Source organism: Streptomyces sp. NPDC016562, from assembly GCF_043076955.1.
In the GTDB taxonomy this organism is placed as follows: Bacteria; Actinomycetota; Actinomycetes; order Streptomycetales; family Streptomycetaceae; genus Streptomyces.
Window position 1 is genome coordinate 1,508,407 of sequence record NZ_JBIBRZ010000001.1, and the last position, 56,840, is coordinate 1,565,246.

The window sequence follows — 56,840 nt, forward strand, 5'->3', positions numbered from 1 at the left end:
CTTGTCCCGCGCGTCGCACAGCACCACCGGCGTCCCCTGGTCGAGGTCCAGCGCCCGCGAGACGTCGTGCGCCCCGTACCGCCGCGCGTCCGTGAAGCAGTTGACGGCCACCACGAAGGGGATGCGCCGGTGCTCGAAGTAGTCCACCGCCGGGAAGCAGTCCTCCAGCCTCCGCGTGTCGGCGAGCACCACCGCACCGAGCGCGCCCTGCGCGAGCTCGTCCCACAGGAACCAGAAACGGTCCTGCCCGGGCGTGCCGAACAGGTACAGCGACAGCCCCGACCGGATGGTGATCCGCCCGAAGTCCATCGCCACCGTCGTGGTCGTCTTCCGTTCCACCCCGCCCGTGTCGTCGACCAGTTCGCCCGCCTCGCTGAGCAGTTCCTCCGTCCGCAGCGGACGGATCTCGCTCACCGCGCCCACCAGCGTGGTCTTGCCGACCCCGAAGCCGCCCGCCACGAGGATCTTCAGCGCGAGCGCGGCCAGTTCGGGGTCCTCCCCCGAACCAGGGTCCACGTCCGGAGCCGGTCCGTCGTCATGCAGTCCCATCACAACGCTCGCAATCCCTCGATGACTTCACGCAAAATCCGCTCGTCCGGCAGGTGCGCGGGCGGCACCGGCCGGCTGACCTTGACGTGCCCGCCCTCCAGCAGGTCCCCGAGGAGCACCCGAACCACCCCCACGGGCAGGTCGGCGTCCGCGGCGAGTTCCGCTACCGACTGCCTCTCGGACCGGCAGAGCCCGAGCAGGGCCCGGTGTTCGGGGCCGAGCAGCGACTCGGCCGCCTCGTCCGTGCCCTCGGGGTCCACCACGACCAGCGCGATCAGGTCGAAGCGGACCCCGTGGGGACCTGGCTTCGTACGCCCGCCCGTCATGGCGTACGGGCGGACGAGCGGGCCCGCGTCGGCGTCGTACCACTGGCCGTTCATGTGCTCGGCCGCCGCCCTCAGCCGGCGGCCGGCGGCCGCGCCGCGAACCGGGGCGGGGTGTAGAGGTGCTCGCCGACCCGCTTCACCAGCCGGGCCATCTCATAGGCGATCAGCCCGATGTCGGCGCTGGCGGCGCTGAGCACGGCCAGGCAGGAGCCGTCTCCGGCGGCCGCGACGAAGAGGAACCCCTCGTCCATCTCGACCATCGTCTGGCGCACGCCCCCGGCGTGGAAGTGCCGGCCCGCGCCCTTGGCAAGGCTGTGGAAGCCGGAGGCCACCGCCGCCAGGTGCTCGGCGTCCTCCCGGCCGAGCCCGCTGGAGGCGCCGACCGCCAGCCCGTCGTTGGAGAGGACCACGGCATGGCGGACCTCGCGGACCCGCAGCACCAGGTCGTCCAGCAGCCAGTCCAGTTCGCCGGACCTGCGGACGCCGTCGAGGCCGATCCTCTGATGTTCGATCATCACACTTCTCCTTCACTGCCTGTGTGGGGGGAGTTGTCCTGGGCGCCGCGGACCCAGCCGGCGCGGTAGGCCGTCAGCCGGTCCCTGGCCTCCTCCGGGCTGCGGCCCGAGAGGTCCCCGGGGAGGCCGGCGACAGCCGGGTCGACCGGGGCGGGCGCCTCGCGGAGCTGCGGGACGAGGCTGGCCTGGCGCACCCGGCGCGGCAGTTCCGTCACCGAGGCGGCGGGAACCGCGGCCATCTCGGTACGGGTCCCCGCGCCACCGGGGGCGCGTGGCCGCAGCGAAGCCACCGGGGCGGGGCGCGGCTCCTCGGCTGCGGAGGCCCGTTCGGGGGCCGGGAGGTCACCCGGGTCCCGTCCTGCGGCCGAGGCGCGCGCGTCCTCCCGTACGACGGACATGGCGGGCTGCTGCTCCGGGGTCGCGGCCGGGGTGGGGGCGGGGGACGCCGGTTCGGGCGCGGTAGCGGAGACGGGGACGGACCCACATGCGGCGGCCGTGAGGGCGCCCTGGAGCACGGAGTTCGGCAGGAGCACGACCGCCGTGGTGCCGCCGTAGGGAGAGGTGCGCAGGTGCACCTTGACTCCGTGACGGCCCGCGAGACGGCTGACCACGAAGAGCCCGAGCCGGTCGCTGTCGAAGAGGTCGAGCGCCTCGGACTGCTCGATGCGCCGGTTGGCGTCGCTCAGGGAGGCGCGGCCCATGCCGAGACCGCGGTCCTCGACCTCCAGGACGTAGCCGGCTCCCACGGGTTCTCCGCTGACCCGCACCTTGGTGTGCGGCGGCGAGAACTGCGTCGCGTTCTCGATGAGCTCGGCGAGCAGGTGGGTGAGGTCGGCTACGGCTCCCCCGACCACGGCGGCTTCCGCGAGCTGGCGGACCTCCACCCGCGCGTAGTCCTCGATCTCGGATACGGCGGCCCGTACGACGTTGGTGAGGGGCACCGGCATCCGCCAGGCCCGGCCCGGAGCGGCGCCCGACAGGATGATCAGACTTTCGGCGTGCCGGCGCATGCGGGTGGTCAGGTGGTCGAGCCGGAAGAGATCGCCGAGCTCGTTCGGGTCGTCGGCGCGCCGTTCCATCGAGTCGAGCAGGGTGAGCTGCTTGTGCACGAGGACCTGGCTGCGGCGGGCGAGGTTGACGAAGACGCCGGAGACCCCGCTGGCGAGTTCCGCCCGCTCGACCGCGGCGCTGAGCGCCGCCCGGTGGACGGTGCCGAGCGCCTCACCGACCTGCGTGATCTCGTCCTCGGCGGGAGGCCCGGACGGGGTTTCGGCGGTGACGTCGACGTCCTGGCCGGCGCGCAGGCGCTCCATGGCCCGCGGCAGTTTGCGGTGGGCGATCTCCAGGGCGGTGTTGCGCAGCGCGACGAGTTCCACGACCAGGGCGCGGCCGATGCGGACGGAGATGACGAGCGAGGCCGCGACGGCTGCCAGACCCAGCACCACGGCGGCTCCGGCCGGGCTGAGCGCGCCCTCGGCGACCGGGTCGGCCCGGTGGGCGGCCGCGGCGTGCGCGGCCTGTTCGATGTCCCGCATGGACGCGGCGACGCCGGTGTGGGCCGCTTCCCATCCGGCGGGCGCCCCGCGGGCCTCCCGGGCCGTACCGGCGGCCAGCGCCCGGTCCTCGGCGCCGGTGAGGTCGGCGTAGGCGGCGCTCTTGGCCACGGACTGCCAGGCGGCCTGCTGGGCGGCGGGGAGGTCGCGGGCCGCGGTGTCGGTGAGCGCGCGGCGGGTCTCGACGGTGCCGGTCAGCAGCCGAAGCGTTTCGGCGCTGCGCGGGCCCGGCAGGGCGAGCAGCGCGTCCTCGCGGGACAGCAGCTCGGCGGCGCGGGCGAATTCGTGCAGGACGCGGGCGTCGGGGCCGAGTTCGGCGTCCTCGCCGCCGGTCACGGAGCCGAGCACGGCGAGGGCGGAGTCGACCACGCCGGTGTAGATGGCATAGGCGGCCTCGGCGGTGGCGCGGCGGTCGGTGATGTCCTTGCGGGCCGGGCCCAGTGCTTCGGCGTTGGCGACGAACGCGCTCAGGCGGACCACGGTGTCGGAGCGGTAGTCGCCGGAGTCGGCGACGGTGTGGCGGTCGCCGAGGCGCAGCCGCTGGACGGCGGTGTCGGTGCGGCGGGCCTGCGGGGCGAGGGCGCCCGGGTCGGCGGCGGGGTCGGCGAGGAGCCGGACGGCGGCGCGCCGTTCGGCCTGGAGCTCGCTGACGGCGGCGGCGACGGGGGTGCGTATCTCGGCGTCGGCCTGGTGGACGCGGCTGAGCCGGGCGATGTCCTGGGCGGTGCTGACGGTGGCGAAGGCCCAGAGGGCGAGGAGCGAAACGACCGGGACCATCAGGAGCGAGACGATCTTCGCGCGGACGGTGGCGGGGCGCAGGCGCAGCCGGGGGCGGGGGGCGGGGCCGGGGCTGGGCTCGGGTGAGGCGGTCGGGGGTGGCTGGTGAGGTTGGTGCGATGGGTGCGATGGGTGCGGCGCCGGTTCCTCGGCCGGCGGCCCGGCGTGGGCCCGGCGGCCGCGTGCCGGGGGCGCGGGCCGCCGCGGCGCCGCTGCTTCCGGTTTTCTGCGGGGTGTGCGCATGGGCTCCTCGTTCCGGGGTGGTACGTACGAACGGACGCGGCGGGGCGGTGCAGTTCGTGCGCGGGGCGGTGTGCGGTACGGTCCGTTGCAGTGCGGGGGGGACGGTGCGTGGAGGGCGGGTCGGTGTGCGCGGCGCCGTGGGACCGGCGGGATCAGTGGGCGGGCACCGGGCCCTCCCCCAGATGCCGGGCGGCGGAAGCGGAGGCGGCACGTTCGTCCGCCGTCGGTGAGAGGGCGACGAAGGCGGCGGTGATGAACAGGTACGAGCCCAGTCCGACGGCGAGCGGGAAGATGAACTGCAGGGACGTGGCGCCGGGCAGGGGCGTGTTCGAGGGGCTCACGCTGACGGCGACGGCCGTCATCCCCGTGTAGTGCATGCTGCTGACGGCTGCGCCCATGACGAGCGAGGCGACGGCGACGGCCACCGGTGACTTGATGTTGAGCGCGGCCCACAGGGCGGCGGTGGCCGCCACGACGGCGATGGCGACGGAGAGCCCGACGGTGAGGGGGTCGTACGAGACTTCACCGTGCAGGCGCAGGGCCGCCATGCCCAGGTAGTGCATGCTGGCGACACCGAGTCCGGTGGTGAGGCCGCCCAGTACCAGCGAGCGGCTGCGGTCCTTCCCGTAGCCGACGGCGAAGACTCCGGCGCCGACGACCAGCATGGCGACGAGCAGGCTGAGGACGGTGAGCGGCACGTTGTAGTGGATCTCGGTGCCGGTGACCTCGAAGCCGAGCATGGCGACGAAGTGCATCGTCCAGATGCCGGTGCCGACGGCGGAGGCCGCGGTGAGGAGCCAGTTGCGGCGCGAGCTTCCGGTCGCGGCGAGCGCGCGGACGGTGCAGCGCAGCCCGAGGGCGGCGCCGGTCGATGCCATCACGTATGACAGCACGGGTGTCAGCCAGCCGTAGGCGGCGTGGTCCAGATGTCCCAGGTGTTCCATGGCCACCGGACGCTAGTCCGGGTGAGGGCGCGAACAGGGGGCGCATTTCGAAAGCCGCTGTAAGTGCTGAAATATGACAGAGATACGTTCATGTTTCGATCGCACCGCATGCCACCTTGCGCACCGTCGGCGGGCACGCGGGCAGGCACTGGAGCAGGCACCGTCGGCATTCGGACGGGCCCTCGGGCGGGCGTCCGTGGGGGATCATGGGCCGCATGAGCGAAGACCACACGCACGTGCAGGAGTTCTTCGGGGCGCGCGCCGCCGACTGGGACCGCAAGTTCCCCGAGGACGGGCCCGCCTTCGCCGCCGCCGTGGCCGAATTCAGGCTGCGGCCCGGGGACCGCGTGCTCGACGCGGGCTGCGGCACCGGTCGTGCCCTGCTGGCGCTACGGGCCGCCGTCGGGCCCACGGGGCTCGTGCTGGGCGCCGACCTCACGCCGCAGATGCTGACCGCCGCGCAGCAGGCCGGGCGCGGCGCGCAGGCCGCCCTTCTGCTCGCCGACGTGACCCGGCTGCCGCTGCGCGACGAGGTGCTCGACGCGGTGTTCGCGTCGGGCCTGATCGCCCACCTGCCCGAGCCAGCGGCGAACCTGCGCGAGCTCGCCCGGGTCGTCCGCCCCGGCGGCCGGCTCGCCCTCTTTCACCCGATCGGGCGAGCGGCCCTGGCCGCGCGCCACGGCCGCGAGCTGACCTCCGGGGACCTGCGCGCCGAGCACAACCTCGGCCCGCTGCTCGCTGGTTCGGGCTGGGACCTGACCTCGTACAGCGACGAGGACGACCGCTTCCTGGCGCTGGCCCTGCGTCGCCCGTGACCTACGGCCGTACGCCGGCTCCGCACCCGGAATCCGTGGGGCCCGGGCTGCGGGCGCCCGGGGTCCGGGTCCGGGCCCGGGTCCGGGCCCGGGCCCGGGTCCGGGGAGGCCGCCGGGATCAGGGAATGCTGCCGCGATCAGGCCGGCGGCTGTGCGTCGGCTCCGGCGGGCCGGCGGGGATGCGGCACGGGGCAGCCACCCGCGCCCGGCACGGGGAACGTGCCGAGCTCGCCCACGTCGTACCCGCCCCGGTAGCCCTTGATCTCCGGGTTCTGGCGGGCGTAGTGCGGGGCCTTGCGCGGCGGCAGCAGGCGCACGGCGCGCCCCCGCAGCCGCAGGGCGCCCCGGACCAGCCGCTGGATCCCGGGGTGCGGGGCCCCGAACCGGAAGGCGCCCAGCAGCGACTCGTCCAGGAGGGCCTTGCTGGCGCCGCGTACGGCGGGGGCGAGCGGCGCCGGGTACCAGGAGGCCATCAGGTCGAGGGTGGCGTCGGCGACCCGGCGGCCGCCTTCGTCCCAGCCGAAGTGAGCCTCCTCGTAGGCGTCCAGGGTGGCTTCGAACTCCTCGTAGGAGCCCGGGATGTCCGTGATGCCCAGGTGGCGGCCGAGGGTGGCGTAGTAGTTCGCGCAGGCCCGGCGCTCGTGTGGGGTCAGCGCACGCCATCCGTAGGCGTCCAGCCAGCGCGCGGGAATCACCACGAACGTGCACAGGACGTAGCGCATGTCCTCGTTGGAGATGGCGTAACTGCGGTGCATCTGGTTGACGCGGCGGATCGCGGTGCGGGCGGTGTCGCTCGCGAAGCCGTGCTCGACGACGGCGTCGAGGAGCAGCGCGGTGTCGTCGTAGCGCTTCTGCGTCCGGTCGGTGAACTCGGCGGTCTCGGCCAGCAGGCCCCCGATGCTCGGGACGGCGTAGGTCCGGAACAGGGCGAGCTCCAGGGCGCGGGCGAAGTCCCAGGGAAACTCGTACGTCGCGGTGAGCCGGTAGATGGCGAGGAAGTCCTTGTCGGGGTCCAGACGGAGGATGTCCCTCAGCCGGTCGTAACGCTGCACCGGGTACACCTTTCTGTGGTGGGGCCCCAACTCTACGTGCAGGTAGTGGGCTTGGAAATCGTCACCCGCAGGCTCTCGACGGGCGGGTTACCCGCTGGTTAAGGTGCGCCGACGAGAGAGCTACCGGGAGGCCAGGTGTCCGACGACGAGGGTGGCGGCTCGCTGTACGTGCTGACCGCCGTGCTGCTGACCCCCGCGCAGTTCCCGAGCATCCTGGGCGACGACTTCCCCGAGGCCTGCTCCCTGCTGGGTGTGGCGCCGAACCGGGAGGGGTACGGGCTGGTGCTCGGCCAGGACGAGGAGGGCGCGCGCTGGACGGTCGTCGTGGACGACGTCTCGCTCGTGGCCACGGCCATCGCCTCCTGGGACTGCGGGATGGAATACGACTTGTCCCCCGACGAGCGGACGATCGTGGTCTCGCTGGCGGGCTGGCCGCTGGAACTGTCGGTGGCCGCGCCGGGGATCCCGGAGCCGCACGATCCCGAGCAGGGGGCGGACGGCACGGGGCGGGTGCCGCTGGCGCCGCCCTCGGCGGACGCCTGGGGTCCGGTCCAGCGGCGGATGGGCGCGGACCAGATCGCGCGGGAGTGGGCCGACTGGCGCGGGCGGGTGGCCACCGACGGGGGCGCGGCGGCCGCCGCGCACCCCGGGCTGGCGCGGGCGCGGGAGGAGGCCCTGGCGTACACGCGGACCCCGCCGCCGCTCGGCCGGGTGCGCTCGTCCTTCGCCGGCGAGGGGAGCCGGACGCTGCGGGTGGACGGCCCGGGCTGGTCGCTGGTGGCCCGTACCGGCGAGGCGGCCTTCGTCCTGCTGGACGAGGAGCCGAGCGAGGTGCTGGCGGTCCCCCACGAGGGGGATCCGGACCTGCCGGAGCTGCTGGCGGCGCTGGACCGCGTCGCGGTCCGCCCGGCTTGAGGACGCACGGCGGCGCGCCCGGCGACACGCGCCGGCGCGTCACAGGCGGAGACGCGAGGGAGACGTGATGGTGGTGGAGTCGCAACCCGTGGGCGTGGTCGTGGGCGGCCGCGCCGAAGTGGCCGACGACGACTGGGGCCGGGAGGAGGCGGTGATCCGCTTGGACGCCCGCCGGTTCGGTCCACAGGCGCTGTTCGGCCTGGAGGACTTCTCGCACGTCGAGGTGATCTACCACTTCGACCGGGTGCCGGTGGAGAAGATCGAGACCGGCGCGCGGCACCCCAGGGGCAACCCGGACTGGCCGCTGGTCGGAATCTTCGCCCAGCGCGGCAAGAACCGGCCGAACCGGCTGGGCGTCTCGCGGTGCCGGGTGGTGAAGGTGGACGGACTGGACGTCCACGTGGAGGGTCTCGACGCGGTGGACGGCACACCGGTGCTCGATTTGAAGCCATACATGGTCGAATTCGGGCCACGCGGCGTATTGCGTCAGCCGCCATGGTCGACGACCTTGATGCGCGACTACTACTGAGCGGTTAGGCGGGGCCCGGTGCCCGGGTCCCGCCGACCCCGCCCCCCATGTCGAAAAGAACCGGCCACAGGTGCCGGAAATCGCTCTGGATCCCCTCCCTCCGGAATGATCGAATCGGCCAGTCACGCGGCTCAAAGGGTGCGTTCCTCGCCCCCTTCGGCCCAGTATCACGACGGAGGCCCTTCTTGAATTCCATGTCCTACCTGGACCTGCACCGGGAAGTCTCACAGGACATCGACGCGGAGATCGAAACCGCCCTGGAGCGACTCGGTCCGTCGGCACGCATCACCAGGAACTCAGTGGCCAGGCTTTTGGAGCACCGCAAACTGAGACATCCCCTCTCGGTGCTGCCGCTGCTGACGCACGCCATCGAAACGGGACATCCACGGCCCGCCATTCCCCTGTCCGCCGTGCACCTGCTGTGGTGGACTTCGGCCTGCTATCTCGATGACCTGGCAGACGCCGACGGCGCATCCATCTCCGGCAGCCTCAGTGAGAACGAGGCGCTGCTGGCCTCCGTCATCACCGGGAACGCGCTCCCCATACAGATCATCCTGTCGCAGAAGCTCCCGGAGCCGGCGCGCAGCGCGCTCATATCCGAGATACTCAACGGCTGGATCATCGGCGTGGACGGCCAGATAGCCGACATGCGGGGAGACATGGTCAGCGCCTCGCGGAAATCGGTCGTGGAGACGTATCGCGGCAAATCCGGCGCCCCCTTCGGAATGATCACGGCAATGGCCGCGATATTCTCCGGCGCCACCCCCGAAAGGGTGGAACTGTGGCGTGAATTCGGCTATGTCTTCGGCATCCTCTGGCAGATCTTCAACGACCAGGAAGACATCGTGTCCGGTCGCGACGAGGACCTGCTCAACGGCACGGTGACATATCTCCTCGCCTCCGTCCTCGAGGACGCCTCTCCCGAGTTCAGGGACCACATGCTGGGCCTGTGCGCCAGCGCCGGCCGCTCACATCAGGCCAGGACGGAACTGGCGGGCCTGCTGCGGACCCCCGCCGCCCTCGACCGGTACCGCGCGGAGATCGACGGCTTCCGCGAGGAGGCCCACGGCATCCTGGGCCGGCTGGGCGGCGACGAGTTCTACATACAGGTGCTCGGCCAGCTCGTGGACCACGCGTCGCAGATGCTGCTGGAGAGCGACCTCACCCCGGCCGCGGCCGCCAAGGCCGCCTGACCGCCCCTCCCGCGGACGCGCGTGTGCGGGGCGCCGACGGCGCCCGCTGCCCCGCCCGGCTGCCCGGCACCTGCAGCCGGGCGGTGGGCGCCCCGCACCCGCACCCTCAGCTGTCGGTCGCGCTGGGCACCGCGAGCGGATCCCGCGGGGCCTTTTCCTTCTCGGCCTGGAGGCGCTCGCCGAGCTCGGTGAGCCGGTTGCGCCCCATCGCCTTGCGGACGTCCGGGAACCACTCCTGCTCTTCTTCCTCCACGTGGTGGCGCACGTTCTCCATCAGGACGCTCATCTTGGCCTTGAACCGCTCGTCGGAGGGGTCCATGCGCTTGAGCTCGGAGAGCATCCACACCACGGCATGGTGTTCCTCAATGCTTTCGAGGATGTGATCGGTGGTGTCGGGGGCGGCCTCGCGGGCGGCGGGGTAGAAGACCTGCTCCTCGATCCAGGCGTGCACGGTCAGCTCTTCGATCACCTCGTCGACGATCGCCCGCCGCTCGCTGAGATCTTCGTCGCCGGTCTTCTCGAACCGTTTGAACAGCTTCTCGACTGTCTTGTGGTCCTCGCGCAGCAGCACGATCGCGTCCATGTCCGTCTCCTCCTCCATGGTGTTGCGCGGCCCCGGCGTCGGCCGGGCACCCACGCCACGATCGCGCCGCGGGCGCCGAACACCCCTCCTTCGCCCCCGGACACGCAGGAGACCGCCCACCCGGACCAGCGCCCGGCGGAGCGGCCTCCGCGTCAGCGGTCGTCACGCATGTCGTCCAGGTCCTCCTCACCCAGGTCGTGCATCACGTCGCGCATCGTCGCGTCCTCCCGGCCCCGCTCATGCGTCACCTCCTCGGGACGGCGCGGCCGGCCCCCGGTCTTCAACTGATCGGCCTCCGGCGGCCGCCCACGAATCTGCTCCTCGCGCCCCTTACCCGGCGTCTGCCGCTTGTCCTGCATGCCACCGCCCTGCCCGTCGGCGCCCATGACGGCTCACACTCCTCGGGTCGCCCTTCTCCCGTCATCCCGCAGCTGTCCCCTCCCACACCCCCCAAACGTGCCCCCACCGGTAACCACCGCACCCACCGAGCGGCCCATTTCGGGCTGGCCCGCAGGGGGCAGACGTGTGCCGCAGCGGCGGCTGGCGAGGGTGGTGAGGTGATCACCCTGACCCGCCACCGACGTACTGAGCAACCGGCGCGTCAGCGAGCGCATGGCGAGAAAGCCTGCTTGGACGACGCAGTGACGGGATTCGCCACCGGCGACGAGTGCGTCCTGAACGAGGAGTCGCCGGACCCGGCATCGGCGCCTCCATCGGTCTGCCGGGCCTGCCGCACCCGGGAGTGGAGACGGGACTCGGTGTGCTCCGGCCGACGCTCGCGCGGGCCGCGGGCAGGGCGGCGGACGCGGTCATCAGCTGGATGACCCCGACCGGCTACGTCCGCGACACCCTGCTGCCCGCCATGGCGAAGGGCGCGAACGCCCGATGCCCCGCATGGTCACCGTCGCGCACGCCGCCGTCGACCGCCCCGGACGCCACGCCTACCGGCCCGGCTTCGCGGCGGCCCACGTCCACCTCGCCGGGCCGCACTACTGCGACGTGCTGCGCCGCGCCGGCCTTCGCGTCCACCACAGCCGCCCGGGCCTCGGCACCCGCGCCCTCGTCGACTCCGGAGTCCTCCCCTACGGCATGCCCCGGAGCGTCGCCGCACGGCTGGCCGAATACGGTCCGGCCGCGGTGGATGAAGTTGTCGTCAACATCGCGGGAGTGTATTCCGAGCATGGCCGACCGGACGCCGTAGGGGACCTCCAGGACATCCTCGCGGCCTGCCGGGAGGCGACGTACTGACCCCTGAACGGGTGCGAGAGACCGGGGCACGACCGCGTGCCGCCCTCCCGCACGCGGTGAGGAGAGGCAAGACGGTGCCCGACGACATCGCCCGATGGCTGAACGAGCACGCCCACCCCTTGAGCACCCTGACACCCGGCGCGCCGGTGGAGGACCTGAAACCCCTGGGCGAGGCACTTCGGGGGACGCGGATCGTCGGCCTGGGGGAATCGACCCACGGCACGGGCGAGTTCTTCCGGCTGAAGCACCGCATCGTGGAGTTCCTGGTCCGTGAGGAGGGGTTCACCACCCTCGCCATGGAGGCCAGCCAGTCCGCCGCCCGCGCGCTCGACGCGTACGTCCGGTACGGCACGGGCTCGCCCGAACGGCTCGTCGCCAGGCTGGGCTTCTGGACATGGCGCACCCGCGAGATGGTCGACCTCGTCGAGTGGCTGCGCGCCCACAACCGCGATCTACCGGAAGGGCGCCGGGTCCGCTTCGTCGGAACCGACCCTCAGCTCTGCGCCGACTCGGTGGAGGCCGTCGCCGCCTTTCTGCGCCGCACGGCGCCAGATCAGGCCGGGCGCGTGGACGCCTTGGACGTACTGGCGCGGGCGCGGCCGGGCTCGCTTCCCGATCCCGACAAGGCCCTGTTGCGGCGCGCCGAGGAGATCGCCCACCTCGTCGCGGACCACGTCGAGCGGTCGGGTCCCGGCGACGACGAGGCCGACGCCGACGAGGCGCTGGAACACGCGCGGATCCTGGTCCGCGCCGCCGATCTGGTGACCCGGCCCTTCGAGGCCCCGGCCGACGAGGACGGCGTGTACGCCGCCCGTGACCGCTACATGGCCGAGGCCGTCGCACGGCTCGTGGACGACGACCCCGAGGCGCGCGTCATGGTCTGGGCGCACAACGGACACATCACGAAGGGCACTTACGGGGACCGGGTGCCGGCCCTCGGCAGCAGACTCCGCGAACGGTACGGCGCCGCCTACTACGCGCTGGCCCTCCTCTTCGGCAAGGGCTCCTTCCTGGCCCGCCGCGGCAACGACCTTCAGAGCCCGCCGGTCCCCCACCGCATCGGCACCGGCCTGCGCTCCCTGGAGGCCAGACTCACGCACGCCGTACCGGGCGACTACTACGCGGACCTCCGCGCCGCGGGCTCCCCCGCCGACGCCGGGTCCTGGCTGCGCGCCCCGTACGCTCAGCGCAGCTTCGGCGCCAACGTCCAAGGGTTGCTCTACCGCTTGAACACTGCCCCGATCGTCCCGGCCGAGGACTACGACGGCATCGCGTTCGTGGCACGCTCGACCTGCTCCCACCTGCTGCCCCCAGCGGAGGACTGAGGCCCTCTCACGGCCACAGGTCGAGCGCGGCGTTCAGGGTGAGCTGCCACATCGGTTCGGCGCCTGTGCCGAATGCCGCGGCGAGCCCGTACCCCACGGACGCGTCATAGGGGTCCCGGGCGCGGGCGCGCTCGGACTCGCCCGCCGCCTCCCAGTCGACCGACACGTGCCCGTCGCCGCTCGATGTGAAGACGCCGAGCAGCCGCTCGTCCCGCGTCAGCCGACTGGTGCCGAGGGAGTTCGGAACCAGCAGGTAGCGGCACTCCCGCGCCCCTGAGACGACCTCGACCCGGTACGAGCGCCGGGTGAGGAATCCCTTGGAGGGCCGCAGGGCCTCCTCCGCACCGTCGACGAGCAGAGTGAGGCGCTCGGGGTCGCGCGTCCCGATCGGCACATGGCTCTCCGGGACGGTGTGCGGGGCCCGCCGGATCTCGACCGGCGGCAGAACGTCCCCGCTCACGCGCAGCGTCCCGGCCTCGTGGTCGAGTTCGATCCGGACCCAGCCGAAGAGCGGATCGTCAGCGGGCACGTACGCGTACGGATTCATCGAGACCCTTGCCTCCTGCTCATCCTGGTGATCGTCTTCCCCCAGTCTCGTCCGGACGCGGAGGACCGTTCCCTTTCCGGCCAGAGGCGGGCCGGTAGCGTCCAGGACATCAGCCACCAGCTTTTCGGTGATGCCTACGCCGGCACGGACCACGTGCAAACACGCTGACGGATCCGTACTCGCCATTCGCCTCCGGCTTGGCGGGCGACCGGGCCCAGGTTAGTTGCCCGGCCTGCGGCCGGGAGCGGGCTACGCCCCGGACGCCGGCCGCGAAGTTTCATAACTCTCCGTGACGTACGGTTACGGTAGGGCGCCAGTGGATCGTCTTGGATCACTGTCGTCGGAAGGTCGTCGTTGCTTCGTCTCAGCGCGCTTGCCGCCACTGTGGCCCTCTTCCTCTGCGGTGCTCCCGCACAGGCTGCGGACGGGCCTGAGGAAGTGACCGTGATGTCGAACGAGCAGTACGAGGAGATGCTCAGGGGTCGGGGGTGGCCCATCGCGCCGCGTGAGGCGGCGATGCATGAGGGCTGGGTGGCCGTCGCCTCGGCGGCCCTGGGCTGCCGGGGTGAAGTTCAACAGCAAGGGCCAGCGGGGGAACGTCGTACCGAGCCCCGTCGGTGACGACGGCGCTGTCTGTGGTCAGCTCACGCTCATCCCGCGTTCCGGCCAGACACCCCGCTCCGTGTGCAGCGCGTTGAGTTTCCGCGAGGCTTTCAGGAACGTGTGGTCGATTTGGGCATCGTGGACCGTCGAGGTGCGGGATGTCTTGTCCATGGTCAGTCGTCGCTTGAGGTTGTCGGGGGCGTCCCCGAATTGGTATTCCACGAGTTCTTCGGTCTCCGCGATTTTCCGGAAGTAGGCGATTGCGGCCATTTGCCCTTCCTTTCCCCTTTCCCTGCGACGTTTTCGCGGCTCGTCCAGCGTGCCGTAGTCAGGTCAGGTTGTACGGGTCCATCGAGGGGCGCGTCCACCGCCTGGCTCGGGCGGCGTCCGTGCTGGCCGGGGGAATGAGTGCCCGGCGTGGGGGCAAGTGCTCGGTAGGCCCGCGCTTGGCGCGGGGCGCGGGTTCGCGTCCTCCGGAGCAGGGCCTCGTCCGTCGGAGGTGGGTCATGGTTGCGCTTCTTCTGGTTCTGCTGCTGATCCTGCTGCTCTTCGGGGCGGGCTTCGCGGTGAAGGCGCTGTGGTGGGTCGCGATCGCCGTACTGGTGCTGTGGCTGGTGGGCTTCTTCGCCCGCAGCTCCGGCGGGCGGTGGTACCGCTGGTAGGTCGTGAAGACGGGGAGATACGAGGGGTCATGGGTCAGGACGAGCGGGGACGGAACGAGAGCCCGGACGAGCGGGCCGACCGGCAGTGGCAGGAGTTGATCCAGGAGATCAGGGTCGCCCAGACGGGTGTGCAGATCCTGTTCGGCTTCCTGCTGACCGTCGTCTTCACGCCGCACTTCCAAGGGCTGCCGCAGACCGACAAGACGATCTACATCGTCACGGTGGTGCTGGGTTCGCTGGCGACGGGGGCGCTCATAGGGCCCGTGGCCTTCCACCGGATCGTCTCGGGGCGCCGCATCAAGCCCGCGGCGGTGGTGTGGGCGGCCCGGCTGACCTTCACCGGGCTCGTGCTGCTGCTCGCCACCCTCACGTCCGCGCTGTTCCTCGTCCTGCGGGTCACGACCCACAACGGGCTCGCCCCCTGGCTCGTCGCCGGGGTGCTGGCCTGGTATCTGCTGTGCTGGTTCGTCCTGCCCCTGTGGGCGCGGGCCCGCCACACCTCCGCGACCTTCGATGAGTCGCCGCGGGAAGGGGCCGGGGGTCCGGGCGGCCGTTAGGCGCCGGGAGCCGAATGAGCCGGGAGCCTGTGCGAGGAGGCTCGATGGACGTTCCGACCATGGGCGTCGAAGAGGAGTTCCTGCTCGTCGACCCCCGTACCAGGGCGCCCGTGAACCGCGCGCCCGAGGTGATCCGCGCGGCGGCCGGGGAACTGGGCGGTCAGGTCCAGGCCGAGTTCTACAACGCCCAGGTGGAGGTCTGCACCCGGCCGACCGCCGACCGCGAGGACCTGCGCGAGCAGCTGGCACGGCTGCGGTGCACGGTGGCGCAGGCCGCGCGCGCGGCCGGCTGCGTCGCGGTCGCCGCTGCCACCGCGGTGCTGGCCCCCCGGGAACCGCTGACGGTGACCGACAACGACCGCTACCACCGCATGGCACGCCGGTTCGCCGCGTTCGTGGGCCCCTACCACCTCGTGTGCGGCTGCCACGTGCACATCGGCTCTCTCGACCGGGCACGGGCCCTGGCCCTGGCGAACCACATGCGGCCGTGGCTGCCGGTGCTCCAGTCGATCACGGGGAACTCCCCCTTCGTGTGCGGCCACGACACGGGGCTCGACAGCTGGCGTTCGGTCGCCCACTCCTGCTGGCCGACGGTCGGGCCACCGCCCCTGCTGGACGAGGGCTCCTACCTCGCCCACGTCGACGGTCTGGTGAAGGCCGGGCTGCTCCTGGACCGCCGGATGGTGTACTGGCACGCCAGGCCCTCGGAACACGTGCCGACGCTGGAGATCCGCGTCGCGGACGTCAACGCCGACCTGGACGCCGTGGTCCTGACGGCCGCCCTGGTACGGGGCCTCGCGGGGGCCCTGCTCCCCGAGGCGGACGCGCACCTCCCGCCGCCCGGGACGCCGGAGCACCTGCTGCTCGGCGCCCACCGGCTGGCCGCCGCCCACGGCATCGACGGCCCGGGCCTGGACGTCTGGAGCGGCCGCGAGGAGCCGGCGGTCCTGCTCGTCGAGCGGCTGATCGACCGGGCGGCCCCGGGGCTGGAGGCGGCCGGGGACCTGAGCACCGTCGTAGCCCTGTGGGGCAGGCTGCGCGCGCAGGGCACGGGCGCCCGTCGCCAGCGGCGGGTCCTCGCGGCGACGGGCAGCCTGGAGGCCGTCGTCGACAGCCTGGAGGCGGCCACGGCCGGCCGCGCGGTCGAGGCCGCCTGAGGAAACCGAGCCGCCTGAGGCAGTCGAGGCCGCCTGAGGAAACCGAGCCGCCTGTGCAGCCGAGGCCGCCTGCCGCAATCGAGCCGCCTGAAGACGTCCACGCCGCCCGAGGGAGCGGGGGGGCGGGGCCGGCGGCCCGTCCCCGTCTCATCGCAGGCGGTGGATGCGGTCGGTCCCGTACCACTTCGACACGCAGGCGGCGACCCAGTCCCGTTCGTAGTCGGACGTGAAGAAGGGCTCCGCCAGCGCCCCGATGTACAGGGGCCGGTAGCCCACGTCCGTGGCGCCCCCCGCCGACTCGGCCCGGATGCGGGCGTTCTGGTCGTCCCAGGCGACGGCGCGGGTGACCGTGACCGTCGTGAGCTGGCGCACGCTCGGCACGAGCGCGGCCATCGAGGCCAGGGCCAGGCCGCCCGCCGCGACGACGGCGAGCGCCAGCACGGCCCCGCTGCTCCGTCGGGGTGCCAGGCGCCGGCCGGCCCACCGCCCGAGCAGGACGCCGTAGAGGCACAGCGCCAGTTCCATCGGGACGAGGAAGTTCGTCCAGGTGCGGGCGTACGTCCAGCCGTCCGGGCCGTAGCCGCTGCGCAGGCCCAGCACCACCGCGAAGGAGCCCAGCAGCACCACGGGCACGGGGAGCAGCGCCGCAGTGATCAGCAGGTGCTGCGGGACGGCCCGTCGCGGTTCCCGCTCCCCGGCCCCCGCGCTGCGAAGGCCCAGTGTCAGCCCCAGCAGGACGCCGGCGGCGGCGGCTCCGAGGTAGGCCCACTGGCTGGTGATCGCACCCCACATGTGCAGCCAGCCCTCGAAGGTGCCCCTGAGCTCGCCCGCCGAGAGCAGGGACTCCCGGTCCAGCTGCTGCGCGCGGCGCCATCGCGCGCCCGGGGACGTGTAGAGGACGACCAGGCCGCAGAGGAGCCCGGAGCACCAGAGCAGGCACCAGGTGAAGGGGTACCAGGTCCGCGCCAGCCCGAGGCGGGGCACTGCCAGCAGACCGGCTGCGACCGCCAGCAGGCCGCTGACCAGCGCGAACGGCTCGCTGAGGGTACCGAGGAAGAACCCGGCCAGGAAGGCGGAGGCGAGTGCGCCCCGGCGCACGGCGGCGCGGGGGTGGCGGGAGGCGCGGATACCGAGCAGCAGCGCCCACAGGCCGATGACGCTGGGGAGGGTGTGCGAGATGGTGGCGGGAGCCCAGAGCAGGACTTGATAGCTGCGCGTGCCGGCGTAGTAGAGCAGGGCCTGGAGGACGAGGGCGCAGGCGGTCAGGGGCAGGATCCGCGGCGCGGCGCCGAGGAGGCGGCTGAGCTCGCACCCCAGCAGGACCAGGCCGACGGTGAAGGCGGCGGCGATGAGCGAGGGCAGGAGCTTGGGTCCGAGCAGCCCGTCGCCGTAGATGACGCCGCTCAGGAAGGCGTTGGCGATCCGGCCGTTCTGGGTCGTGTAGAAGTCGGAGGTGATGCCGAGGACTCCCAGATCACGGGATTTCCAGGCGGCGCACCAGTCGTCGGAGGTGGGGCGCACGCAGAGCCCGAGGAAGCATCCGACGGCGATCAGGCCGCCTGCGGCCGCCACCACGGTGCCGCCCGTGCCCGGCAGCAGTCGGTGGACGAAAGCAGGTCTCATTCGCCCACCCCTCACGGCGAGATGCGATCTGATGAACGGCTGATACGCCCGCTGATTGTGCACGCTCCCCCGCCGCCGGGCCGCGGGACACGCCACCCGGCTCACCCGAGCGGCGGCGCTGCCGGGCGGCTTCGGCGCCGCCGTTCCAGCATGGGAACCCCGGGGCCCGTACAGGGAGCCCGCCGGAAGGAGTGGGGTCGCCGTTGCCCGCCGTCCCGCTCGTTCGCTGGGCGCTCGTCACGGCGTCCCTGACGGCCGCCGCCGTCCCCGTCTGTGCGGCGAGCCCGCCTGCCGGCGGCCGCCCGGGGGACGAGCGGCCGGTCTGGTACGCCGGCTACGTCGGGCCGCTGGGACACGCGGGCCGGGGCGACGCCGAGGGGAGCTACGCCTCCTTGCGGCTGCCCGCCACCCCCACCGTCGGGCTCCTCTCCAACGCGGACACCACCGAGGGCGTCTCCCCGTTCACCGCCAAGGGCGCGGCGTACGTCCCGCGGAGCAACGTCCTGCGGCTGTCGTCCGGCCGGTGGAAGTACCTCCCCGACGGCCGGACGGCATCGGTCGTGGTGCCCGCCGGGGACCCGGCCGCCCTGCGCCAGATCGAGCGGAGCCGCGCCTGGCTGGCCGCCGGCACGGTCCCCGGCGGTACGCCGCAGCGGCGTGCGGCGGCCGAGCGGGCCCTCCTGTCGATGCGCGCCCTGCTGCGGCCGAACGGCGCCGTGGCGGCGGGATGGACCCCCGGCTGGATGTACTCCTGGCCGCGTGACGCCGGCTTCGCCTCGGCCGCGTTCGCCCACACCGGCCACGACGAGGAGGCCTACCGGATCCTGCGCTACAGCGCCGCGACCCAGCGCAAGGACGGCACCTGGGACGCCCGGACGAAGCTCGACGGATCCGGCCCCCCGGACGGCAGGCGCTGGCAGCTCGACGCCAACGGCTGGGTCCCCTGGGCCACCTGGCAGTGGTACCGGGCGGCGCCCCGGGACACCCGCCGGGCCCGGTTGACCGTCCTCTACCCGATGATCCGCAAGGCGGCCGACCGCGCGGCGGCGTCCTTGGGGCCGGACGGGCTGCCCCCGGCCTCCCCCGACTACTGGGAGCTGTCGACGACCACGGCGAACATCGGCACGGCGGCTCCGCTGCTCGCGGGGCTGGCCGCCTGCGCGGACCTCGCCAGGGAGCTGGACCGGCCGGACGACGCGGCGCGCTGGGTGCGGGCCGGGGAGCGGCTGCGCTCCGCCGTGGCCGCGAGGTTCGCGCCCCTGGGATACCAGCGCACGGTCGACGGGCGGCACGGGCACGACAGCGCGGTCGCGTTCATGGCGCCGCCGTTCAACACGGCCCCGGCCGGTCTGTCCCGCGCGCTCGACACCACGTACGAGGCCCTGCTCCTGCCGCGTGGGGGCCTGACCCCGGGGAACGACCCCGCCGCGCCCTGGGGCGCGGTCGCCTGGACGCCCAGTACCTCGTTCTTCGCCCTGGCCTGGGCCGGCACGGGGAAGACGGCGAAGGCCGGACAGGTCCTCGACTGGGTGCTGTCCAAGCGGAACTCGCTCGGCGAGCTGCCGGAGAAGGTGGACCGGGCGGGCCGGCCCTCATCGGTAGCGCCCCTGGCCTGGACGGGCGCGATCACTGTCCTCGCGCTGGTGGCCCTGGACGGCAGGCCGCTGCCCCCGCCGCCGCTGCGGCGTTAGAAGGTGTCCGGCGGGTCAGACGGGCTCCAGCCCGTCACCGGGAGGCGGGGCGCAGCGCAGGGCGCGCAGTTCGGCGAGGAGGCGCTCGTACGCGCGCCGTTCCGCCTCCACCGCGCGCCGGAAGGGGCCGTGGTGCGGATCGTCGTGTGCCCGGGCCTGGCGCGCGGCGGCGACCCGGAGTGCCTTCGCCCGGGCCGCGGCGTTCATCGCGTCGACGTATCCGGCGTCGAGGAGCTCGTGGTCGAGGACCTCGCCGAAGGCCGCCTGCGCCAGGACGCCCAGCCGGTCGAGACCGGGCGCGCAGCTCGCGGGGGTCGTCTCGTCGCAGGGTTCGGCGAGGGCCTTGGAGATCGACGTCGTGGCCGCCTTGAGCTCCGGGTACCCCCAGGCCGGCACGGTGTCGTTCCTGCAGGCGGTGGCGCAGGCCGCGAGGAGGGCGAAGGAGGCCATCGCACGGACCGTTCCCGCTCGTGCGCGCCGGTTCGATAGGCGGAAGGGGAGCACGGGAGCCCCGATCGTCCGTGGGTGGGAGGCGGCCGCCGTCGGCCCGCGACGCGCTCTGTCCGCATCGTCACCCGCCGCGATCCGCCCGGCCACCCGGAGGCCTCACCCCGAGGGGCTCCAGGCAGGCCCCCTACGGCTTTCGGGACCCCGCGGCGGCCGCTTCCGTACGGGCGTCCGGCACCGTCGCGCCGGGCCCGACCGCCCGGTGCCACGGGGGGAGGGAGCCGTCGGCGGTCGGTACGGATCCCGCCGTCAGCGTGGTGAGGTGCAGCTCGGCGTCCAGTCCGAGGGCGGCCGCGACGGAGGCGCCGACCGACTCGGCCACGCCCGCCGGGGCGCCGGTGTACAGCATCCGGGACTCGGACCAGGACGACGGGCCGTCCACGCCGGCCACGCCGGCCACGCCGACCGTGCCCGCGCCCGCGCGGCCCGCGAGCAGCCGGCCCGCGACGCCCACGGCGCCGTAGCCGGCCTGGCCGCCCGCCTCGGTGACCGGGGAGAACGTCGGTGCGGCCCCTCCCGCGTCGGCCAGGATCGTGCCGACGGTCCCGGTGCCCGGCCGACGGAAGTACAGGCGGACGCCGTCGCCCTCCGGGCTGACCGACAGCGGGCCCGTGGTCGGCGGCAGCCCGGTGGGGACGGGGCCCGCGAGCGGGGCGTCCGGCGTCCGCCGGATCCAGGCCAGCACGGTCCCGGCGGTCGCCGCGTACACGTGCACCCGCCCCGATCCGTCGGTCGCGGTGACGGGATCGCCCTGGAGGGCCGCGCCGCCCAGGGTCTGCCACGCGCCGAACGCGCCGACCGGGGTGCTCTGGGCCCGGGCGCGCAGCGTCCGCGCGGAGTCGCGTACGTACACGGTGATGCGGCCCGTGGGGTCCACGGCGACGGCCGGTGCGCTGATCGCCGAGGTGCCCGCCCTGTCCACCGCGTCCGGGGTGCCCAGCGACTGCCAGGGGCCGAAGGCGCCGTCGGGCGCGTCCTGGACGGCGTACACGACGTCCCGTCCGTAGTCCTGCGGTGTCGCGCCCAGGGCGGTGCGGGTGGCGAACACCGCGATCCTGCCGTCGGGGAGCCGGGCGGTCGTCGCGCCCGTGTCGAGGCCGGCGCCGGGGAGGAAGCGGGGGCCCTGCCAGGGGGCCTGCGGGCCGCTGCGGGACCAGTACGCCATGCGGCCGTCGAGAACGGTGAAGGCCCACAGCCTTCCGGGGGCGCCCTCGGTCATCCAGGAGGTGCTCTCGCCCCGGCTGTAGCGGATGGTCTGGCTCCAGCCGGCGCCCGTGGGCCGGGTCGCGGTCTTGCGGTCGCCGCAGCCCGCGGGGCTGCCGCACCAGTCCTGGTGGTCGGTCCAGGCGTAGGTCTTGAGGTAGCCGAGCTTCTCCTCGGCCGTCCGCGGGTCGAGCGTCGGCGGCAGGGAGCTGTTGGGGTAGCTGACGTAGTTCTGGACCGAGAAGTGCGGACGCTCCGTGGACTGCGCGTAGCGTTCGGCGGCGGCCTGGACGAAGCGGGCTCCGTACATGTGGTCCTGGTGGTCCAGGAAGGCGCCGCCGCCCTGCGCCCGGCCGGGCGTGGGGTCCTGCGTGCGTATCGTCGTCGGCCGGTACATCGCGAAGACGCTCGCTATGGCGTTGACCGCCTGGTCCTTGGTGTACGAGAACGAGCGCTTGACCGGCGTGCCGGAGGTCAGCTGGGCCTCCAGCGCGGGTATGCGGCCGTCCCACAGGCCGCGGAGGCTGTCCGGGTTGTCGCCGGAGATGCTGCGGGCCTCGCGCAGCTGCATCCAGACCAGCTGGACCTCGGGCCGGGCGACGAGCACGTCCACCTCCGCGCTCCCGCCGCCGACGGTGGGGACGGCCTTGCGCTTCCACGCGCTGCTGCGGACGCCGGTGGCCATCTCCGCGTAGGCGGCCCGTATGCCGTTCTGGCGGGCCTCCGCGTAGGCGGCGCGGTCGGCGGGCCCCGCGGCGTCGTCCAGGTGCGGGCTGTGGGCCTCGTTCCTGCCGTCGGACTCGCCGGAGGTCAGGTAGACGGTCGTGACCTTGATGCCGGTGGATATGGAGCGGCTCAGGTCGGGGTTCATGAAGAAGAGGTCGTCGTCGGGGTGCGCGACGACCTGGAGGACCGAGCCCTCGGTCACGCTCGCGCGGACGACGGGCGCCGGGGCGGGGGCGGCCGGCTGCTGCTGCTGCGGGGTCGCGTAGCCGTAGGCCAAGGTCGTCACGCCGACGGCGCCGACGGAGAGCACGGCGAGCGAGGCCGCGAGGCGGGTGCGCCTGGCCAGGGACATCTGAGCGCCTTGATGATCGGTCCGGTGCGGGAGGGCTTCCGGTGGGGGTGGGGGTGGGTCGGCGCCCCGATGGCTCCATCGCTGCCGGAGACGACCGGGGGCCGATTATGCCCCACGAGGGTCCGACTGACACACCATCAAGGGGCAAGGTGGGCGAAACCAGACAAGTAGGACATAGCGCCAATGTGTGCATTTTCAGCAACTTTTGACCTCGCCTTGCGGGCAGATGCACGGCCCGGCCGCGCCGCCCCCGCTCCCTTCTCGCCGCTGACAACCTCCGGCAAGTAAGGCCTCCCCACCCGGTTTCCGGTGTGTGAGACTGAACGCGTCATAGGTGGTGTACCTATGCCAGCCGCACGGCCGCGCCGTACACCCAGCCGCGGAACGCCTCACGACCGAGGCCGCGCTCGCGCCGGGCTGTCCGGCTGCGCGAGGCGCCGGACAGACACGCTTTTCACCGTCCGCAACCCGATGACGGGGGTACGTTCGACGGCCCAATTACTTTCAGGTTTCGCCATTCGTTCGTATCACATCGGTAGCATCCGATGTCGGAGCGGGTCGTCTGGGGGACGGCCCCGCTCCCGACTTGGGGGGACGGAAACATGCAGGTACTCGTGGTGGAAGACGACACACGGATCGCGGAGGCGCTGACCGAGGCGTTACAGCGGTTCGGGCACGACGTGGACTGGGTGGGCAGCGGGGCCGAAGCGCTGAAGGCGGCCCAGTCGACCGAATTCGTACTGCTGGATCTGGGGCTGCCCGACCTCGACGGCCAGGAGGTCTGCCGGCGCGTCCGGGAGACGTCGGCCGTCCCGATCATCGCGGTGACCGCCCGGTCCGAGGAGCTCGACCGGGTGCTGCTGCTCCAGACGGGCGCGGACGACTACCTCGTCAAGCCGTACAGCATGCGTGAGTTACTGGCCCGGATGGAGGCCGTCGCACGCCGCGTGAACGCGTCGGCGCCCGCGCAGGCGCCGGGTGGCGCGGGGGGCGCGGCCGAACTCTCCCTGTACGGGCCGCTGTCGGTGGACATACGCACGCGTCAGGTGGAGATGGACGGAGCTCCCGTCCACCTGACGCGCCGTGAGTTCGATCTGCTGGCGGCCCTCTTGACGGACGCCGGAGCGGTGCACGCGCGGGAGGACCTCATCAACGAGGTCTGGGACCCCAACTGGCACGGCTCGACCCGGACGCTGGACGTCCACATCGGTTCCCTGCGGTCCAAGCTCGGCAGTCGCAAGTGGATCCAGTCGGTGCGCGGCGTCGGCTTCCGTCTTGTCCTGCCCGATCTGCAGTGACCAGACGGCGACCGATGTGACCGGGGCGGTATGAAGGGGGATTTCTGGCGTGCGACGTCATCTGGTGGCCGCGTTGGTCGCCTTGCCTGTCGCGGTGGTCTCCGTCCTGGGACTGCCACTGGCCCTGCAGCGCAGCGACGAGGCGCTGCGGGAGCTGGCGCACACACGGGCCGTCGAGGCCCGTGAGCTGCTGCCGACCGCGGTGGACGCGCTGGAAAGGGGGGAACGGACGGGGCTGCGGCAGCGGATCGCCGAGTACCAGGACCGCACCGGCGCCCGTGCGCACGTCTTCAACGCGCAAGGACAGTCGGTGGAGGGGGCGTTGTGCCGCATGACGCCGCAGGAGCTCGCGCAGCACACGGTGGTGCGCGCGGCCCTGGAGGGTCGGTACACGGACTCCTCCGACCGGCAGGAGTCCGAGTCCTCGTCGTCCTCCGGGGAACTGATCGTGGCCGTGCCGGTCATCCACGACAGGGCGCTGGCCGGTGTCGTCGTGGTGTGCTCGTCGCTGGAGGACCTGGCGCTCCAGCAGTGGACGATCTGGGCCGTGGTCGCCGTGATCGGGACCCTGGCGCTGGCGATGAGCGGCTTCCTGGCGGAGCCGCTGGCCCGATGGATCCTGCGGCCGGTGCGGTATCTGGAGGCGGCCGCCCGCCGGTTCGCGGCGGGTGACCACACCGCGCGCGTGCCGGTCCACCTCGGTCCGCCGGATCTGCGGGTGCTCGCGGAGACCTTCAACCACCTGGCCGAGCAGGTCCAGAACCAGGTCACGGTCCAGAAGGCGTTCGTCTCCGACGCCTCCCACCAGCTGAGGTCGCCGCTGGTGGCCCTCCGGCTGCGCCTGGAGAACCTGGAGCCCCACATCGAGCCGGACGGAAGCCGCGGGCTGGAGCAGGCGCTGGACGAGGTGGACCGGATGACCGGCATCCTCAACGCGCTGCTGCTCCTGGCCCGCGCCGAGTCCGGCGCCCAGGCCGTCGAGAGCGTGGACGTCCTGGCGGTGGCCGAGGAACGGGTCGCGTCCTGGCGGCTGGTGGCGGAACCCAGGGACATCAGCCTGACCATCGACAGCGAGGGGGACCTCGTCGCGTCGGCGGTCGCCGGGACCGTCGACCAGATCCTGGACGTGTTCCTCGACAACGCCCTGCGCATGTCACCGGCCGGCTCCACGGTCCGGGTGCGCCTGATCGACGACGGGGCGATGGTGGCGGTCCAGTTCATCGACTCCGGGCCGGGGATGAACGCCGCGGAAAGGGCGCGTGCCTGTGACCGGTTCTGGCGCGGGGCGAAGGCCACCAGCGGTGAGGGATCCGGGCTGGGGCTGGCCATCGCCGCCAGTCTGGCCCGGGTCAACAGTGGTCACGTGCTGCTCGAAGAGGCTCCCGGCGGAGGGCTGCACGCCGAGGTGCGCCTTCCGGCCTGGCGCCACCGCTCCTCCACCGTCCTTCCCCTCCACCAAGGATGACCTTGACTTTTGTCTTGCACGTCCCCTGCACAATCCCTGCCGGGCCGCTGCAGCGGACGTTCCTACAGTGACGCCGGGTACCACCTTGCACCGACGGTCCCCCCGCCCCTGCCTGCCCATCCGCTACCCCCATGCGTGCGCGTCTCCCTACGGGCCGCTTCCCTGATCTCCCTTCTCGTATCTCATCCTCCAAGGAGGAAGCGTGGGTTCCCAGTCCACAGTCAGCAGCGAAACTCCGCCCAAGGCCCCGCCGCCGGTCAGCCCCCGGGGCTTGGCCGCACTGGGGCGCTGGCTGGCCCGGCGCAGACTGCTGGTGCTCCTGCTCACCTTGGCGGCGCTGATCGTCGCGGTGCCGTTCGGCTCCGATGTGGAGAGCCGTCTGTCCGAGGGCGGCATCACCGTCCCCGCCTCGGAGTCGGCCCGCGCGGACGAACTGCTCAACACCCGGTTCGAGAGCGGCTCCCCGCACCTGGTGTTCGTCGCCGCGGCGCAGAGCAGCGTCGACGGTCCCGAGGTCGCGGACGCGGGGACGGCGCTGACCGAGCGCCTGGCCAAGGAGCCGGACGTGGTGCAGGCGGCGTCCTACTGGACGCTGGACAAGGCCCCCACCCTCCGCTCGAAGGACGGCAACACCGGCCTGATCATGGTGCGGCTGGCCGGGGACGAGGACCAGATCCGCAAGGCGGCGGCGCGGATCCTGCCGCAGGTGGTCGGTGAGCAGGGGCCGCTGAAGGTCACCGCGACCGGCGTGACCGCCGTACGCATGGAGGTCGAGCGGCTCAGCGAGGAGGACCTCAACCGGGCCGAGCTGCTGTCCGGCCCGCTGGTGCTGATCATCCTGCTGCTGGTGTTCGGCAGCGTGGTGGCCGCCAGCGCGCCGCTGGCCGTCGGCATCTTCGCCGTGATCGGTTCCTTCGTCATCCTGCGGCTGCTCGACATGGTCGTCCAGGTGTCGGTCTTCGCGGTGAACATCACCACCGCCCTGGGACTCGGCCTGGCCATCGACTACAGCCTGTTCATCGTCACCCGGTACCGCGAGGAGCTCGCCCGGGGCCGCACCGTCCACGAGGCGATCGCCGAATCCGTGCGCACCTCGGGCCGTACGGTGCTGTTCTCCGCGCTCACGGTGGCGGTGTCCCTCTCGGCGATGCTGGTCTTCCCCATGTACCACCTGCGGTCCTTCGCCTACTCGGGGATCGCCGTGGTGCTCCTCGCGGCGTTCGGCTCCGTCGTCGTGCTGCCCGCGCTGTTGGCCGTACTGGGCCACCGGATCGACTCCCTGAACGTGCGGCGCCTCTTCCGCCGCAACGCCAAGGTGGCCGCCGCCCGCACCGACACCGAGGGGTTCTGGCACAAGCTGGCGATGGCGGTGATGCGGCGGCCGCTGCCGTTCGCGCTCGCGGTCGCGGCCGTCCTGGTGGCCCTGGGCCTGCCGTTCATGCGGGCCGAGTTCGGTGACAGCGACGACCGGGTGCTGCCCTCCAGCTCCCCCGCCTACCAGGGCGCGCAGGTGCTGCGCGAGGAGTTCGACAACCGGGAGGGCTCCCCGCTGAACGTGGTCCTGCCCGACATCGACCCGGTCGCGGACGCGTACAAGGTGACCGACTACGCCAAGCAGTTGTCCACCGTGCCCGGGATCACCCGCGTCGACGCCCTGACCGGCTCCTACAGCGAGGGCGCCGAAGTCGCCCCGCCGGGCCCGGCCTCCGAGCGGTTCAAGGCCGGCGAGGGCACCTGGCTGTCCGTGGTGTCCGACACCGAGCCGTACTCGGAACGCGGCATGGACCTGGTCGACACCCTGCGCGCGCAGCCCGCACCGGACGACGTGCTCGTGGGCGGACAGGCCGCGCTGCTCGTGGACTCCAAGGCCACCATCGGGGACAAGCTTCCCTGGACGCTGGGGATCATCGCGCTGTCGACGATCGTGCTGCTGTTCCTGTTCACCGGCAGCCTGCTGATCCCCCTCAAGGCCATCGTGCTGAACCTGCTCAGCCTCACGGCCACCTTCGGCGCGATGGTGTACATCTTCCAGGACGGGAACCTGCGCTGGCTGGTCGGTGACTTCACGCCGACGGGCATGCTCGACATCGACACCCCGATCCTGATGTTCTGCGTGGCCTTCGGCCTGTCGATGGACTACGAGGTGTTCCTGCTGTCCCGGATCAAGGAGGAGTACCACCGCACCGGTGACAACGTCTCCGCCGTCGCCTGGGGCCTGCAGCGCACCGGGCGGCTGGTCACGGCGGCCGCGGCCCTGATCGCCACCGTGCTGCTCTCCTTCGCCACGTCCTCGGTGACCCCGCTCAAGCTGCTGGGCGTCGGCCTGGCGCTCGCCGTGATCGTCGACGCCACCCTGGTGCGCGGCATCCTGGTCCCGGCGTTCATGCGGCTGGCCGGCCGCGCCAACTGGTGGGCCCCGAAGCCTCTGGCCCGGCTGCACAAGAGGATCGGGCTGCACGACTGACACCTGGACAACACCTGGAAGACCCCGACGGGGCGCGGGCCGACACGGCTCGCGCCCCGTCGGCGTTCCATCCCGAGTGCCCCGATTCGCACTGCAGCGACCGTCACAGAAGATCGTGCCGAACACATGAGCGGAACCTAGAGGTCCGCTGTACGGACGCTGCATCGGCGGCTCATAGCGTGGGCCGTGCCCTGGGGACGTCCGAATGATCCGCCTGAGTGACGTTCCCGGCGGCGAGCGAAAATGTCGAACTACCAGGTGGGGGAGACCCGGTCCATGCGATTTCTGCAGCGTGAACGTGCCGTCGTCGAGGAATTGCTGCCCGGATTGGACCAGGAACTGGCCTCGGTCGACCTGGCCGACCTGGAGGCCGCCGGCGGCCCCGCCCTGAAGCTGTTCCGCGAGGCCGGCGGCCCCGGCCTGCTGGTGCCCACCGAGCACGGCGGCCACGGTGCGGGCCTGCTGACCGCCCTGCGGGTGCAGCGCGCCCTCGGCTCGCGCTCGCCGTCCCTGGCCGTGGCGACCACCATGCACCACTTCTCCGTGGCGTCCCTGGTGGAGGCCGCGGCCACCAGCCAGGGCATGGAGTGGCTGCTGCTCGCCGCCATCGCGAAGGACAACCTGCTGCTCGCCTCCGGCTTCGCCGAGGGACGCACGGGCCAGGGCATCCTCAACCCGTCCCTGGCCGCCCGTACCGACGGCGACAAGGTGTTCCTGACCGGGTCGAAGAAGCCGTGCAGCCTCGCCCACTCCATGGACCTGCTCACGCTGTCCCTGCCGCTGGCCGACGCTGACGGCGAGGAGCGCCTGGCCTTCGCGCTGGTTCCCGCCGACTCCAAGGGCCTGTCCGTGAAGCCGTTCTGGGGCAGCCCGGTGCTGGCCGGCGCCGAGAGCGACGAGGTCGTCCTGGACGACGTGGAGGTGCCGGCCGAGCTGCTGGTGCGTACGGACGTCACCTCCGACGGGCAGCTCGACCAGCTGCAGACGGTCGGCTTCGTCTGGTTCGAGGCGCTGATGACCGCCAGCTACCTGGGGGCCGCCTCCGCCCTCGTCGAGCGCGTCCTGGCCAACCCCCGCAGCGACGCGGCGGTGGCGGCCGGGGCGGTGACCCTCGTGGAGTCGGTCTCCCTCACGCTGGAGGGGCTCGCCTCCGAGGTGGCCACCAACGGCGTCACCCAGGACACCCTGGCCCGGTCCCTGCTGTGCCGGTACGCGGCCCAGGACGCCATCAGCCGGGTCCTCGACCTGTGCGTCGAGTCGCTGGGCGGCATGGCCTTCATCGGCTCCGGCGACGTCGCCTACCTCAACTCCGCGTGTCGCGCCCTGTCCTTCCACCCGCCGTCGCGGGCCCGCATGGCCACTCCCCTGACCGAGTTCTTCACCGGCACCTCCCCCCTCCGCATCCCCTGAGTGCCCTCCCGCGCGGCCGCCGGCCGCGTTCCCCCCTGGCTTCGACTCCTGTACGTCCGCTGAACTGTCCGTGAGGTGCTCGATCGTGCCCAGTCAACCCACCGTCCTTCTCACCGGCGCGTCCGGTGTCGTGGGCAGCGCCCTGCTCCCGCAGCTGCCCGACTGCCACACCATCGCCCTGATCCACCGCAACCCGGTCGCCGGCGCCGACGAGCAGCTGGCCGGCGACCTGACCGCGCCGCGCCTCGGCCTCGACGCCGACGCCTACCAGCGCCTGGCCGCACGGGTCGACGTCATCGTGCACTGCGCGGCCATCACCGGTTTCTCCATGGGCCCCGAGGCCACCCACGCCCTCAACGAGGCGGGCACCCGGCAGATGGTGCAGCTCGCCGCCGATGCGGGTGCCGTGTTCTACCACGTGTCCACCGCGTTCGTGGACCGCACCGACCTGACCCGGGCGCAGCTCGGCCAGGACCACGGCGACGCCACCGCGCGGCCCGAGGACTACCTGGACTCCAAGCGCGCCGGTGAGGACGTCGTACGCTCCTCCGGCGTCCCGTCGGTGATCGTCCGCCCGTCCGTGGTGATCGGGGACGCCGTCACCGGTCAGATCTCCGCGTTCCAGGGCATGCACGGGATCATCCACGGCCTGCTGCGCGGACTGCTTCCGCTGGTGCCGGTGCCCGCCGCCTCGCCCATCGACTTCGTGCCGCAGGACCTGGTCGCCGCCACCATCGCCGGGCTGATCCGCGAGGACCGGCGCGACGGCGAGGTCTGGGTCACCGCGGGCGCCAACGCGCTGAGCACCGAACGGCTCCTGCAGGTCGTCGGCGACACCGCCGACGAGCTCGGCCTCGCTCCCACCCGGCCGCGCATGGTCGGCCCGGAGATGGTCGACCGCCTCATCCGTCCGGTGTTCATCGCGAACCTCCACCCCCGGGCGCGCCGCCGCTTCGACGACATGCTCGCGATGACGGCGCTGTTCGCCCACGGCCACGTGTTCCCCTCCAGCCTGGGGCAGGGCGCCGGAATCCCGAAGGCTCCGAGCACCGAGGAGCTGGAGGCCGCGCTGCGTGCTTCGGTCACCTACATGGCCCGCACCAAGGGCATGGTCCGCGACCTGCCGCAGCCCGCGTTCGCCGGCGAGCGGGTGCCGGCATGAGCGAGCTGACCCTTCCCGCCCCCGCGCGGGCCGACGCCCCGCTCTACACCGGAGCCTCGACCGCCGACGTACTGGACGTCTACCGGCGCCACTTGAGCAAGGGCCGTGCGCGCCTGGCCTCGCTGACCGGCGCCGCCATGGAGGTCGCCTCCGAGGGCAGCCTGGTGTGGGGCGCCGACGGCAAGGAGTACCTGGACTGCGGCGGGTACGGGGTGTTCATCCTCGGCCACCGCCACCCCCGGGTGGTGGACGCCGTGATCGAGCAGATCCGCCGGCACCCGATGGCCACCCGGCTGCTGCTGGAGCCGGTCGCCGCGAAGGCGGCGGCGGCGCTCGCCGCCGTCACGCCGCCCGGCCTGGAGCGGGTCCACTTCGTCAACTCCGGCGCCGAGGCGACCGAGACCGCGATCAAGCTCGCCCGCGCCCACGGCAAGCACCGCCTGATCTCCGCGGTCGGCGGCTACCACGGCAAGACCACCGGCGCGCTCGCCGTCACGGCCAAGCCGCTGTACCAGGACCCGTTCAAGCCGCTGCTCCCGGCCGAGCACGTCCCGTACGGGGACGCCGAAGCCCTGGAGCGGGCGCTCGCGGGCGGGGAGCCGGCCTGCGTCATCCTCGAACCCATGCAGGGTGAGGGGGGCGCGGTCCTGCCGCCGCCCGGCTACCTCACCCGCGTGCAGGAGCTGTGCGCCGAGCACGGCGCGATGTTCGTCCTCGACGAGATCCAGACCGGCCTCGGCCGGCTGGGCACCTGGTGGGGCGCCGACGCCGAGGGGGTGCGCCCGGACGTCCTGCTGGTCGGCAAGAACCTCAGCGGCGGCGTGATCCCGGTCGCCGCGGCGGTCGCCACGCCCGAGGTGTACGCGCCCTTCGACAAGGATCCCTTCCTGCACACCTCCACCTTCGCGGCCTCCCCGGTGGCGATGGCGGCCGCCGCGGCAGCCGTCGGCGCGATCGCCGACGAGGGCCTGGTGGAACGGGCCCGCACCCTGGGCGAGGTCCTGCTGGACCGGCTGCGCTCGGCGCTGGCCCCCGTGTACGGCAGCGCCGTGGTCGACATCCGCGGCCGGGGCCTGCTCCTGGGCGTCGAGATGCGCGACGAGGGCGCCGCCGGCGAACTCGTCCTGAACCTCATGGAGTCGGGGCTGCTCGTCAACCACTCCCTCAACGCCCAGCGGGTCGTACGCCTGACCCCGCCCGCAGTGCTGACACCGGCCGACGTGGACCGGATCACCGACGCCTTCACTTCCGCGGCCACCGTCCTGGCCCGCGCCACCGCTTCCACGAAGGGGACACGCTGATGCCCGAGGTGACTCTCGACGCCCTCATACCCGACACGACCGCACCGGACGTCTTCGAACTGCTGCGTGACTTCGCCTCCTACCCGAAGTACACCGACGCCGTCCGCGAGGTGAACGTCACCGACACCGGCGGCGACACCATGGACTCGGACTGGTCGGTGAACTTCCGCAACGGCATCCTGTGCTGGACCGAGCGCGACCGCATCGACGCCGCGACGCTGACCATCGAGTTCACCCAGACCGAGGGCGACTTCGACCAGTTCGACGGCGCCTGGACCGTGGTCGGTCACGACGACGGCACGGCCACCGTGCGGTTCCACGCCCGCTTCGACCTGGGCATGCCCAGCCTCGCCGCGATCATCGACCCGATCGCCTGTGAGGCCCTCGTCGAGGCGATCAGCCTCATCCTGCGCGGCCTGCTGGGTGAGCACATCACCCTCACCACGCCGGAGGCCGAACCGGTCGGTGCCTCCGCGGCCGCGGACGCACCGTGACGGGAGCCCTCACGAGCGCCACCACCTACGCCCCACCCGGCGCCACACGGACGCCGGTGACGGCCCGTGAGTTCAAGGACGTCCTCGCGCACCTGCCCTCCGGCGTCACCGTGCTGACCACCAGCGGACCCGACGGGACCGGGATGGCGGGCATGACGGCGAGCGCCGTCTGCTCCCTGTCCCTGGATCCGCCGATGATCCTGGCCTGCGCGGCCAACAACAGCCGCACGCTGACCCGGATCCGTACCACCGGGATGCTGGCCGTCAACCTGCTGCGCGAGGACCAGGCCCATCTCGCCCGGCGGTTCGCCGACCCGCAGCTGGACCAGGACGCCCGCTTCGCCGCCACCGCCCACCACCTGGTGGACGGTCTCCCGGTCCTCGACGACGCGCTGGCCTGGCTGGCGTGCACCGTCGAGGCCACGTACCCCGGCGGGGACCACACCATCCTCACCGCCGAGGTCCGCGGGCTCGGCCTGGGCGGCGGACCCCCGTTGCTCTGGCACAACCGCACGTTCCGCACCCTCGTCTGACCCGCCGCCCCGAGCGGACCGCGACTTACTGGAGGCTCCCACAGTGCCCAGGGACATCAACAACAAGATCGTTGCCATCACCGGCGGCAGCCGTGGCATCGGCCGCGCCACCGCCGAGCAGTTCATCGCCGCCGGGGCGAAGGTCGCCATCGGCGCCCGCAACCTCGACCTCGCCGGCAAGGTCGCCTCCGAGATCGGCGCCCGTGCCTACGAGCTGGACGTCACCAGCCCGGTCAGCGTCGAGGCGTTCTGGAACGCGGTCGAGGCCGACCTCGGTCCGATCGACATCTTCGTGAACAACGCGGGCGAGATGATCGTCGGTCCGTTCGAGAAGGAGTCCGCCGAGGACACCGCCCACCAGCTGGGCGTCAACCTGCTGGGCACCCTCAACGGGATGAAGACCGCCATCGGCCCGATGCGCCGGCGCGGCCGCGGCCACATCATCAACATGGTCTCCGCCGTCGGCATGATCGGTCTGCCCGGCTGCGCCACGTACTCCGCCGCCAAGCACGGTGTCGTCGGCCTCTCCGAGGGTGTGCGCGCCGAGCTGCGCGGTTCCGGCGTGGACCTGTCGATCATCCTGCCCATCCCGGCGCAGACCGAGCTGACCTCCGGTGTCGGCAAGGGCCGCTTCGTGCCCCTGCTCACGCCCGGTGACATCGCCAAGTCGGTCCTGCGCACCGCGCGCCGGCCCGTCTACAACCGGTACGTGCCGGGCTGGACCAACCCGGTCACCCGCTCCCTGTTCCTCCTGCCCCAGCCGTGGCGGGACGCGATGGGCCGCTTCCTGAAGGCGGACCAGCTGCTGCGCACCACCGACTACCAGGCCCGCATCGCGTACGAGGCCCGGGTGAAGGTCCCGACCGCGGAAGGAGCCGGGGCGTGACCTCCGCGACACCCGCCCGCCCGAGCAACTACAAGGGCGCCGTCAAACGGGGCAAGGCGCCGGCCGTCGTCGGCTGGCGCTGGCTGGACCACCTCATCCACGTCCACCCCGTCACCACGATCGCCATGTTCAGCCCGGTGATCGCCGTCTGTGTCTGGTACTCGGTCGCGCGCGAGCACACCGGTGGCTGGGCGCTGCTCGGATGGGCCGCCGCGGGCTACGTGACGTGGACGCTGTCGGAGTACTGGGGCCACCGCATCGTGCTGCACTACGAGCCCGAGAAGGGCTTCGGTGCGCGCCTGCACTACGTGCTCCACGGGATCCACCACGACTACCCCACGGATCCCCGGCGCTCCATCCTCAGCCCCCTGCTGAGCATCCCGATGGTCGGCGGCACGATCTACCTGGCCTCCGGGCTGGGCTCGCTGCCGCTGGTGTTCGGAGCCGGCTACACCTTCGGCTACCTCACGTACGACCTGTTCCACCTGTACCTGCACCTCGCCAACCCGAAGAACCGGCTCCTGCGGCACCTGCGCTCGCTGCACATGCGCCATCACTTCCGCGACGACACCAAGGGATTCGGCATCTCGGCCCCTTACTGGGACGAGCTGTTCGGAACCTCCATCGCGCGCCAGTCCCGGTCCGGCGAACCAGTCGCCTGACCGCTCCCGCCGGTCCAGCGGTCCGGCTCCTGACCGGTGCGGGCACCCCCGCGGCGTACGGCTCAACCCTCAAGTCGTCGATGCCCCCCGCGCGGGTGCCCGCGCCTCTGTTCGCGCAACAGCTCACCCGGCATGTCCGCCCGCCGCACGGGCCGGACGCCGGAGCCGAACGCCACCCGCGAGGAACCCATGAACTCCGAAACGCTTCTGGCTCGCATCTACACCCTCGACACCGACGCCGACACCGACGACCCCGGCACGTCGGATCCCCGACCCGTGCCGGCCGGCCAGTCGCACTCCGCCGAAGCCGACTGGGACGAAGCGGAGGAGTTCGTTCGCCTCCACCACAGCGAGTACCCCGACCAGGCCGTGCCGCTGGCGGCCCGGCTGGAGCAGGTCCGCACGCAGATCGAGCAGACCGGCACCTACACCCACACCGACGACGAGCTCACCTTCGGGGCCCGGGTGGCCTGGCGCAACTCCAGCCGCTGCATCGGGCGCCTGTACTGGAAGAGCCTGCGCGTCCTGGACCGCCGGCGGGCCGGCACGCCCGAGCAGATCCACCACGAGCTGTGCGAGCACCTGCGCCAGGCGACCAACGACGGACGCATCCGTCCGACGATCTCCGTCTTCGCCCCTGAAACCCCCGAGCGCCGCGCGCCCCGGGTGTGGAACGACCAGCTCATCCGCTACGCCGGCTACCGGCAGGAGGGCGGTGACGTCGTCGGGGACCCGACGTACACCGACTTCACCGAGGCCGTTCAGCGCCTGGGCTGGCAGGCCCCCGGCGGCGCCTGGGACGTGCTGCCCTGGGTCGTCGAGACCCACGAGGACAAGCCCCAGCTCTTCGACGTCCCCCCGGACCTCGTCCTGGAAGTGCACCTCACCCACCCCGACCGTCCGGACTTCGCCGACCTGGGCCTGCGCTGGCACGCCGTCCCGGCGATCTCCAACATGCGGCTGCGGATCGGCGGCATCAACTACCCCCTGGCGCCGTTCAACGGCTGGTACATGGGGACCGAGATAGGCGCCCGCAACCTGGTGGACACCGACCGGTACAACCTGCTGCCCGTCATCGCCGCCCACCTCGGGCTCGACACCAGCAGCGACCTCACCCTGTGGCGCGACCGCGCCCTGGTCGAGCTCAACGTCGCCGTCCTGCACTCCTTCACCCAGGCCGGCGTCAAGATCAGTGACCACCACACCGAGTCCCGGCACTTCATGACGCACCTGGACAAGGAAGAGAAGCAGGGGCGCACGGTGCCCACCGACTGGAGCTGGATCGTGCCTCCGGTCAGCGGCGGCATCACTCCGGTCTTCCACCGCTACTACGACGAGGCCGACCAGCGCCCCAACTTCTACCTCGACGACGACGCCAAGGACCGCGGCAGGGGCGGCGGTTGCCCCTTCGGCCACGGCTGACCGGCGCCGTGGACCACTCCCCCGGCCTGGCCGCCGCAGCGCGCGTGCCGGCGGCGCAGCCCAGGATCCTGGCGGAGCTCGGCCCGCTGCTGGGCACCGCGGGCGTCCAGCAGCGCGGCGCCCTGTGGCGCCTGAGCGAACCCGGCCGGGGGCTGGACGCCAACGTCGTCCACCTCCCGGCCGGCGCCCGGGTGGACGAGCACGTCGAGGAGGCCGTCGACGTCCTGTTGGTCGTCGTCGCGGGGAGCGGTGTCCTCGGTCCGGGACCGGACGCGACGGGCAGCGCCCTCACCCCGGGCGTCATCGTATGGCTGCCGCGTGCCGCGCCGCGGTCCCTGCGCGCCGGTGACCAGGGGCTGACCTATCTAACCGTCCACACGCGCCGTCCGGCCCTGGACATCGGCCGGCCGCGGGCGCTCCAGCAGGCGTCCGGCCCGGCTTCCGCCGGCGCCACCACCGCGGCGAGGCGGACCGGAGCGGGACGAGGGGCACCGGTCGAGTGACCGTGACGACGGCGGCGTGCGTTTCGCGCGCCGCCGTCGGCCCGTACGCAGCCCTGCGCCCGCCCCGCCCGTCCTACGAGGTCGTCGCCTAGGCGGCGTCCTCCCATCGCACGCCGCGCAGCAGCTCCGAGGGCGCCAGGCCGAACATCTCGTGCACGACCCGGGTGAGGTGCGAGCTGTCGCTGAATCCCGCGCCGTACGCGGCCCGGGTCAAGGTCGCCCCGGCGCGGACCAGTTCCATCGCGCGGCGCAGGCGCGCCCACCGCAGGTAGGTCGGGAAGGACATGCCGACCTCCTGGGCGAAGAGGTGCCCGAGCCGGCTCGGGGAGATCCCCGCGGCGGCCGCCACGTCGTCCAGCCGAATGGGCCCGCCCAGCAGCGACTGCGTGCGAGCGATCGCCGCGCGCACCGCCGGGTGCGTACCGCCGGCCGCGCCCTGCATGCTGGCCACCGCCAGCAACAGGTCCCCCAGCCGAGGCGGAGCGCCCTCTTCCCCCGGCCCCTGCGGCGGCCCGGCCCTGACCCAGTCGGCGATCCCCCCGCCCCCGGCCGGAGGACACTGCACGCGGCGGCCCAGCAGGGAGTCCGCGTCGCAGTACACCAGGGTGCCCCAGGCGTCCTCGGCCCGTACGGCGTGGACCGCACGGGCGGGAATCACCGCTGCGCGCACGCGACGGCCGTGACCGTGGCCGTCGATCACCTCGACCGTGCCGGACGCGACGATCACGATCTGCACGGCGGCGTGCGCGTGCGCGTGGGTGGTGCCGATCCTCCCCCGGAACGTGAGCCGGCCGGGCTCCAGGGTCACCTTGCCGTTCCACAGCTGCGTCATCGGCGGCACCTGACCTCACACGAGGCAACCTCATCGACACTTGAGATATCCCCCGGTGCGTGGTCTTCGAACAGCCATTACAGGACGGCGTCGCCCGCCGTGACGCGGTCGGCGGCGCCGTAGGCCCCGTCCTCGGCGTCCGCGTCGCGGGTGAAGGTGTGCTGCCCTTCCGCCACCCCGTACACCTGTTGCAGTCGGCAGCCGAGGACCGGCCGGATGCGCTCCACGACCGGCGCGGGCAGCCGGGCTCCGCCGATCTGCACGAGCTGCAGGCTCGACAGGTCGGCCGTGTTCCCCTCGGCGGCCTCCAGCCACGACTGGGCCAGGGCCGGCACCAGCGAGGTGAAGGTGACGCCTTGGCGCTCGACGGCCGCGAGGCACTCGTCGGCGCGGGGCGCGTCCATCAGGACCACGGTGCCGCCGGAGGCCAGTGTCCCCACCACGCCGGGACACCCCCAGGTGAAGTTCAACTCCGCCGGAAGCACCGCCAAGTAGACGTCCGACGCGTCCAGTTCGAGCAGTTCGGCGGCCGCCCGGATCTGGTAGGCGTAGTCGTCGTGGGTCCGGGGCACCAGCCGCGCCTGCTCCGTACCGCCGGACAGCAGGAGGAACGCGACGTCGGACGGATCGGGCGCGGCCGGCGGCAGCGGCTCGGCGTCGACCCGGTCGAGCGCGACGAGCAGCCCTTCGGGCGCCGGGGGCGCGGCCCGTCCCGCCCCGGCGTCCAGGACGAAGACCTTGCGCAAGGTGGCGCACTGCGTCACGAGGTCGAGGGGCGGACCGGTGCGGCCCGGGTCCTCGTACCGGCCCGGGTCCTCGTACCGGCCCGGCACGACGCAGGCCACGGCTCCGGAGAGCGCGCACAGGTGACGCAGTTGCCCCGGCCGGGGCGGGAGCAGCGAGAACACCGGCTGGGCTCCCATGCGGAACAGGGCGAGGGTGACGATCACGAACGCGGGTCCGTTCGGCAGCCGTACGAGGACCCGCTCGCCCGGGGCGATGCCCTGGGCGACGAAGCCCGCGGCCGTCCGGGCCACCCGCCGGCCGAGTTCGGCGTAGGTCAGGCGCAGGGGGCCGTGCACGAGTGCGGTGCGCTCGCCGTGTGCCTCCACGGCGGCGGTCAGCAGGTCCGCCAGGTTCTCGCCCTGCCAGCGGCCCGCCGGCCGGTAGTGCTCCGCCGGCTCCTCGGTCCAGGGCGTACGTCCGTCAAGCACGGCCGGCCTCCCGGGGGAACAGGGGCTCCCCGCCCCGGTGCAGTTCCTCCATCGAGGGGGGCGACACCGTTGCTGCGGGGAGCAGCCTGGCGAAATCCCCGGCGCGGAAAGGGGGCGGATAATCCGGCGGGAAATCGGCGGGGAAATCAGCCGGGTCGTCGTACGGGCGGCCGGGCGGGTAAGCGGAGCGGGCCGGCGCGGTCCGGGCGGTGCGATGGATTCGCCCCTCGCTCATGGCACTCCCCCGTAGTCATTCGATCCGGCGAGAGGTCCACAACGGACGCTCGCTCGGTCCATATCTTGCTGACGGTTGCTATACCGGCGGTGAAAGGAGCCATATCCCGGCTACACCCCGCAGGTCAGTGGGCATCCTCAGCGCACCGCACTGAGGAGCCACAGGTGCCCCGCGCCCTGGGCGCGGGGGCCGAATACACCGGAAATCCCCCGTCCGCCGCGGCGGGCGAGTTCCCGGGGGTCGGTCAGGCCGAAGGCCCAGCCGTGCGGGGCGAGCCATTCCTGCGGAGCCTCCAGACTGGAATTCCAGGAGGCGCCGACGGCGCGCAGGACCTCGGTCATCGCGGTGCGTTCCAGCGCTTCGCGCAGCGCGCTGTCGAAGTGGTCCGCCACCAGTCGGCCGGCCGCCGCGGACATCGCCGTGATCCCGCTCAGCAGCTGGTCGTTCTCGGTGCGGCTCAGCAGGGGCAGCAGCCCCTCGGCGGCCCAGGCCGTGGGCCGCCACGGGTTGAAGCCCGCGGCCCGCAGCGCCCCGGGCCAGTCGCCCCTGAGGTCCGCGGCCACTTCCACCCGCGTGCAGCGGGGTTCCTGACCGGCCCGGGCCACGACGCCCCGCTTGAAGCGCAGCACGTCGCCCCGGTCCACTTCGTACACCTCGGTGCCCTGCGGCCAGTCGAGGCGGAAGGCGCGGGAGTCCAGACCCGCGCCCAGCAGGACCACTTGGCGGCACTGCCCGGACGCGGCGAGCAGTTCGTCGTCGAAGAACCGCGTGCGCAGCGCGACGAGTTCGCCCATCGCCGACGACCGCTCCGCCAGGACCCGCTCCCCGAGTCCCTGCGGCGTACGGGGCGGCCCGCCGACCATTTCGGTCGCCACGTGGGCGATGCGGTCCTCGAAGAGCCGGTCCGCGCGCCGGCTCTCCGCACTGCGTTCCCGGGCCGCGCACAGAGCGGCGAGGAGGCCCGCACCCGTCACGGGCCCCGGCCCGGGCCCCGGTACCTCACGGCCCCGGTCCGGCGGCACGTCGTCACCGCGCATGGTGCGACCCCGCGGCCCGCCTCAGACCCGGGTCAGGGTCTGGGGCAGGGCCGATGAGGACCGGCGCCGGGCCACGGTGCGGCCGTCGGCCGCTCGACTGAGCCTGCGGAGCTCCGTCAGGGTGCGGGCGAGCGAGCGGGCCGTGACGTCGTGGCCCTCGGCGTCCGCCTGACGGAACGCCGCGACGAGTCCGCTCTTCTCCGCCTCGAACCAGAACAGGGCGCTGCGCGCGCCGACTTGGCGCCCGTCCGCCAGCGTACGGACGGCGGCGCGGGCCCGTTGCAGCCACGCGTCCAGCGCCCGGTCGACCGTCGCGCGGCGGTCGGCGGCCGTGCTCTCGGCCTCCGCGCGTTCGGAGGCGAACAGGCGGATCACGGGGGGCATCCGATAGCGCAGCCGCCCGGTGCGGTCCGTCTCGCCGACCTCCAGCAGCCGGGCGTCGACCAGCGTTTCGAGCAGGTCCTCGGCCCGGGCCTCGTCGGTCTCCAGCACGGCGGCCGCCAGCCAGGCCGGTATCTCCGCGGTGTTCAGCAGCGACAGCCTGCACAGGGCCGTCCGGGCGCCGGCCGCCAGGCGCAGGTAGCTGGGGCGCAGCGAGGACCGGACGTCGATGTCGGCGAGGCGCAGTTCGTCGAGCGGGCGGCGGTCGGCGTCGGCGAGCCTGCGCTCCATCTCGGCCAGCGGCCAGTGCGGTTTGGCGGCCAGCCGTCCGGCCACCACGCGGACGGCGAGCGGCAGCCGCCCGCACCGGTCGACCAGCGACTCGGCCGTGTCGTGCTCCGCCACGACGCGACCGGGACCGGCCACCCGGCGCAGCAGGGTGAGGGCCTCGGCCTGGTCGAAGACGTCCAGCTCCAGCGACCGCGCGCCTTCCAGGGCGGTGAAGCGGGACCGGGTCGTCACGATCACCCGGCTGCAGGCGGCTCCCGGGAGCAGCGGCCGCACCTGCTGCTCGTGGTGGGCGTTGTCCAGGACGACCAGGACCCGGCGTTCGGCGAGCACGCTGCGGTAGAGCTGGGTGCGTGCCTCCACCGTCTCGGGTATCGGGCTGCCGGGCTCACACAGGGCCTGGAGGAACCATTCGAGTACCTCGTGGGGGTCGCGCGGGCCGTCCTGCGCCCCGCCCAGGTCCGCGTAGAGCTGGCCGTCGGGGAAGGCGTCGAGGCACAGCCGGCCGGCCTGGACGGCGAGGGCGCTCTTGCCGACTCCCGCGGTACCGGTCACCACGACCGGGGCCGCCCCGACCGCGTCCCCGCACAGCAGGTCCGACAGCTCGCGCAACTGCGGTTGGCGGCCCGTGAAGTCGGCGACGCACGGGGGCAGCATCGCCGGCCGCACCTGGCTTCGGGACTGGACCCGGATCTGCTGGCCGGCGGCGGGGGCGGTGAGCCCCGGGTCCGCGGACAGGATGGACTGGAAGACCTCGGTGAGGGCCGAGCTGGGTTCGATGCCCAGCTCCTCGGCGAGGATCTGCCGTCCGCGCTGGTACTCGGCCAGGGCGTCGGCCTGCCGGCCGACCCGGTAGAGCGTGGTCATCAGCTGGGCGCGCAGCCGCTCGCGCACCGGGTAGGCCTCCACCAGGTCGACGAGCTCGGAGACGAGCGCGTCCTGGCGGCCCAGCGCCAGGTCCGCCGCGATCCGTCCCTCCAGCGCGGCCATGCGCGCTTCCTCCAGCCGGGGCAGTTCGACGCGGGCCAGGTGCTCGGTCACACCGCCGAGGGCGGGGCCGCGCCACAGCGCGAGCGCCGCGGCCAGGTGCTCGGCGGCGACGGCGTGACGGCGGGTCTTCAGCGCGTCGTAGCCGAGGCCGGCCAGCCGGTCGAACTCGGCGTGGTCCAACGTGGCGTCGGTCAGCACCAGCCGGTAGCCCGGCCGGTGGCGGCGGATCACCGCGGCGGGGTACAGCAGCTTGCGGAGCCGCGAAACGTACGTGTAGAGCTGCTGGTTGACCGTGGCCGGAGGTGTCGGCCCCCAGGTGACCTCGCGTAAGTGGGCGTCGGAGACGACGCGGTTGCCCGCCAGGAGCAGCGCGGCGAGCACTGTCTTGGGCTTCTCCGCGACCAGCGTGAGGTCCCGGCCTGCCTGACGTATTCCGACCGGTCCGAGAACGCGGAATTCCACTGCTACCCCCCTTGTGTGTGCTGCACGCTCCGGCTCGGCCGACGTCGGGAACGCCCCAGTTCCCTGCCTGCCGTGCCGTCCTGCAAGTCCATTCCGAGCCCCACGGCTTCGTTCGGGAATTCAGCTTCGACGAGCCGATCGAATGACCGCGCACACCGGGGAGACCGAGAACGGCCTGCGAATCGGAAGAACATACGGCACAGAAATCCACGGCAGCGTCTCGACGATACCAGCCGGATATCACACAGCGACAGATCATTCCCACATCGACCGTCATGCATTTCGCATATCCGGAATGGAGCAATCAATTAACGGATCGGTCCCCGGCCGGGGCATGACGCGCGAACGCGACCCCTGTGGGTGATCCAAGGCTTCCATAACCTTGATCATCAGAGGTCGCGTTCGCCATGCGGGGTGCCCCGGCTCGCCTTGCCTGGATGGATGGTTGACCTCGAGAACGGTCAGGTCAGCCGGCGGCCCGTTCGCGGGTGCGCCGCCGTCGGCCGGTCCCGTTCGGGGACCAGGTCACGCCTTGGCCTGCGCCGCCGGCGAGGGGGCGGGAGTGCGGGGCAGGACGCTGATGGCGATGAGCACCGCGGCGACCACCATCACGCCGCCGATCGTCATGCCGAGCGCGTAGCCGTCGTTGAGGGCCTCCAGCGTGCCCACGTCGCCGGTCTTCTCGTTCGCGGCGGTGCCGAGGGCGGCCAGTCCGATCGCGGCGCCGATCTGGCGGGTGCTGTTGACCAGACCGCCGGCGGTTCCCGCCTCGTGGGGCTCGACCCCCGCGGTGGCGAGGTTGAGCATCGGGGCGAGGCAGAGGCCGAAGCCGATGCTGGCGACGATCGACGGACCCAGCACATCGACGGTGAAGGAGCCGTCGGCGCTGATCAGGCCGAACCAGGCGAACCCGATCCCGGTCAGCAGACCACCGGCGAGCAGGATGAACCGCGGAGCGATCTTGTAACCGAGCTTGATGGCGATGACCGACCCGACGATCACACCGATCGCGAAGGGCAGGAACTGGACGCCCGTCTTGGCCGGACCCGTCCCCAGCACGCGCTGGAGGTAGAGGGACACGAAGTAGAAGGCCGACGCCATGGCGCCGCCGAGCAGCAGGTTGAAGACGTTCGCACCCACGACCGAGCGGTTGGTGAACAGTCCGAGCCGGATCAGCGGGTCGCGGGCGGTGGTCTTCTCGACGAAGACGAACGCGGCCAGCAGGACGGCGGAGATCCCCAGCGCCGTCAGGGTCTCGGAGGACGTCCACGGGTGCTGGTCGGTGCGGACGACACCGAAGACGAGCAGGGTCATGCCGCCGGTGGCCAGGAACGCGCCCAGCACGTCCGGACGGCCGCGGCTGGCGATGGGTCCGTCGGCGACGACGCCGCGCCAGGTCAGGAACAGCGCGATGGCGGCCATGGGGACGTTGACGAACATCACCCACTCCCAGCCGGCGTACTCGGTCAGCAGGCCGCCGATCAGGACGCCGAAGGCGCCGCCCGCCGCGTTCATCGCGCTCCACACGCCGAACGCCTTCACGCGCGCCTTGCCCGAGGGGAAGGTCGCGGTCAGCAGCGCCAGCGCGGCCGGAGCCAGCAGCGCGGCCCCGACGCCCTGCACGGCGCGGGCGGCCACCAGGTGACCCGGTTCCGTCGCGAAGCCGCCGATGAGCGAGGCGAGGCCGAAGACGGGGAGCCCGATCATCATGAGCCGCTTGTGGCCGTACCGGTCCGCGATCTTGCCGCCCAGCAGCAGCAGGCCTCCGAAGGTGAGGGCGTAGGCGTGGATCACCCAGGTCAGGCCGACTTCACTGAAGCCCAGACTCGACCCGATCTCCGGGAGTCCGACGTTCACGACCGACAGGTCGAGGGAGACCATGAACTGCACGACGGCCACCGCGGCAAGGGTGAGCCCGGCCTGCGCACCACCGTCGGTGGCTGATGCCTCGTTCGTTAATTCCGTGTTTGTCACAGCAACCCAGTCCCTCTGCGATCCCAAGTGTCAGGTGAGTTTCCGAACTCGTTCTAAAATTAACACCAGGACCCGCTCGCTGTCGAGCGCAGGGGTCGAAGGCGCCCTGCCGGGCTAGTGCATGATGGAGCGATGTCTCCCAACGCAGCACCTCACGGCCGTGTCGGCCGCCCCCCTGTGACGTCCCGCGCGCAGATCCTGAGCGCGGCCCGCCGGCTCATCGACCGGGACGGCTGGGACAAGCTGACGATCCGCCGGCTGGCCGGAGAGATCGGCATCGGGGCCACGACCCTGTACCACCACGTCCGGGACAAAGAGGACTTGCTGCTCCTGCTGATCCACGAGCACGCGGACCAGATCCCGCACCCCGATCTGCCGGCCGAGCCGCGCGAGCGCGTCATCGCCGCCGCCACCGCCATCCACGACTCCCTCGCGGCATGGCCGTGGGCCGCCGAAGTCCTGACCACCGACGGATTCATCATGCGACTGGGCGACTCCGCCCTGTGGCTGGTCGAGGTCATCCTGGCCGGGGCCATCGACCACGGGTGCACGCCCGCCCAGTCGGTCTACGTCTTCCGCAGCATCTGGTACTACACCGTCGGCGAGATCCTCGTCCGCGCCCACTCCGCACGGGCGAGGGCCAACGACGAGGTCCCGGTCTCCCGGGAGTTCAGCAGCCAGCTGGCGGCCCAGCTGCCGCGCCTGGCCGCCCTGAACGACCAGTGGGCGAAGCTGGCCTCGCAGGACACCTACCCCCAGGCCCTGCGGGCCTTCGTCGACGGACTGCTCGCGCAGGCCACGTCCGCGGCCGCCCACGAGCAGGACCGCTGATCCCCCGAGCCGTACCCGGTACGGGAGTCGGGCCGCCCGGACGCCGCGCGGCAACACGAAGACGCGCCCGCGGAGAACCCTGGGGTTCGTCCGCGGGCGCGTCTTGGCCGCGAGCGTCGGATCAGGCGGGCAGCCATCCCTCGACGAACATCTGCCGCGCCTTCGCCCGCTGCAGCTTCCCGCTGGTCGTCTTGGGAATGCTGCGCTTGGGGACCAGGTGGATCGCGACGGCCCGCACACCGGTCCGCGATGTGACGGCGGCCGTGATGGACCGGCGCAGCGCCTCGTGCTGCTCGGCGTCCAGCTCCGTCTCGACGATCAGGTGCAGCTCCTCCGAGTCGCTGCGCTCGTCGCGGTAGCCCACCGCGATCACGGCGCCGAGGCGGACACCGGGCACGGTCTCCGCGGCCTGCTCGAAGTCCGACGGGATGTAGTTGGCGCCCCTGATGATGATCAGGTCCTTCGCGCGGCTGGTGATGCGCAGGTGGCCGTCGCGCAGGTAGCCGACGTCACCGGTCTTCCACCAGTCCGGCGCGTCGATCGCCTCCGCGGTCGCCTCCGGCAGGTTGAAGTATCCGCTCGTGCGCGAGGGGCTGCGGAACTGGACGTGCCCGATGCCGTTCTCGCCCAGGGGCTTGCCCTCGTCGTCCACGATGCGGATCTCCGTGCCGTCGACCGGCTCACCGCAGTCGACGATCTGCAGCGCGTCCGCGCTCTGCGGGTCGACGTCGACCGCGCGCCCCTCGGTGGCGGCGGCCTGCCGGTCGATGGAGTCGTACGCGAACTCCGCGTCCGGCCGCGTGTAGGTGAGAGCCAAGGTGGCCTCCGCCATGCCGTAGCCGGCCGTGAACGCGGTGCGCGACAGGCCCCAGCGGGCGAACCGCTCGGTGAAGCGCCGTACGGTGACGGGCTGGATGGGCTCCGCTCCGCAGATCGCCACGCGCCAGCTCGACAGGTCCACGCCCTCCAGCTCCTCGTCGCGCACGCGGGAGGTGACGTAGCCGTAGGCGAAGTTCGGGCCGGACCCGAACGCGCCGCGGTACTTGCTGATGAGCTGCAGCCACTCGGCCGGGGCGCGCAGGAACCGGGTCGTCGGCATGAGCACCGAGTTGCCGCCGCCGTAGATCGGGGTCAGGAGGCCGGTGATCAGACCCATGTCGTGGTAGAGCGGCGCCCAGCTGACCGTCGTGTCCTCGCGGGTCGCGGCGAGCGCCCTGACGATCTGTTCGCAGTTCGCGACCAGGCTCTCGTGGGAGATCATGACGCCCTTGGGCGTGCCCGTCGAGCCGGACGTGCACTGGATCAGCGCCAGCTCGTCACCGCGGTCCGGCAGGCGGACGGGCGCCATCGGCGCGTCGCTGGAGGTGGCCCGCGCGTACAGCTCGGCGCCGTCCAGCAGCTGGGTGTCGCCGACGTGGGGAAGGTTCGCGATCACCGCTGCCGTGGTGATGATCGCGGTGGGCCGCAGGTACCCCACGAGCTCCTTGAGCTGGCCTTCGAACCCCGCCGCGCCGCCGAAGGTGATGGGCAGCGAGATCGCCGTCGGCATGGCGCCGAGCAGCTGGGCCCCGAAGAACGACGTGATGAACTCCGCGCCGGTCGGCAGGCAGAACAGCACCCGGTCGCCGTGCCCGACGCCCTTCTCCGCGAGGGCCGCCGCACACCGCGCGGCCGCCTCCAGGAGGACGTCGTAGCGCAGCGTCTCCTCCTGGCCGGGCTGCGGTATCAGGGTCACCCCCGAGGCGTCGGAGCCTCGTTCTGCCTCTGCCACCAGGGCGTGCAGGATGCTCGGGAAACGCGGTCGAAGCGTGGTCATCCGATGTTCTCCTCGAGAGCGGTGCTGAGCGGGTCGACGGTCCACGGCTGTACCGAGACGTCGTCGGCGACGATGCGGGCGGGGAGCAGCCCGTGCCGGGCGGACAGGTCCCTGGCGGCCAGCACGCCGGCCGAGGTGAGACCGCCGTAGGACGGGCTCGGCGTCTCGGGCTCCAGGCCGAGGAGGATGGTTTCGGCCAGGCAGGAGTACAAGATGCCCGGGGGCAGCGTGATGCCGGGGAAATCGGGGGTCTGCCCGTTGGGGAGCTGGATCCGGCCGCCGGATACGAGCTCCACGTTCGCCAGGCCCTGCACGGCCGGGTGGACGTCACCGGGGACCGCGAGGTCGCAGATGAGGACCTTGCGGTCGCCGGCGAGGTGACTCGGCAGGATCACCGGGTCGGCCGAGTTGGTGGCGCTGACCACGATCGGGCAGTCCCGCAGGGCGTCCATGTCCTCGGCCACGGAGACGTCCACGAGGTGGGAGAGCCGGTCGCCGACCGCCGCGAGGCGCCGGCCGGAACCGGGCCGGCCGACCAGCAGCAGCGAGTCGCAGTACGGGGCGATGAGTTCGGCCATCACCGCGCCGATGTTGCCGAGACCGCCGACGATGCCGACGCGGCGCTCGCCGGGGCCGGACCGGGCCAGCTGCTGGAGCAGCAGGTCGTAGGCGCAGGCGGCGGTCAGCGAGTTGCCCGAGGTCACCCGGAGGTCGCTCTCCACCACCTCGCGCCCGGCGTTGGTGACGATCGAGGTGTGGCCCCCGAGGCCGATCACCTCGGCGCCGAGGGAGACGCCCAGCTCCACCGCGTCGAGCACGGCCCGGCGCAGCCACGACCGCTGGCCCGCCCGCAGTGCGGCATTGGCCTGGGCGGCGGTGAACGGGGCGGCCACCATGATGACCTCGACCTCGCCCTGGGTCGCGGACTTGATGTGGTGGCGGGCGACCTCGTACGGGTCGAACTCGCCCCACATCCGGTCGAGCGCGGCCTCGCACTGCTCGGCCGACCAGTCGGCCAGCTCCGGCGCCATGGTCGAGAGCTTGCTCGGGACGTCCATGTTGGCGAGGAACGCCACGCGCTGGATGCCGCCGTTGGCCGGGCGGTGGAGCACCGGGCGGTCACGGCGCGGCAGCGGGACGTGCTGGCGCGGCTGCCAGGCGCCGGCCGCCGGCACCGTCAGGTGTTCGAGCAGGGTGGCGTACTCGCCGTGGGCGAGCAGCCGCGCGACCTCGTCGAACGCGACGCCGATGCGGTCCACGTCGGCGGGCTCCAGCAGCGCCGACGGCTGGACCCGAACGGTCGTGCCCGCCGACAGGGTGGGGATGACCCGGATCCGGTGCGCGTGCAGCATCCGGCCGGCGATGAGGAAGCCGAGCGACTCGGAGTCGATCACCGCGCGCAGCATGGCCGAGTCGGGCTGCGGCACGGCGAACTCGACGCCCAGGAGCAGGCCCCGGCCCCGTACCTCGACGACGGCGTCCGGCCAGCGCGCCGCCACCTCGGCCAGCCGGTCGCGCAGCAGCGCGCCCGTCTCGACGATGCGGTCGCGGTAGGCGGCGGACAGGTCCAGCGCGGCCGTGGCGATCCGCGACGAGAAGTCGTCGTCGGCGAAGGTGGAGGTGTGGTGGCGGCCGAAGTCGGCCACGTACCGGCTCTCGGACACGAGCAGCGCGGAGACCTTGGCGAGACCGCCGCCGAGGGACTTCGAGAACAGGTAGTAGTCGGCGACCACACCGGAGCCCTCGGACGCGAGGAAGGTGCCCGTGCGGCCCATGCCGCACTGGATCTCGTCGAACACCAGCGCGGCCTCGTGCCGGTCGGCCAGCTCGCGCAGGGCGGCGAGGGTCTCGGCCGGGACCTCGCGGACCCCGGATTCGCCCTGGATGGGCTCGACGAAGCAGGCGGCCAGCGGCGACAGGTGGCGGACGGCGGAGTGCGGGACCCCGGCGGCGTCGATGCGGACCGAGTGGACCGGGACGCGCTCGGAGTCGAGCGCGGTCACCACCGCCTCGGGCGTCCAGTCGTGCAGCCGGCGGTGCTGCGGCCCCGGTACGTGCAGGTCCGCGGGGGCGTTGCCCCCGTGCGTCAGCGTGCCCGCGGCGGCCGACTTGCCGTGGAAGGCGTCGCGCAGCGAGACGAAGACCGGCTCCAGCTGCCGCAGGGCGGCGATCTGGTCCAGGGCCTCGGTCAGCACCGCCGCGCAGGGGCGCCCTTCCGCGGGCCCGCTCGCGCACGGGACGTCCGCGAGACCGTCGCGCCGCACGCGCCGCAGGGATACCTCGTACTCCTCCTGCAGTGCGCCGAGCCGGCGCCGGTGCTCGACCGTGGCGTGCTTGACCGCGCCTTCCACCGCATCGGCGCCGGTGCTGCCGAGGGTGACCACGTAGCTCGAACCGGTCGTGGCGCCGACGGTCTCCGAGAGCCGCCGGGCCAGCTCGGCCGCGCCCGTGCGGATGCTCGCCTGGGCGTTGAAGGGGGTCTGCTCGTCGAAGCACTGCCGCGCCACCGCCAGCAGCTGGGGGTGGTTGTGCCCGAACAGCGACGAACCGGCGCCGCCGACGAGGTCGAGGACCTCGGTGGGCTCGGAGTCCGCTCCGCCCAGCGGTTCCATGGTCAGGTGGTCACCCTGGCCGGCCCGGTAGGTCACGTCCAGGTTGAGGGCACGGAAGAGCCTGGCGAGCTCCGGCCGTGCGTATCGCGCGAAACCAGAATCGGCGTTCATGCGTCACTGTCTCCTTGCCCGACCCGCACCGTCAGCGACGCGGAGACCTCGTCCACGACGTCACGCAGTGTCTGCATCGCAGCTGCTTGTTCATCCGAAATGTGCACGTCGAACTTGGATTCCATTTCGACGATCAAGGTGATAGACCGGATGGAATCGAGGCCGTAGTCCACCAGCGGGACGTCGGGGTCGAGTTCAGGTACCTGCAGCTCGCGACGGAACAGCTCGTCGACGACCTCGAGAATGTCGCGGTTCATTTTTCTTTCCCCATTCGAACACTATTCCTTCGGCCGATACGGGCTCGGAAGGACATGGCGGATCGCGGAGCTCAGCGCCGTATCGCCACGGCGAACGAGAGCTCCGCCCCCGAGCGGACCCACACCGGTACCGGTTCGTCCCGGTACGACGCGATCAACGCGTCGCCGGACTGCCTGAGTTCGATCCGCCAGAACAGGAACTCGCCCAGTGTGCCGATGCCGTTCAGAGCCTTGAAAGCTGCTTCCTTGGCAACGAACAGATCGCGCGCGGTGTACTCCCCGGCCGGCGGGAGCAGCGTGTGCCGCTCCCGCTCACGAAGGACGAATGCGGCCATGCGAGCCGTGACGGTCTCACTCTCGATGTCGACCCCGACCGCCTCGGCGCCGGGGACCACCACCGCGACCGCCAAGTGGTCGGTGTGGGAGATCGATCCGGCGAAACCCCGCGGGAAGCGCGGCCGCCCGTCGGGTTCACGCGGCACGATCCGGTCGGCCGATCCGGCGCGGGCCAGAGCCGTGGCGGCCGCGCACCGGCCCGCCACGGACTGCTGAGCCGGCCCGTGGGGCGACGGCACCGGGTGGAACTCGATCCACGTGTCCGGTGCGAGGCCCTCGGGTAAATCCGGCTCACCAGCCACCACGTGTCCTTGTGTCCTTCAGCTGGCCAGGGCCAGGACGTGACCCGTCAGCGAGTCGATCGAGCGGAGCACCTCCGGCTGGACGTCGTCGTCCCACTCGAAGCCGAACTCGTCCTCCATCGCCACCAGCAGGCTCACCAGTGCGGTGGAGGGCAGTCCGGCCTCGCGCAGCGACACGGAGTCCAGGGAACCGCCGACGAAGCGGTCACCCCCGAGGCCGACGAGCAGTCCGCGGATGCGCTGGCGGACTTCGACTTCCTTGTCAGACACGCGATTCCACTTCTTCGATGAGCTTGGCGATGGTCACCTGGAAGCCCTCGGGGTCGTCCAGGAAGGGCACGTGGCCGGCGTTCGGCACGATCTCGCAGCGGCCGTCCGGGAACAGCGCGGCCACGTCGCGGGCGCGCTGCGGGCTCAGCAGGATGTCGTCGTCACCGACGTAGATCACCGTCGGCTGGGTGACCTGGGCCAGCAGCTCGGAGCTGGCGTCACCGGTGACCGCGCGGCGCAGGCCGTTGGCGAGGTCCTCGGCGGTGGACATCGCCAGGAAGCTCTCCCGGAAGCCGAGGAAGCCGGGGGTGCCGCCCTCCTCGTTCATCTCGCCGCTGACGACCTCGGCGTAGATCTGGTTGTACAGACCGGTCATGCCGTGGTCCTGCAGCGTCTGGAGCCACGACTTGTTCAGCATGCGGTGGCGGCGCATGTTCTTGACGCCGAAGACCGGGCCGGCCAGCACCAGGCCCTTGATCCGGTCCGGGTGCGCGATGGCCAGGTCACGGGCGAGCTGGGTGGAGGCGGAGGTGGCGACCAGGTAGGTCGACTCGATCCCCAGTGCGTCGAGCAGCCCGATCACATCGGCCGCGTGCTCCTCCCAGGTCGGCTCCTCCTCGTGGTGCGAGGACTTGCCGTGGTTGGCCATGTCGTAGCTGATGACGCGGTGGTTCTGGACCAGGCCCTCGACGTGCGCGCGCCAGAACGGGGCGGTGATGAAGAAGTTGTTGAGCAGGGTGATGGCGGGGCCCTCGCCGTTGGACTCGTAGTAGAGCTCCACGCCCTCCCGGGTACGGATCCGCTCGGTGCCCTCCTGGTAGGAGAGGTCGTAGGGGCCCTGGACTTCGGTTTCCGACATGGCTTTCGTCCTTTCTAGTTGCTGGCGAGTTCGGCGCCCGGAAGGACACTCGCGAATCCGGCGACCACGTCGGCCGCCGACGTCTCCTGGGAGACGGCGCTGCAGGACTGGCCGCAGTACAGGGCCATTTCCTCGATACGGCCGGTGGTCGCCGTGGTCGGCACCGCCGAGCTGAACCGCGGGACCAGGTACGGCTTGCCCTCGACCACCGTCTTGCCGATGAACTTCTTGGGCTGGTCGGGGTCGGCGGTCACGGCCGTGGCCAGCACGCGGTGGCGCCGGCCCGTCCAGCCGATCTCGTAGACGTCGGTGATGACGGTGTCGGTCTCGTCGGCGGCGGTCACCGCCGACTTGAACTGGTTGTGGGCCCGCGATTCGTGGGCGACGACGAACGCGGTCCCCAGCAGTACGCCGTCGGCTCCGGCGGCGACGGCCCGCTCGGCCTCGGCCGGCGATCCGATCCCGCCCGAGGCGACGATGCAGGCCTCCGGCAGCCGCTCGCGCAGCGCGGCGACCAGGTCGTCGCGGTGCGAGGTGCCGAGGAGGTGACCGCCGGCCTCGATGCCCTGGGCCACCACCACGGCGCCCAGCTCGGCCGCGTGGACCCCGTCCTCGACGGTCCCGACCTGGACCACCAGGTGCCGGCCCGCCGCGACCACGCGCTCGAAGACCGCGTCGTCGGGCATGCCGAACAGGGACACGTACACGTTCTGCGGCGTCTCGGCGAGCACCTGCGCCAGCTGGCGGTCGAGCTCCTCCGGCCCGACCACCTCGGGGATCAGGTTCACGCCGACGGGGCGGTCGGTGCCGGTGGTCAGGCGGTCGAGGATGGCGGACAGCGCCTCGTCGACCAGCTTGTAGCCGCCCACGCAGCCTCCCGCGCCGGCGTTGGACACCGCGCAGGCGAGTTCCGCGCCCGCGACACCGCCCATGCCCGACTGCAGGAGGCCCACTTCGAGGCCGAGTACCTCTGCCAGCGTGGAACGCATCAGCGCAGGCTTTCGAGCGCCGACACCGCCGCTTCGGCGCTGCCGAACCGCTCGGTCAGGGTGTGCACCCAGCGCTCCAGGCCGAAGGCGAGGCAGCTGGTGTGCGCCGTGTCGCCGCCCGCCTGGATCTCGCACCGCTCACCGAAGAAGTTCCGGTGGTAGTTGACGGAGCCGATCGCCAGACCGTTGACGGTGAACTCCTCCTTCACCGGGAAGAGCTTCTGCATCTTGGCCTTGCCGCCGTTCTTGTCGAAGAACGGGTCGGTGGCGACCTCCAGCTTGAGGTCCAGACCGAGCTCGGCGCACAGGCCCGTCACGGCTTCCTTGGCGCGCACGAGGTGGCTCTTGGCCGCCTCCTCCGGTCCGATGCAGACGATCTCCCGCATGGAGAAGCCGAGCAGGCGCTGAAGACCCTGGTAGTGGTCCTCGTTGCGGAAGCAGGTGCCGACCGTGGTCCGCAGCGTGCCCTCGGCGGGCAGCGTGGATCCGGCCAGGTCGAGGTAGATCGAGTAGCACGCCGCGGAGGGCAGCGCGAACGCGGTCGGCTCCATCACCTCGGTGGGCATCCGGTCCACCGGCCGGGAGGTCTCGGCCAGGTGGGCGCCGAGCCGCTGCGGGTCGAGCCGGGTCGCGGCGAGGCCCAGGTGCGGGAAGTTGTCGTAATAGTCGAAGGTGTCGAGGTCCTTGCAGCGCATCAGGAACGGGAACCGGAACTCCGGTGCGGCCCAGGACTCCGCGAAGCGCAGGACCAGCGCGTCGAAGGCCCGCAGCAACCGCAGCTGGCTGCCGTTGAGAACTCCCAGGCCGTTGTCGGTTGCTGTGGTCATCGCGCCGCTTCCTTCTTGAAGAATCGTGCCTCGAGCGCATCGAGCGTGCGGAAGTCGTCCAGATCCAGGTCTTCCGGATCGATCGACTCGCCGGTCAACTCCTCCAGGAGGAAGATGAACTCGACGAAGGCCAGCGAGTTGATGGCCCGGCTGTCGATCAGGTCCAGGTCATGGGTCAGCTGGTCGAGCTTGGGGTTGCGGCCCAGGATGAACTCCTGGACCGCCTGCATCGGGTCGGTCATCGCTTGATCGTTTCCCTGCCTACGCCGGACTTGGAGAGGAACTTGCGGGTCCGCTTGAGCACCTGCTCGTGCGCCTCGTTCCGCGCGGGGTGCTCCAGCGCACGCCGGCGCAGCGCGAGCGCGTCCGGGATGCCCGCGTCGCGGTAGGCGGCCGGGTTGTAGAGGGTGCCGATGCTGTACTGGAGGTAGTTCTCCAGGTACTCGGCGACCACCGGCGCCTCTTCCGGGTCGCGCTTGACGACCTGGCCGAGCAGGTTGGTGAAGATCATCCGGCCGAAGGCGACGTGGCGGCTCTCGTCCTGGTGGTGCACCCGGTTGATCTCACGGGCGATGTGCGGCAGCGTCTGGTCGGTCGCCATGTACGCGTTGTAGTAGTCGACGATCTCCTCGAAGATGAGGATGCGTGCGAACACGATCAGCTCGCGGGCGACCGGCGAGAGGTGCTCCACCGAGTCGGCCTTCAGCGTCGGCTGCGCCGGGTAGAGCTTGCCGCCGTAGCGCAGGCAGAACTGCGCGAAGAACCACATGTGCTCGTTCTCCTCACCGATGAAGTGGTGGAGGAACTCCGAGACGTCCGCGTAGGTCTTGTCGTGAATGCGCATCACGACCTCGCTCATCAGCTCACGGATACCGTGGATGTTGAGGCTGAAGAAGTTGATCGCCTCGTACCGGGTGAGCGCGATCTGCTGCTCACGCGTCAGCTCGTCCCACATCGGCGTGCCGGCCAGCGTGGTCAGGTTCTCGCTCATCCACGGCATGTCAGGCTCGATGGCGTCGGGCCAGTCAAACATCGTGTACGGGTTGTAATAGCCGGATTCGGCCATGTTCTCCAACCGGTCCAGCTCGAGCACGACCGGTTCGATTTCACGTACCGCCATTTTTATTCGTCCTTCCAAACGCAGTGGTGCGAGAGTTCAACTTCAGCGAGCCGATCGAATATCTGCGTGCACATGGGCCGGCAGTCGTGAACCGCATTCGTGATAGCCGAAGGAGGCGTTACCGGAGGCAGTGGACGGGATCACCTTGTTGTAGATGGACCCGAGGCACAGCTCCTGGAAATCCTGGGTGTTCGGCGACAGTCGCGCGGCCAGCTGCGCCTTGGCGATGTCGATGGTCTTGAAGACACCGTCCTCGTCCTCGACCTCCACGCACGCGTGCGGCAGGTCGAGGGCTCCGCCGAGCACTCCACAGAACCAGCCCCGCTTGGCCTCGGCCCGGTAGCCCGCCGCACGGAACCGCTCGGCCAGCAGCAGGCTCGCGGCGATGCAGCTGGTCGCGCCCAGATCGTGAACCAGCTTGTAGTCGGCCTGCATGGCGACCGGGATCATCTGCCAGCGGTAGCCGGAGTCGAGGTACTCCCGGGTCAGGTTCCGCAGCTCGGAGGAGACCAGCGGAGTCCGCGCGCCCGTCGTGGTGATCGTGGCCGCGTACTCGGCCGACCCGGAGCTCGGCTCCGGCGCCGCGCCGCCGGCGATGCTTCCGCCGAACCGGACGACGTCGGGTGCCTCGAAACGCCAGGGGGCGACCCCTTCGCACTCGGCGCACTCGAGCCGGACGCGGAAGTCCCACGCCTTCGGGCGCAGCAGGTCCTCGACCGGGCGGCCGGCGAAGCGGAACAGCAGGCGGAAGGTGAGCTCCGGCTGCGTGTTCCCCTTCTGCGAGTACATTCCGAGGTTGTACAGATCGTTCGCGTCGAAATGACGCACGCCCGACCGGTCCTCGAAGGGCAGACCCGCGTCGACGAGCCTGTCCATATCAACCGGGTCACAGCGCAGCATCTCCTGCGCCACGGATTCCGACTGGGTTTTGCTGGAATATTCGGCGGGAATGAATTCAATAGAATTCGCCACCTTTTCCCAGGGCGTATCCGAGGCTACAGTTTCGTGTGACACAGCCTATCCCTCCAGGCAAAACGACCGCGCCGACGACCCGGTGCCTATCCTTGCGACCATTCCAGCCAGCTCTTCTGCTGAATCTGCGGAACGAACTCGACGGTACCAGCCACGGTTCGGGCCGCAACAGATTAACTTCACATACGTCACCATGCGTTTTACATATACGCATTGGAGAAATAAATGCGGGCCGGACCCCCCTGCTACCCATCACCGAGCCGTTTCAGTGCTGCCGCTCGGCCCGCGACGGAAAAGCGCCTCCGACCGCGGCGGGAACAAAGACCTCTCAGGTCCTCGTTCCCGCTGGTCAGAGGCACTTCGTCCGGATACGACCCCCGCTCAGGCGGCCGGATCCGGCCCGGTCACACGGCCGCTGCGGCCGTGGCGTCGGCCGTGGCCACGGAGGTCAGCTCCCCGTTCTCGTAGCGCCGCTTGCACTCGCGGCGCTGCACCTTGCCGCTGGAGGTCTTCGGCAGCGACCCGCGCCGTACGACCAGGACGTGGTCCGGGGTGATCCGGTGCCGCTCCCGGATGCTGTCGTACACGCGCCGGTGCACGGTGTCGGCGCCCACGGAGTTGAGCAGCCGGCCGTCCGCCTCGACGACCACCACGAGCCGCTCGCGCTCACCGTCCTCGCAGGAGAAGGCGGCGGCGCTGTTCGGGTGCAGACCCGGTACGGAGCGTTCGGCGGACAGCTCGAAGTCCTGCGGGTAGTGGTTGCGGCCCTTGCGGATGATGACGTCTTTCAGACGCCCGGTGACGTACAGCTCGCCCCCGTGCAGGAATCCGAGGTCACCGGTGCGCAGGTGGTCGCCGTCGGGTGCGTCCTCGCCCGCGATGCGGGCCCGGAAGGTCTCCTCGCTCGCCTCGGGGCGACCGAGGTAACCGGCCGCCACACAGGGGCCGTTGATCCAGATCTCGCCGACCCGTCCCTCGGGCAGGGCCCGCAGCGTCGCCGGGTCCACGATCCGGATCCGGGTGCGACCGGTCGTTCCGCCGGTGCTGACCAGGGGTACGGCTCCCTCGGCGCCCTCCCCGAGGGGCTGTACCGTGCCGTCGCGCAGGGCCTCGGAGGACACCCACAGCGCGGAGGGCTCCTGCTCGGGGGAACTGCCGGTGGTCTTGAGGGTGTTCTCGGCCAGGCCGAACCCGGGGCACATGGCGCGCGAGTTGAAGCCGTACGGCGCGAACGCCTCGGTGAACGCGCGGATGGTCGCCCAGCGCACGGGCTCGGCGCCGTTGGCCGCCACCCGCCAGCGGGACAGGTCCCCCACGGCGCCGACCTTGCCCTCCGCGGCGGCCCGCGCGCACAGCTCGTAGGCGAAGCTGGGCGCGGCGGAGTGGGTTCCGCCGAATCTCGCGATGGCCTCCAGCCAGCGGGTGGGGCGGCGGATGAAGGCCTCGGGGGCCATCAGGTACGAGGGGATGCCCGCGCACAGGGGCATGACCACGCCGAACAGCATGCCCATGTCGTGGAAGTGCGGCAGCCAGCTGACCACGGTGCCGTCCGGCTCGCAGGGGCATATCTCGTCGGTCTCGGCCACGTTCGCCAGGAAGTTGGCGTGCGTGACCACGACCCCCTTGGGGTCCCCGGTGGACCCGGAGGTGTACTGGAGCAGCGCCGTGTCCTGCGGACCGGGGGACGGCGGCTCGGGGGCGTCGGCGTCGTAGGCGAGGGTGTCCGTGGCCAGCAGGGTGAGCCCGGCCAGGGCGGTCATGTCACCGAAGTTCTCCCGGAGGTCGCGGGCGACCTCGGCGGTGGTGAGGACGGTGGAGGTGCCGGCGTCGTCGGCGATCCGGCGCAGGCGCTCGACCTCGTCGCGGCGCCGGGGCACCTGCACGGGGGCACTGGCCACCCGCCCGTACATGCAGCCGAGGAGGGTCCGTACGAACTCCAGGCCCGCGGGGTACATCAGCACGGCGCTGCTGCCGGAGAGTCCCGCGGCCGCGAACGCGGCGGCGCGCGGACCGGCCTGGTCGTGCAGTTCGCGGTAGGTCAGCGTCTCCTGGGGCACCTCGCCGTCCCGCAGGAAGACGTAGGCGGTGACGTCGGGTTGTTTCTCGTTGCGTAACCGCAGGGCGTCGGGGAGGGTGCGCACGTCTGCGGTCGAATGGCTTCCGGTAGTGCTCACGGTCAGATCTCCTTGTAGGCCGGTCGTCGTGCACGGAGCCGGGTGGTGGGGGGCGGGCCTGGGCGGCGTGCGGCGTCCGGGGCCGGACGGAAGGCAGCACGGCGCCGCTCGCCTTGCTTGCGGGACGGCACGTCGGTGTACGTCCCGTGCTGATGT

53 protein-coding genes (1 of these 53 running past the window's edge) are annotated in these 56,840 nt (G+C 72.0%); 23 read left to right on the top strand and 30 right to left on the bottom strand.

All coding sequences use genetic code 11. The features are described 5' to 3' along the window. From ACF059_RS06975 to ACF059_RS06995, 5 genes are all read right to left on the bottom strand, one after another. Positions 1-549, bottom strand: partial view of an ATP/GTP-binding protein gene (locus ACF059_RS06975; RefSeq protein ID WP_361943229.1) — the 5' portion only. 102 nt of this gene lie to the left of the window's left edge; only the first 549 of its 651 coding nucleotides appear in the window; the start codon lies at positions 547-549; its stop codon lies beyond the left edge, outside the window. Continuing rightward, positions 549-929: a DUF742 domain-containing protein gene (locus tag ACF059_RS06980; RefSeq protein WP_392052436.1), complete on the bottom strand. Its 381-nt coding sequence runs from the start codon at positions 927-929 to the stop codon at positions 549-551. The genes ACF059_RS06975 and ACF059_RS06980 overlap by 1 nt, the downstream gene beginning before the upstream one ends. A 17-nt stretch (positions 930-946) precedes the next feature. Beyond that, on the bottom strand, positions 947-1,390 hold the full coding sequence (locus tag ACF059_RS06985; RefSeq protein ID WP_392052439.1) for a roadblock/LC7 domain-containing protein: 444 nt from the start codon (positions 1,388-1,390) through the stop codon (positions 947-949). Next, entirely contained in the window at positions 1,390-3,963 is a 2,574-nt protein-coding gene (locus ACF059_RS06990; RefSeq protein ID WP_392052442.1) for a nitrate- and nitrite sensing domain-containing protein, read from the bottom strand. The genes ACF059_RS06985 and ACF059_RS06990 overlap by 1 nt, the downstream gene beginning before the upstream one ends. Before the next feature lie 152 nt (positions 3,964-4,115). Then, complete coding sequence (locus tag ACF059_RS06995) at positions 4,116-4,898, bottom strand: MHYT domain-containing protein (RefSeq protein ID WP_392053120.1); 783 nt, start codon at positions 4,896-4,898, stop codon at positions 4,116-4,118. A gap of 215 nt (positions 4,899-5,113) precedes the next feature. Between ACF059_RS06995 and ACF059_RS07000 the strand changes: the two genes are divergently transcribed. Continuing rightward, on the top strand, positions 5,114-5,722 hold the full coding sequence (locus ACF059_RS07000; protein WP_392052445.1) for a methyltransferase domain-containing protein: 609 nt from the start codon (positions 5,114-5,116) through the stop codon (positions 5,720-5,722). 137 nt (positions 5,723-5,859) lie between these two features. On the opposite strand, the gene ACF059_RS07005 is transcribed toward ACF059_RS07000, so the two are convergent. Further along, a complete protein-coding gene (locus ACF059_RS07005; protein WP_392052447.1) occupies positions 5,860-6,774 on the bottom strand; it encodes an oxygenase MpaB family protein in 915 nt (304 codons plus the stop codon). Between the two features lie 135 nt (positions 6,775-6,909). On the opposite strand from ACF059_RS07005, the gene ACF059_RS07010 reads away from it, so the two are divergent. From ACF059_RS07010 to ACF059_RS07020, 3 genes are all read left to right on the top strand, one after another. Then, positions 6,910-7,689 carry a hypothetical protein gene (locus ACF059_RS07010; RefSeq protein ID WP_366868614.1) on the top strand — a complete coding sequence of 260 codons (780 nt, stop codon included), beginning with the start codon at positions 6,910-6,912 and terminating at the stop codon, positions 7,687-7,689. Between the two features lie 67 nt (positions 7,690-7,756). Next, the gene (locus tag ACF059_RS07015) at positions 7,757-8,218 is read left to right on the top strand and encodes an SAM-dependent methyltransferase (RefSeq protein ID WP_366868613.1); all 462 of its coding nucleotides are present in this window, start codon (positions 7,757-7,759) and stop codon (positions 8,216-8,218) included. Positions 8,219-8,412: 194 nt separating this feature from the next. Continuing rightward, positions 8,413-9,411 carry a polyprenyl synthetase family protein gene (locus tag ACF059_RS07020; RefSeq protein WP_392052449.1) on the top strand — a complete coding sequence of 333 codons (999 nt, stop codon included), beginning with the start codon at positions 8,413-8,415 and terminating at the stop codon, positions 9,409-9,411. A 106-nt stretch (positions 9,412-9,517) separates the two neighbouring features. On the opposite strand, the gene ACF059_RS07025 is transcribed toward ACF059_RS07020, so the two are convergent. Both ACF059_RS07025 and ACF059_RS07030 read right to left on the bottom strand, forming a co-directional pair. Beyond that, a complete protein-coding gene (locus ACF059_RS07025; protein ID WP_392052452.1) occupies positions 9,518-9,994 on the bottom strand; it encodes a hemerythrin domain-containing protein in 477 nt (158 codons plus the stop codon). 152 nt (positions 9,995-10,146) lie between these two features. Further along, complete coding sequence (locus ACF059_RS07030; protein ID WP_392052455.1) at positions 10,147-10,380, bottom strand: hypothetical protein; 234 nt, start codon at positions 10,378-10,380, stop codon at positions 10,147-10,149. A gap of 499 nt (positions 10,381-10,879) precedes the next feature. Here ACF059_RS07030 and ACF059_RS07035 point away from each other — a divergent pair, with 499 nt between their 5' ends. Together ACF059_RS07035 and ACF059_RS07040 are read left to right on the top strand one after the other, a co-directional pair. Then, positions 10,880-11,242 carry a hypothetical protein gene (locus ACF059_RS07035; RefSeq protein ID WP_392052458.1) on the top strand — a complete coding sequence of 121 codons (363 nt, stop codon included), beginning with the start codon at positions 10,880-10,882 and terminating at the stop codon, positions 11,240-11,242. A 74-nt stretch (positions 11,243-11,316) separates the two neighbouring features. Continuing rightward, a complete protein-coding gene (locus ACF059_RS07040) occupies positions 11,317-12,567 on the top strand; it encodes an erythromycin esterase family protein (protein WP_392052461.1) in 1,251 nt (416 codons plus the stop codon). 7 nt (positions 12,568-12,574) lie between these two features. Here the strand turns inward: ACF059_RS07040 and ACF059_RS07045 are convergent, their stop codons facing one another. Both ACF059_RS07045 and ACF059_RS07050 read right to left on the bottom strand, forming a co-directional pair. After that, positions 12,575-13,114 carry a hypothetical protein gene (locus tag ACF059_RS07045; RefSeq protein WP_392052464.1) on the bottom strand — a complete coding sequence of 180 codons (540 nt, stop codon included), beginning with the start codon at positions 13,112-13,114 and terminating at the stop codon, positions 12,575-12,577. Between the two features lie 639 nt (positions 13,115-13,753). Continuing rightward, positions 13,754-13,987, bottom strand: coding sequence for a hypothetical protein (locus ACF059_RS07050; protein WP_392052467.1), 234 nt, complete (start codon positions 13,985-13,987; stop codon positions 13,754-13,756). Positions 13,988-14,223: 236 nt separating this feature from the next. On the opposite strand from ACF059_RS07050, the gene ACF059_RS07055 reads away from it, so the two are divergent. The 3 genes from ACF059_RS07055 to ACF059_RS07065 are packed head-to-tail and all read left to right on the top strand — an operon-like array spanning position 14,224 to position 16,093. Then, the gene (locus ACF059_RS07055) at positions 14,224-14,379 is read left to right on the top strand and encodes a hydrophobic protein (RefSeq protein ID WP_361943183.1); all 156 of its coding nucleotides are present in this window, start codon (positions 14,224-14,226) and stop codon (positions 14,377-14,379) included. A 29-nt stretch (positions 14,380-14,408) separates the two neighbouring features. Next, the gene (locus tag ACF059_RS07060) at positions 14,409-14,936 is read left to right on the top strand and encodes a DUF6328 family protein (RefSeq protein ID WP_392052471.1); all 528 of its coding nucleotides are present in this window, start codon (positions 14,409-14,411) and stop codon (positions 14,934-14,936) included. Positions 14,937-14,980: 44 nt separating this feature from the next. Further along, the gene (locus ACF059_RS07065; RefSeq protein WP_392052474.1) at positions 14,981-16,093 is read left to right on the top strand and encodes a glutamate--cysteine ligase; all 1,113 of its coding nucleotides are present in this window, start codon (positions 14,981-14,983) and stop codon (positions 16,091-16,093) included. A 147-nt stretch (positions 16,094-16,240) separates the two neighbouring features. Here the strand turns inward: ACF059_RS07065 and ACF059_RS07070 are convergent, their stop codons facing one another. Then, complete coding sequence (locus tag ACF059_RS07070; protein WP_392052477.1) at positions 16,241-17,716, bottom strand: DUF6056 family protein; 1,476 nt, start codon at positions 17,714-17,716, stop codon at positions 16,241-16,243. A gap of 203 nt (positions 17,717-17,919) precedes the next feature. Between ACF059_RS07070 and ACF059_RS07075 the strand changes: the two genes are divergently transcribed. After that, positions 17,920-19,407: a hypothetical protein gene (locus ACF059_RS07075; protein ID WP_392052480.1), complete on the top strand. Its 1,488-nt coding sequence runs from the start codon at positions 17,920-17,922 to the stop codon at positions 19,405-19,407. 15 nt (positions 19,408-19,422) lie between these two features. On the opposite strand, the gene ACF059_RS07080 is transcribed toward ACF059_RS07075, so the two are convergent. Both ACF059_RS07080 and ACF059_RS07085 read right to left on the bottom strand, forming a co-directional pair. Then, the gene (locus ACF059_RS07080) at positions 19,423-19,857 is read right to left on the bottom strand and encodes a hypothetical protein (RefSeq protein WP_392052484.1); all 435 of its coding nucleotides are present in this window, start codon (positions 19,855-19,857) and stop codon (positions 19,423-19,425) included. Between the two features lie 184 nt (positions 19,858-20,041). Further along, complete coding sequence (locus ACF059_RS07085) at positions 20,042-22,195, bottom strand: PIG-L family deacetylase (RefSeq protein ID WP_392052487.1); 2,154 nt, start codon at positions 22,193-22,195, stop codon at positions 20,042-20,044. 617 nt (positions 22,196-22,812) lie between these two features. On the opposite strand from ACF059_RS07085, the gene ACF059_RS07090 reads away from it, so the two are divergent. From ACF059_RS07090 to ACF059_RS07145, 12 genes are all read left to right on the top strand, one after another. Continuing rightward, a complete protein-coding gene (locus tag ACF059_RS07090) occupies positions 22,813-23,493 on the top strand; it encodes a response regulator transcription factor (RefSeq protein WP_392052490.1) in 681 nt (226 codons plus the stop codon). Positions 23,494-23,542: 49 nt separating this feature from the next. Continuing rightward, positions 23,543-24,958, top strand: coding sequence for an ATP-binding protein (locus tag ACF059_RS07095; RefSeq protein WP_392052493.1), 1,416 nt, complete (start codon positions 23,543-23,545; stop codon positions 24,956-24,958). 202 nt (positions 24,959-25,160) lie between these two features. Continuing rightward, positions 25,161-27,422, top strand: a complete 2,262-nt coding sequence (locus tag ACF059_RS07100) for an MMPL family transporter (RefSeq protein ID WP_392052497.1) — start codon at positions 25,161-25,163, stop codon at positions 27,420-27,422. A gap of 276 nt (positions 27,423-27,698) precedes the next feature. Then, the gene (locus ACF059_RS07105; protein WP_392052500.1) at positions 27,699-28,832 is read left to right on the top strand and encodes an acyl-CoA dehydrogenase family protein; all 1,134 of its coding nucleotides are present in this window, start codon (positions 27,699-27,701) and stop codon (positions 28,830-28,832) included. Positions 28,833-28,917: 85 nt separating this feature from the next. Beyond that, positions 28,918-29,994 (top strand): SDR family oxidoreductase, encoded by a 1,077-nt coding sequence (locus ACF059_RS07110; protein ID WP_392052503.1) that lies wholly within the window; start codon positions 28,918-28,920, stop codon positions 29,992-29,994. After that, positions 29,991-31,295, top strand: coding sequence for an aspartate aminotransferase family protein (locus tag ACF059_RS07115; protein WP_392052506.1), 1,305 nt, complete (start codon positions 29,991-29,993; stop codon positions 31,293-31,295). The genes ACF059_RS07110 and ACF059_RS07115 overlap by 4 nt, the downstream gene beginning before the upstream one ends. Further along, positions 31,295-31,789 (top strand): SRPBCC family protein, encoded by a 495-nt coding sequence (locus tag ACF059_RS07120; protein ID WP_360895883.1) that lies wholly within the window; start codon positions 31,295-31,297, stop codon positions 31,787-31,789. Before ACF059_RS07115 ends, ACF059_RS07120 begins: the two co-directional genes overlap by 1 nt. After that, positions 31,786-32,322, top strand: coding sequence for a flavin reductase family protein (locus ACF059_RS07125; protein ID WP_392052509.1), 537 nt, complete (start codon positions 31,786-31,788; stop codon positions 32,320-32,322). Before ACF059_RS07120 ends, ACF059_RS07125 begins: the two co-directional genes overlap by 4 nt. A gap of 43 nt (positions 32,323-32,365) precedes the next feature. After that, positions 32,366-33,208, top strand: coding sequence for an SDR family oxidoreductase (locus ACF059_RS07130; protein ID WP_361943139.1), 843 nt, complete (start codon positions 32,366-32,368; stop codon positions 33,206-33,208). Further along, on the top strand, positions 33,205-33,870 hold the full coding sequence (locus tag ACF059_RS07135) for a sterol desaturase family protein (protein WP_361943137.1): 666 nt from the start codon (positions 33,205-33,207) through the stop codon (positions 33,868-33,870). The genes ACF059_RS07130 and ACF059_RS07135 overlap by 4 nt, the downstream gene beginning before the upstream one ends. A 189-nt stretch (positions 33,871-34,059) precedes the next feature. Then, positions 34,060-35,292, top strand: a complete 1,233-nt coding sequence (locus ACF059_RS07140) for a nitric oxide synthase oxygenase (RefSeq protein WP_392052512.1) — start codon at positions 34,060-34,062, stop codon at positions 35,290-35,292. Then, positions 35,271-35,795 carry a hypothetical protein gene (locus tag ACF059_RS07145; RefSeq protein ID WP_392052515.1) on the top strand — a complete coding sequence of 175 codons (525 nt, stop codon included), beginning with the start codon at positions 35,271-35,273 and terminating at the stop codon, positions 35,793-35,795. Before ACF059_RS07140 ends, ACF059_RS07145 begins: the two co-directional genes overlap by 22 nt. An 88-nt stretch (positions 35,796-35,883) precedes the next feature. Here the strand turns inward: ACF059_RS07145 and ACF059_RS07150 are convergent, their stop codons facing one another. The 5 genes from ACF059_RS07150 to ACF059_RS07170 all read right to left on the bottom strand — a co-directional run bounded on the left by ACF059_RS07150 (position 35,884) and on the right by ACF059_RS07170 (position 43,133). Then, positions 35,884-36,627: a helix-turn-helix domain-containing protein gene (locus ACF059_RS07150; protein ID WP_392052518.1), complete on the bottom strand. Its 744-nt coding sequence runs from the start codon at positions 36,625-36,627 to the stop codon at positions 35,884-35,886. A gap of 77 nt (positions 36,628-36,704) precedes the next feature. Continuing rightward, on the bottom strand, positions 36,705-37,841 hold the full coding sequence (locus ACF059_RS07155) for an AMP-binding protein (RefSeq protein WP_392052521.1): 1,137 nt from the start codon (positions 37,839-37,841) through the stop codon (positions 36,705-36,707). 372 nt (positions 37,842-38,213) lie between these two features. Then, positions 38,214-39,113, bottom strand: a complete 900-nt coding sequence (locus ACF059_RS07160; protein WP_392052525.1) for an SAM-dependent methyltransferase — start codon at positions 39,111-39,113, stop codon at positions 38,214-38,216. A 21-nt stretch (positions 39,114-39,134) separates the two neighbouring features. After that, positions 39,135-41,234, bottom strand: coding sequence for a BTAD domain-containing putative transcriptional regulator (locus tag ACF059_RS07165; protein ID WP_392052529.1), 2,100 nt, complete (start codon positions 41,232-41,234; stop codon positions 39,135-39,137). 525 nt (positions 41,235-41,759) lie between these two features. After that, the gene (locus tag ACF059_RS07170) at positions 41,760-43,133 is read right to left on the bottom strand and encodes an MFS transporter (protein ID WP_392052533.1); all 1,374 of its coding nucleotides are present in this window, start codon (positions 43,131-43,133) and stop codon (positions 41,760-41,762) included. 207 nt (positions 43,134-43,340) lie between these two features. Here ACF059_RS07170 and ACF059_RS07175 point away from each other — a divergent pair, with 207 nt between their 5' ends. Next, positions 43,341-44,039: a TetR/AcrR family transcriptional regulator gene (locus ACF059_RS07175; protein WP_392052536.1), complete on the top strand. Its 699-nt coding sequence runs from the start codon at positions 43,341-43,343 to the stop codon at positions 44,037-44,039. A gap of 121 nt (positions 44,040-44,160) precedes the next feature. Here ACF059_RS07175 and ACF059_RS07180 read toward each other — a convergent pair whose 3' ends face one another. The 12 genes from ACF059_RS07180 to ACF059_RS07235 form a co-directional block, all read right to left on the bottom strand. After that, entirely contained in the window at positions 44,161-45,855 is a 1,695-nt protein-coding gene (locus ACF059_RS07180; RefSeq protein WP_392052539.1) for a fatty acyl-AMP ligase, read from the bottom strand. Beyond that, on the bottom strand, positions 45,852-48,578 hold the full coding sequence (locus ACF059_RS07185) for an aminotransferase class III-fold pyridoxal phosphate-dependent enzyme (RefSeq protein ID WP_392052542.1): 2,727 nt from the start codon (positions 48,576-48,578) through the stop codon (positions 45,852-45,854). Before ACF059_RS07185 ends, ACF059_RS07180 begins: the two co-directional genes overlap by 4 nt. Next, positions 48,575-48,835: an acyl carrier protein gene (locus tag ACF059_RS07190; RefSeq protein ID WP_360895924.1), complete on the bottom strand. Its 261-nt coding sequence runs from the start codon at positions 48,833-48,835 to the stop codon at positions 48,575-48,577. The genes ACF059_RS07185 and ACF059_RS07190 overlap by 4 nt, the downstream gene beginning before the upstream one ends. Positions 48,836-48,906: 71 nt before the next feature. After that, positions 48,907-49,473, bottom strand: coding sequence for a 4'-phosphopantetheinyl transferase superfamily protein (locus ACF059_RS07195; RefSeq protein WP_392052546.1), 567 nt, complete (start codon positions 49,471-49,473; stop codon positions 48,907-48,909). Positions 49,474-49,491: 18 nt separating this feature from the next. Then, positions 49,492-49,743, bottom strand: a complete 252-nt coding sequence (locus ACF059_RS07200; RefSeq protein WP_360895929.1) for a hypothetical protein — start codon at positions 49,741-49,743, stop codon at positions 49,492-49,494. After that, entirely contained in the window at positions 49,736-50,602 is an 867-nt protein-coding gene (locus tag ACF059_RS07205; RefSeq protein WP_392052550.1) for an alpha/beta fold hydrolase, read from the bottom strand. Before ACF059_RS07205 ends, ACF059_RS07200 begins: the two co-directional genes overlap by 8 nt. A gap of 14 nt (positions 50,603-50,616) precedes the next feature. Further along, positions 50,617-51,591, bottom strand: a complete 975-nt coding sequence (locus ACF059_RS07210; RefSeq protein ID WP_392052553.1) for an NAD(P)H-dependent flavin oxidoreductase — start codon at positions 51,589-51,591, stop codon at positions 50,617-50,619. Then, positions 51,591-52,418, bottom strand: a complete 828-nt coding sequence (locus ACF059_RS07215; RefSeq protein ID WP_392052556.1) for a hypothetical protein — start codon at positions 52,416-52,418, stop codon at positions 51,591-51,593. Before ACF059_RS07215 ends, ACF059_RS07210 begins: the two co-directional genes overlap by 1 nt. Continuing rightward, the gene (locus ACF059_RS07220) at positions 52,415-52,660 is read right to left on the bottom strand and encodes an acyl carrier protein (protein ID WP_360895941.1); all 246 of its coding nucleotides are present in this window, start codon (positions 52,658-52,660) and stop codon (positions 52,415-52,417) included. The genes ACF059_RS07215 and ACF059_RS07220 overlap by 4 nt, the downstream gene beginning before the upstream one ends. Continuing rightward, positions 52,657-53,538: a diiron oxygenase gene (locus ACF059_RS07225; protein ID WP_361946107.1), complete on the bottom strand. Its 882-nt coding sequence runs from the start codon at positions 53,536-53,538 to the stop codon at positions 52,657-52,659. The genes ACF059_RS07220 and ACF059_RS07225 overlap by 4 nt, the downstream gene beginning before the upstream one ends. Before the next feature lie 42 nt (positions 53,539-53,580). Continuing rightward, the gene (locus ACF059_RS07230) at positions 53,581-54,414 is read right to left on the bottom strand and encodes a hypothetical protein (protein WP_392052561.1); all 834 of its coding nucleotides are present in this window, start codon (positions 54,412-54,414) and stop codon (positions 53,581-53,583) included. Positions 54,415-54,914: 500 nt separating this feature from the next. After that, complete coding sequence (locus ACF059_RS07235) at positions 54,915-56,684, bottom strand: fatty acyl-AMP ligase (protein WP_392052564.1); 1,770 nt, start codon at positions 56,682-56,684, stop codon at positions 54,915-54,917. Between the last annotated feature and the right edge of the window lie 156 nt (positions 56,685-56,840).

Bases quoted from the DNA above. Each gene is read 5' to 3' on its own strand.
- ACF059_RS06980 (WP_392052436.1), bottom strand. From the start codon at position 929: ATGAACGGCCAGTGGTACGACGCCGACGCGGGCCCGCTCGTCCGCCCG.
- ACF059_RS06985 (WP_392052439.1), bottom strand. From the start codon at position 1,390: ATGATCGAACATCAGAGGATCGGCCTCGACGGCGTCCGCAGGTCCGGC.
- ACF059_RS06990 (WP_392052442.1), bottom strand. From the start codon at position 3,963: ATGCGCACACCCCGCAGAAAACCGGAAGCAGCGGCGCCGCGGCGGCCC.
- ACF059_RS07000 (WP_392052445.1), top strand. From the start codon at position 5,114: ATGGGCCGCATGAGCGAAGACCACACGCACGTGCAGGAGTTCTTCGGG.
- ACF059_RS07015 (WP_366868613.1), top strand. From the start codon at position 7,757: ATGGTGGTGGAGTCGCAACCCGTGGGCGTGGTCGTGGGCGGCCGCGCC.
- ACF059_RS07020 (WP_392052449.1), top strand. From the start codon at position 8,413: ATGTCCTACCTGGACCTGCACCGGGAAGTCTCACAGGACATCGACGCG.
- ACF059_RS07025 (WP_392052452.1), bottom strand. From the start codon at position 9,994: ATGGACGCGATCGTGCTGCTGCGCGAGGACCACAAGACAGTCGAGAAG.
- ACF059_RS07030 (WP_392052455.1), bottom strand. From the start codon at position 10,380: ATGGGCGCCGACGGGCAGGGCGGTGGCATGCAGGACAAGCGGCAGACG.
- ACF059_RS07035 (WP_392052458.1), top strand. From the start codon at position 10,880: ATGCCCCGCATGGTCACCGTCGCGCACGCCGCCGTCGACCGCCCCGGA.
- ACF059_RS07045 (WP_392052464.1), bottom strand. From the start codon at position 13,114: ATGAATCCGTACGCGTACGTGCCCGCTGACGATCCGCTCTTCGGCTGG.
- ACF059_RS07050 (WP_392052467.1), bottom strand. From the start codon at position 13,987: ATGGCCGCAATCGCCTACTTCCGGAAAATCGCGGAGACCGAAGAACTC.
- ACF059_RS07055 (WP_361943183.1), top strand. From the start codon at position 14,224: ATGGTTGCGCTTCTTCTGGTTCTGCTGCTGATCCTGCTGCTCTTCGGG.
- ACF059_RS07060 (WP_392052471.1), top strand. From the start codon at position 14,409: ATGGGTCAGGACGAGCGGGGACGGAACGAGAGCCCGGACGAGCGGGCC.
- ACF059_RS07065 (WP_392052474.1), top strand. From the start codon at position 14,981: ATGGACGTTCCGACCATGGGCGTCGAAGAGGAGTTCCTGCTCGTCGAC.
- ACF059_RS07070 (WP_392052477.1), bottom strand. From the start codon at position 17,716: ATGAGACCTGCTTTCGTCCACCGACTGCTGCCGGGCACGGGCGGCACC.
- ACF059_RS07080 (WP_392052484.1), bottom strand. From the start codon at position 19,857: ATGGCCTCCTTCGCCCTCCTCGCGGCCTGCGCCACCGCCTGCAGGAAC.
- ACF059_RS07085 (WP_392052487.1), bottom strand. From the start codon at position 22,195: ATGTCCCTGGCCAGGCGCACCCGCCTCGCGGCCTCGCTCGCCGTGCTC.
- ACF059_RS07105 (WP_392052500.1), top strand. From the start codon at position 27,699: ATGCGATTTCTGCAGCGTGAACGTGCCGTCGTCGAGGAATTGCTGCCC.
- ACF059_RS07115 (WP_392052506.1), top strand. From the start codon at position 29,991: ATGAGCGAGCTGACCCTTCCCGCCCCCGCGCGGGCCGACGCCCCGCTC.
- ACF059_RS07120 (WP_360895883.1), top strand. From the start codon at position 31,295: ATGCCCGAGGTGACTCTCGACGCCCTCATACCCGACACGACCGCACCG.
- ACF059_RS07140 (WP_392052512.1), top strand. From the start codon at position 34,060: ATGAACTCCGAAACGCTTCTGGCTCGCATCTACACCCTCGACACCGAC.
- ACF059_RS07150 (WP_392052518.1), bottom strand. From the start codon at position 36,627: ATGACGCAGCTGTGGAACGGCAAGGTGACCCTGGAGCCCGGCCGGCTC.
- ACF059_RS07160 (WP_392052525.1), bottom strand. From the start codon at position 39,113: ATGCGCGGTGACGACGTGCCGCCGGACCGGGGCCGTGAGGTACCGGGG.
- ACF059_RS07175 (WP_392052536.1), top strand. From the start codon at position 43,341: ATGTCTCCCAACGCAGCACCTCACGGCCGTGTCGGCCGCCCCCCTGTG.
- ACF059_RS07180 (WP_392052539.1), bottom strand. From the start codon at position 45,855: ATGACCACGCTTCGACCGCGTTTCCCGAGCATCCTGCACGCCCTGGTG.
- ACF059_RS07185 (WP_392052542.1), bottom strand. From the start codon at position 48,578: ATGAACGCCGATTCTGGTTTCGCGCGATACGCACGGCCGGAGCTCGCC.
- ACF059_RS07190 (WP_360895924.1), bottom strand. From the start codon at position 48,835: ATGAACCGCGACATTCTCGAGGTCGTCGACGAGCTGTTCCGTCGCGAG.
- ACF059_RS07205 (WP_392052550.1), bottom strand. From the start codon at position 50,602: ATGTCGGAAACCGAAGTCCAGGGCCCCTACGACCTCTCCTACCAGGAG.
- ACF059_RS07210 (WP_392052553.1), bottom strand. From the start codon at position 51,591: ATGCGTTCCACGCTGGCAGAGGTACTCGGCCTCGAAGTGGGCCTCCTG.
- ACF059_RS07215 (WP_392052556.1), bottom strand. From the start codon at position 52,418: ATGACCACAGCAACCGACAACGGCCTGGGAGTTCTCAACGGCAGCCAG.
- ACF059_RS07220 (WP_360895941.1), bottom strand. From the start codon at position 52,660: ATGACCGACCCGATGCAGGCGGTCCAGGAGTTCATCCTGGGCCGCAAC.
- ACF059_RS07225 (WP_361946107.1), bottom strand. From the start codon at position 53,538: ATGGCGGTACGTGAAATCGAACCGGTCGTGCTCGAGCTGGACCGGTTG.
- ACF059_RS07230 (WP_392052561.1), bottom strand. From the start codon at position 54,414: ATGGACAGGCTCGTCGACGCGGGTCTGCCCTTCGAGGACCGGTCGGGC.